At 53.9% G+C, this 57,671-nt stretch carries 52 protein-coding genes and 1 tRNA gene (1 of these 53 running past the window's edge); 39 read left to right on the forward strand and 14 right to left on the reverse strand.

Annotated features, from left to right (window positions below; translation table 11 throughout):
• Position 1: 1 nt before the first annotated feature.
• Positions 2 to 77 (forward strand) — tRNA-Gly (locus NR177_RS19715).
• Between the two features lie 340 nt (positions 78 to 417).
• Here the strand turns inward: NR177_RS19715 and queG are convergent.
• On the reverse strand, positions 418 to 1,557 hold the full coding sequence (queG, locus tag NR177_RS19720) for a tRNA epoxyqueuosine(34) reductase QueG (RefSeq protein ID WP_109716821.1): 1,140 nt from the start codon (positions 1,555 to 1,557) through the stop codon (positions 418 to 420).
• Here queG and nnr point away from each other — a divergent pair.
• From nnr to NR177_RS19795, 15 genes are all read left to right on the forward strand, one after another.
• A complete protein-coding gene (gene nnr / locus NR177_RS19725) occupies positions 1,556 to 3,076 on the forward strand; it encodes a bifunctional ADP-dependent NAD(P)H-hydrate dehydratase/NAD(P)H-hydrate epimerase (RefSeq protein WP_256853456.1) in 1,521 nt (506 codons plus the stop codon). The genes queG and nnr overlap by 2 nt on opposite strands.
• Positions 3,073 to 3,549, forward strand: coding sequence for a tRNA (adenosine(37)-N6)-threonylcarbamoyltransferase complex ATPase subunit type 1 TsaE (tsaE, locus tag NR177_RS19730; RefSeq protein ID WP_063877417.1), 477 nt, complete (start codon positions 3,073 to 3,075; stop codon positions 3,547 to 3,549). Before nnr ends, tsaE begins: the two co-directional genes overlap by 4 nt.
• Positions 3,546 to 5,222, forward strand: a complete 1,677-nt coding sequence (amiB, locus tag NR177_RS19735; RefSeq protein WP_063877416.1) for an N-acetylmuramoyl-L-alanine amidase AmiB — start codon at positions 3,546 to 3,548, stop codon at positions 5,220 to 5,222. Before tsaE ends, amiB begins: the two co-directional genes overlap by 4 nt.
• 49 nt (positions 5,223 to 5,271) lie before the next feature.
• A complete protein-coding gene (mutL, locus tag NR177_RS19740) occupies positions 5,272 to 7,116 on the forward strand; it encodes a DNA mismatch repair endonuclease MutL (RefSeq protein WP_256853457.1) in 1,845 nt (614 codons plus the stop codon).
• Positions 7,109 to 8,059, forward strand: coding sequence for a tRNA (adenosine(37)-N6)-dimethylallyltransferase MiaA (gene miaA, locus NR177_RS19745; protein ID WP_063877414.1), 951 nt, complete (start codon positions 7,109 to 7,111; stop codon positions 8,057 to 8,059). The genes mutL and miaA overlap by 8 nt, the downstream gene beginning before the upstream one ends.
• 104 nt (positions 8,060 to 8,163) lie before the next feature.
• Entirely contained in the window at positions 8,164 to 8,478 is a 315-nt protein-coding gene (gene hfq, locus NR177_RS19750; protein WP_063877413.1) for an RNA chaperone Hfq, read from the forward strand.
• Positions 8,479 to 8,553: 75 nt separating this feature from the next.
• Positions 8,554 to 9,834 (forward strand): ribosome rescue GTPase HflX, encoded by a 1,281-nt coding sequence (gene hflX, locus NR177_RS19755; protein ID WP_096011273.1) that lies wholly within the window; start codon positions 8,554 to 8,556, stop codon positions 9,832 to 9,834.
• Positions 9,835 to 9,999: 165 nt separating this feature from the next.
• Entirely contained in the window at positions 10,000 to 11,232 is a 1,233-nt protein-coding gene (gene hflK, locus NR177_RS19760) for an FtsH protease activity modulator HflK (protein WP_109716825.1), read from the forward strand.
• 3 nt (positions 11,233 to 11,235) lie between these two features.
• Entirely contained in the window at positions 11,236 to 12,240 is a 1,005-nt protein-coding gene (hflC, locus tag NR177_RS19765) for a protease modulator HflC (protein ID WP_063877411.1), read from the forward strand.
• 55 nt (positions 12,241 to 12,295) lie between these two features.
• Entirely contained in the window at positions 12,296 to 12,496 is a 201-nt protein-coding gene (locus NR177_RS19770; protein ID WP_013027400.1) for a DUF2065 domain-containing protein, read from the forward strand.
• A 165-nt stretch (positions 12,497 to 12,661) separates the two neighbouring features.
• Positions 12,662 to 13,960 (forward strand): adenylosuccinate synthase, encoded by a 1,299-nt coding sequence (locus tag NR177_RS19775; RefSeq protein WP_063877410.1) that lies wholly within the window; start codon positions 12,662 to 12,664, stop codon positions 13,958 to 13,960.
• 222 nt (positions 13,961 to 14,182) lie between these two features.
• Positions 14,183 to 14,626, forward strand: coding sequence for a nitric oxide-sensing transcriptional repressor NsrR (gene nsrR, locus NR177_RS19780; protein WP_063877409.1), 444 nt, complete (start codon positions 14,183 to 14,185; stop codon positions 14,624 to 14,626).
• A 16-nt stretch (positions 14,627 to 14,642) separates the two neighbouring features.
• A complete protein-coding gene (rnr, locus tag NR177_RS19785; RefSeq protein WP_096011245.1) occupies positions 14,643 to 17,078 on the forward strand; it encodes a ribonuclease R in 2,436 nt (811 codons plus the stop codon).
• A gap of 68 nt (positions 17,079 to 17,146) precedes the next feature.
• Positions 17,147 to 17,881, forward strand: coding sequence for a 23S rRNA (guanosine(2251)-2'-O)-methyltransferase RlmB (gene rlmB / locus NR177_RS19790; RefSeq protein WP_256853458.1), 735 nt, complete (start codon positions 17,147 to 17,149; stop codon positions 17,879 to 17,881).
• A gap of 85 nt (positions 17,882 to 17,966) precedes the next feature.
• Complete coding sequence (locus tag NR177_RS19795; protein WP_096011244.1) at positions 17,967 to 19,595, forward strand: isovaleryl-CoA dehydrogenase; 1,629 nt, start codon at positions 17,967 to 17,969, stop codon at positions 19,593 to 19,595.
• On the opposite strand, the gene bsmA is transcribed toward NR177_RS19795, so the two are convergent.
• Together bsmA and NR177_RS19805 are read right to left on the reverse strand one after the other, a co-directional pair.
• A complete protein-coding gene (bsmA, locus tag NR177_RS19800; RefSeq protein ID WP_109716826.1) occupies positions 19,569 to 19,895 on the reverse strand; it encodes a biofilm peroxide resistance protein BsmA in 327 nt (108 codons plus the stop codon). The two genes, NR177_RS19795 and bsmA, sit on opposite strands and share 27 nt — an antisense overlap.
• Before the next feature lie 57 nt (positions 19,896 to 19,952).
• Entirely contained in the window at positions 19,953 to 21,884 is a 1,932-nt protein-coding gene (locus NR177_RS19805; protein ID WP_109716827.1) for a methyl-accepting chemotaxis protein, read from the reverse strand.
• Positions 21,885 to 22,040: 156 nt separating this feature from the next.
• On the opposite strand from NR177_RS19805, the gene yjfP reads away from it, so the two are divergent.
• The 5 genes from yjfP to rplI all read left to right on the forward strand — a co-directional run bounded on the left by yjfP (position 22,041) and on the right by rplI (position 24,504).
• A complete protein-coding gene (yjfP, locus tag NR177_RS19810) occupies positions 22,041 to 22,790 on the forward strand; it encodes an esterase (RefSeq protein ID WP_256853459.1) in 750 nt (249 codons plus the stop codon).
• Positions 22,791 to 23,063: 273 nt separating this feature from the next.
• On the forward strand, positions 23,064 to 23,459 hold the full coding sequence (gene rpsF, locus NR177_RS19815) for a 30S ribosomal protein S6 (RefSeq protein ID WP_063877403.1): 396 nt from the start codon (positions 23,064 to 23,066) through the stop codon (positions 23,457 to 23,459).
• Positions 23,460 to 23,465: 6 nt separating this feature from the next.
• On the forward strand, positions 23,466 to 23,783 hold the full coding sequence (gene priB / locus NR177_RS19820; protein ID WP_013027390.1) for a primosomal replication protein N: 318 nt from the start codon (positions 23,466 to 23,468) through the stop codon (positions 23,781 to 23,783).
• A gap of 4 nt (positions 23,784 to 23,787) precedes the next feature.
• Positions 23,788 to 24,015 (forward strand): 30S ribosomal protein S18, encoded by a 228-nt coding sequence (rpsR, locus tag NR177_RS19825; RefSeq protein ID WP_000135199.1) that lies wholly within the window; start codon positions 23,788 to 23,790, stop codon positions 24,013 to 24,015.
• 39 nt (positions 24,016 to 24,054) lie between these two features.
• The gene (gene rplI / locus NR177_RS19830; protein WP_006120926.1) at positions 24,055 to 24,504 is read left to right on the forward strand and encodes a 50S ribosomal protein L9; all 450 of its coding nucleotides are present in this window, start codon (positions 24,055 to 24,057) and stop codon (positions 24,502 to 24,504) included.
• A 368-nt stretch (positions 24,505 to 24,872) separates the two neighbouring features.
• Here the strand turns inward: rplI and NR177_RS19835 are convergent, their stop codons facing one another.
• Positions 24,873 to 25,538: an OapA family protein gene (locus tag NR177_RS19835; RefSeq protein WP_156506640.1), complete on the reverse strand. Its 666-nt coding sequence runs from the start codon at positions 25,536 to 25,538 to the stop codon at positions 24,873 to 24,875.
• A 221-nt stretch (positions 25,539 to 25,759) separates the two neighbouring features.
• On the opposite strand from NR177_RS19835, the gene fklB reads away from it, so the two are divergent.
• The gene (gene fklB / locus NR177_RS19840) at positions 25,760 to 26,380 is read left to right on the forward strand and encodes an FKBP-type peptidyl-prolyl cis-trans isomerase (protein ID WP_063877400.1); all 621 of its coding nucleotides are present in this window, start codon (positions 25,760 to 25,762) and stop codon (positions 26,378 to 26,380) included.
• Between the two features lie 35 nt (positions 26,381 to 26,415).
• Here the strand turns inward: fklB and NR177_RS19845 are convergent, their stop codons facing one another.
• Positions 26,416 to 28,356 (reverse strand): bifunctional 2',3'-cyclic-nucleotide 2'-phosphodiesterase/3'-nucleotidase, encoded by a 1,941-nt coding sequence (locus NR177_RS19845; RefSeq protein ID WP_256853460.1) that lies wholly within the window; start codon positions 28,354 to 28,356, stop codon positions 26,416 to 26,418.
• A gap of 294 nt (positions 28,357 to 28,650) precedes the next feature.
• Between NR177_RS19845 and cysQ the strand changes: the two genes are divergently transcribed.
• Positions 28,651 to 29,394, forward strand: coding sequence for a 3'(2'),5'-bisphosphate nucleotidase CysQ (gene cysQ, locus NR177_RS19850; protein WP_109716830.1), 744 nt, complete (start codon positions 28,651 to 28,653; stop codon positions 29,392 to 29,394).
• 40 nt (positions 29,395 to 29,434) lie between these two features.
• On the opposite strand, the gene NR177_RS19855 is transcribed toward cysQ, so the two are convergent.
• Complete coding sequence (locus tag NR177_RS19855; protein ID WP_256853481.1) at positions 29,435 to 29,992, reverse strand: YtfJ family protein; 558 nt, start codon at positions 29,990 to 29,992, stop codon at positions 29,435 to 29,437.
• Positions 29,993 to 30,305: 313 nt separating this feature from the next.
• Here NR177_RS19855 and NR177_RS19860 point away from each other — a divergent pair, with 313 nt between their 5' ends.
• A complete protein-coding gene (locus NR177_RS19860; RefSeq protein WP_003855513.1) occupies positions 30,306 to 30,512 on the forward strand; it encodes a DUF1107 domain-containing protein in 207 nt (68 codons plus the stop codon).
• A 32-nt stretch (positions 30,513 to 30,544) separates the two neighbouring features.
• Here the strand turns inward: NR177_RS19860 and NR177_RS19865 are convergent, their stop codons facing one another.
• On the reverse strand, positions 30,545 to 31,864 hold the full coding sequence (locus tag NR177_RS19865) for a hemolysin family protein (protein WP_063877397.1): 1,320 nt from the start codon (positions 31,862 to 31,864) through the stop codon (positions 30,545 to 30,547).
• A gap of 513 nt (positions 31,865 to 32,377) precedes the next feature.
• Here NR177_RS19865 and NR177_RS19870 point away from each other — a divergent pair.
• The 4 genes from NR177_RS19870 (at position 32,378) to NR177_RS19885 (ending at position 40,030) form a co-directional block, all read left to right on the forward strand.
• Positions 32,378 to 34,093: an autotransporter assembly complex family protein gene (locus tag NR177_RS19870; RefSeq protein ID WP_172898048.1), complete on the forward strand. Its 1,716-nt coding sequence runs from the start codon at positions 32,378 to 32,380 to the stop codon at positions 34,091 to 34,093.
• A complete protein-coding gene (locus NR177_RS19875; protein ID WP_256853461.1) occupies positions 34,090 to 37,857 on the forward strand; it encodes a translocation/assembly module TamB domain-containing protein in 3,768 nt (1,255 codons plus the stop codon). The genes NR177_RS19870 and NR177_RS19875 overlap by 4 nt, the downstream gene beginning before the upstream one ends.
• 2 nt (positions 37,858 to 37,859) lie before the next feature.
• Positions 37,860 to 38,216: a gamma-glutamylcyclotransferase gene (locus NR177_RS19880; protein WP_256853462.1), complete on the forward strand. Its 357-nt coding sequence runs from the start codon at positions 37,860 to 37,862 to the stop codon at positions 38,214 to 38,216.
• A gap of 332 nt (positions 38,217 to 38,548) precedes the next feature.
• A complete protein-coding gene (locus NR177_RS19885) occupies positions 38,549 to 40,030 on the forward strand; it encodes a glucosyltransferase domain-containing protein (protein WP_256853463.1) in 1,482 nt (493 codons plus the stop codon).
• Between the two features lie 142 nt (positions 40,031 to 40,172).
• On the opposite strand, the gene ppa is transcribed toward NR177_RS19885, so the two are convergent.
• The 3 genes from ppa to NR177_RS19900 all read right to left on the reverse strand — a co-directional run bounded on the left by ppa (position 40,173) and on the right by NR177_RS19900 (position 41,724).
• Positions 40,173 to 40,703, reverse strand: coding sequence for an inorganic diphosphatase (gene ppa, locus NR177_RS19890; protein ID WP_063877393.1), 531 nt, complete (start codon positions 40,701 to 40,703; stop codon positions 40,173 to 40,175).
• A gap of 100 nt (positions 40,704 to 40,803) precedes the next feature.
• Positions 40,804 to 41,253 (reverse strand): DUF441 domain-containing protein, encoded by a 450-nt coding sequence (locus NR177_RS19895; RefSeq protein WP_063881038.1) that lies wholly within the window; start codon positions 41,251 to 41,253, stop codon positions 40,804 to 40,806.
• 60 nt (positions 41,254 to 41,313) lie between these two features.
• Positions 41,314 to 41,724, reverse strand: a complete 411-nt coding sequence (locus tag NR177_RS19900; RefSeq protein WP_109717054.1) for a lysozyme inhibitor LprI family protein — start codon at positions 41,722 to 41,724, stop codon at positions 41,314 to 41,316.
• Positions 41,725 to 41,900: 176 nt separating this feature from the next.
• On the opposite strand from NR177_RS19900, the gene NR177_RS19905 reads away from it, so the two are divergent.
• Complete coding sequence (locus NR177_RS19905; protein ID WP_218995868.1) at positions 41,901 to 43,460, forward strand: methyl-accepting chemotaxis protein; 1,560 nt, start codon at positions 41,901 to 41,903, stop codon at positions 43,458 to 43,460.
• A gap of 34 nt (positions 43,461 to 43,494) precedes the next feature.
• Here the strand turns inward: NR177_RS19905 and fbp are convergent, their stop codons facing one another.
• Positions 43,495 to 44,502, reverse strand: a complete 1,008-nt coding sequence (gene fbp / locus NR177_RS19910) for a class 1 fructose-bisphosphatase (protein ID WP_063877391.1) — start codon at positions 44,500 to 44,502, stop codon at positions 43,495 to 43,497.
• Positions 44,503 to 44,669: 167 nt separating this feature from the next.
• Here fbp and mpl point away from each other — a divergent pair, with 167 nt between their 5' ends.
• Positions 44,670 to 46,025: a UDP-N-acetylmuramate:L-alanyl-gamma-D-glutamyl-meso-diaminopimelate ligase gene (gene mpl / locus NR177_RS19915; protein ID WP_256853464.1), complete on the forward strand. Its 1,356-nt coding sequence runs from the start codon at positions 44,670 to 44,672 to the stop codon at positions 46,023 to 46,025.
• 85 nt (positions 46,026 to 46,110) lie between these two features.
• Here mpl and yjgA read toward each other — a convergent pair whose 3' ends face one another.
• Positions 46,111 to 46,656 carry a ribosome biogenesis factor YjgA gene (gene yjgA / locus NR177_RS19920; protein ID WP_063877389.1) on the reverse strand — a complete coding sequence of 182 codons (546 nt, stop codon included), beginning with the start codon at positions 46,654 to 46,656 and terminating at the stop codon, positions 46,111 to 46,113.
• Positions 46,657 to 46,769: 113 nt separating this feature from the next.
• On the opposite strand from yjgA, the gene pmbA reads away from it, so the two are divergent.
• Together pmbA and cybC are read left to right on the forward strand one after the other, a co-directional pair.
• Entirely contained in the window at positions 46,770 to 48,110 is a 1,341-nt protein-coding gene (pmbA, locus tag NR177_RS19925) for a metalloprotease PmbA (RefSeq protein ID WP_063877388.1), read from the forward strand.
• A 95-nt stretch (positions 48,111 to 48,205) separates the two neighbouring features.
• Positions 48,206 to 48,592 (forward strand): cytochrome b562, encoded by a 387-nt coding sequence (cybC, locus tag NR177_RS19930; protein ID WP_063877387.1) that lies wholly within the window; start codon positions 48,206 to 48,208, stop codon positions 48,590 to 48,592.
• A 37-nt stretch (positions 48,593 to 48,629) separates the two neighbouring features.
• On the opposite strand, the gene NR177_RS19935 is transcribed toward cybC, so the two are convergent.
• Together NR177_RS19935 and NR177_RS19940 are read right to left on the reverse strand one after the other, a co-directional pair.
• Entirely contained in the window at positions 48,630 to 49,427 is a 798-nt protein-coding gene (locus NR177_RS19935; RefSeq protein ID WP_063877386.1) for a DeoR/GlpR family DNA-binding transcription regulator, read from the reverse strand.
• 34 nt (positions 49,428 to 49,461) lie between these two features.
• Positions 49,462 to 50,358, reverse strand: a complete 897-nt coding sequence (locus tag NR177_RS19940) for a sugar kinase (RefSeq protein ID WP_256853465.1) — start codon at positions 50,356 to 50,358, stop codon at positions 49,462 to 49,464.
• 166 nt (positions 50,359 to 50,524) lie between these two features.
• Here NR177_RS19940 and yihU point away from each other — a divergent pair, with 166 nt between their 5' ends.
• The 7 genes in view from yihU to NR177_RS19975 are tightly spaced (at most 47 nt apart) and all read left to right on the forward strand, a layout consistent with a single transcriptional unit that may run on beyond the window.
• Entirely contained in the window at positions 50,525 to 51,421 is an 897-nt protein-coding gene (yihU, locus tag NR177_RS19945; RefSeq protein WP_063877384.1) for a sulfolactaldehyde 3-reductase, read from the forward strand.
• A gap of 22 nt (positions 51,422 to 51,443) precedes the next feature.
• Positions 51,444 to 52,319 carry a sulfofructosephosphate aldolase gene (yihT, locus tag NR177_RS19950; protein ID WP_241568260.1) on the forward strand — a complete coding sequence of 292 codons (876 nt, stop codon included), beginning with the start codon at positions 51,444 to 51,446 and terminating at the stop codon, positions 52,317 to 52,319.
• A 14-nt stretch (positions 52,320 to 52,333) separates the two neighbouring features.
• Positions 52,334 to 53,575 carry a sulfoquinovose isomerase gene (yihS, locus tag NR177_RS19955; RefSeq protein WP_256853466.1) on the forward strand — a complete coding sequence of 414 codons (1,242 nt, stop codon included), beginning with the start codon at positions 52,334 to 52,336 and terminating at the stop codon, positions 53,573 to 53,575.
• Between the two features lie 33 nt (positions 53,576 to 53,608).
• A complete protein-coding gene (locus NR177_RS19960; protein WP_256853467.1) occupies positions 53,609 to 54,451 on the forward strand; it encodes an aldose-1-epimerase in 843 nt (280 codons plus the stop codon).
• A 42-nt stretch (positions 54,452 to 54,493) separates the two neighbouring features.
• Positions 54,494 to 56,551, forward strand: a complete 2,058-nt coding sequence (locus NR177_RS19965) for an alpha-glucosidase (protein WP_256853468.1) — start codon at positions 54,494 to 54,496, stop codon at positions 56,549 to 56,551.
• Positions 56,552 to 56,565: 14 nt separating this feature from the next.
• On the forward strand, positions 56,566 to 57,459 hold the full coding sequence (locus tag NR177_RS19970; protein ID WP_096011231.1) for a sulfite exporter TauE/SafE family protein: 894 nt from the start codon (positions 56,566 to 56,568) through the stop codon (positions 57,457 to 57,459).
• A gap of 47 nt (positions 57,460 to 57,506) precedes the next feature.
• A protein-coding gene (locus NR177_RS19975) for an MFS transporter (RefSeq protein WP_256853469.1) crosses the window boundary here: on the forward strand, positions 57,507 to 57,671 show its 5' end (the start). It continues 1,230 nt past the right edge of the window; 165 of the gene's 1,395 nt are visible here — the first part of the coding sequence; the start codon lies at positions 57,507 to 57,509; the stop codon falls past the right edge of the window.

A 57,671-nucleotide genomic window follows, 5' to 3' on the forward strand; every position in this document is an offset into this window, starting at 1 on the left:
TGCGGGAATAGCTCAGTTGGTAGAGCACGACCTTGCCAAGGTCGGGGTCGCGAGTTCGAGTCTCGTTTCCCGCTCCAGTTTTTTGTCACTTACTTCGTCTCAGTGTTACAGGCTGAATGAAGATCTTCAGCACGACAATCAGAGTTATCCACAGCAGGCAGGTTACTGTCCACGCCACTTTTGCCATTCCGTAAAACTTTTTTAAACAGAGTTATCCACAGCTTTATGGATTAAGCCAGACGCTAGCCTTATTTGCAAAATAACACAAATTTTATTTAAATGTATGATATATAAAGAATTAATAATATTTCATTATGTTATTTGATTCTGTCACTTGTGTTATTACGATTGAATGACAAGGTGTTTTTATTTTTATTCACAGGATGTGGAAATCTATAGCTTGCGAACGTTGCGCAATCAAGCATCACGGGGTAATCCCTTCTCAACAGCCCTGACCAGCCTTTTCTGCTGCGCGGGTTGAACGTCAATCTCATCGCGTTTCCGCTTAACCTGTTGTTGAGTAATAGCCCATTGAATATGCTCATCCAGCAAATCACTTTCACCTCGTCGCTGTTCAAGTACGGTGAGGATCTCAGTGCTCCAGGGCGCATTGCCCAGCGCCACCGCAATATTGCGTGACCAGCGCTGATAGCCGATACGGCGGATGGGAGAGCCTTCAGTAATCCGCAGGAATTTGGCTTCATCCCACTGAAACAGCGCCGTTAGCTCTGGTGCATGTAGTGCTGCACGAGGTGAAAAATCCTCTTCATCTGTCAACTGTCCATAACGGTTCCAGGGACAGATGAGCTGGCAGTCATCACAACCATAAATCCGGTTCCCCATTAGTGGTCGCAACGCTTCGGGGATGGCACCTTCAAGTTCAATCGTCAGATAGGAGATGCAGCGTCGGGCGTCCACCGTATAGGGCGCGACAATGGCCCCTGTCGGGCAAATGGTCATGCAGGCCACGCAGCGTCCACACTGTTCTTCCTGAGGTGTGTCGACGGGAAGGGGCAGGTCAATCAGCAGTTCACCTAGGAAAAACCATGAGCCCGCTTCCCGGTTCAGAATGAGCGAGTGCTTGCCAGTCCAGCCTAATCCCGCCTTCACCGCCAGAGGGCGTTCAAGCAGGGGGGCAGAATCAACAAACGGCCGAAAATGGCTTTCACCGCAGTGGGCCTGAATCATTTCTCCAAGCTTTTTCAGTCGATTGCGCAATACTTTGTGGTAATCACGGCCCAGCGCATAGCGGCTGACATAACCTAACTGGGGATTTTTCAGTGTGCTGGCGAAAGCGGCTTTGGCAGGCAGATAGTTCATGCGAACGCTGATAACCCGAAGCGTACCGGGTAACAGTTCATGCGGACGGGCACGCATCATTCCGTGGCGTGCCATCCATTCCATCTCGCCATGGTACTGCTTGTCCAGCCAGGCCTGCAGGCGCGGCTCTTCAGCGCTGAGATCGGTGTCGGCGATGCCGACCTGCTGAAAGCCCAGATCGCGTCCCCACTGTTTAATGTGTTGAGCGAGTTGATCAAGATCGAGAGGGTATGACATGACTAACCAGAATTCGAAGAGAAACGCCGACAGTTTACCACACTCTGTCTGGCCTACGCAGGCACTGGCGCAACTTGAGCGTGAGGGGGCAGATGCGCTCGGCATCACCCTGTATGAACTGATGTTACGTGCGGGCCAGGCGGTCTATGAGCATATTCGTGCGCACTGGCCGGATGCAGAGCACTGGCTGGTTTTGTGTGGACCCGGCAATAACGGGGGCGACGGTTACGTCGTTGCGAGGCTGGCACAGGCCGCAGGCAAACAGGTAACGCTGCTGGCCTGCGAAGGCAGCAAACCCTTACCCGAAGAAGCAGAAACCGCCAGAAGCAGCTGGCTTGAAGCGGGCGGTGAGATCCATGCGCCTCATGCGGTCTGGCCCGAAAAGGTCGATATTATCGTCGATGCGTTACTGGGGACGGGAATCAGCCGTGCGCCCGGCGACCCTTTTTCCACGCTGATAGACCAGGCAAACGTGCATGCCGCGCCGGTGATGGCGGTGGACATTCCTTCCGGCCTGTCTGCAGCAACGGGAAATACGCCGGGAAGCGTCATGAATGCCACGCACACGTTAAGTGTTATTGCGCTGAAACCCGGGCAACTTACCGGCAAAGCCCGTGACTGTATTGGATCGCTTTACCTTGCCGACCTGGGATTACAGGGTTTTCTGGCGGCACAGCAGCCGCCCATGGCCCGCTACGATGCGCGTTTCCTGTCTCACTGGCTGACACCGCGTAAGGCGACATCCCATAAAGGCGATCAGGGCCGTTTGCTGTTGATTGGCGGCGACAGCGGGACGGCAGGTGCTATTCGGATGTCGGCAGAAGCCGCACTGCGCACGGGAAGTGGATTGGTGCGAGTACTTACTCACAAAGATAATATTCTCCCCATCCTGACTGCGCGCCCTGAGATCATGGTGGATGCGTTAACCGAGGCGCGACTGGATGAAGCATTCGCGTGGGCTGACGTTATCGCAATTGGTCCGGGGCTGGGACAGCGGGAATGGGGCAAAAAGGCACTCGAAAAGGTTAAAAGCACTGAAAAGCCCATGCTTTGGGATGCAGATGCACTTAACTTGCTGGCAATAAGCGCGGAGAAACGTCAGAATCGCATTATAACGCCGCATCCTGGTGAGGCTGCTCGCTTACTGGGTGTCAAAACCAGCGAAATTGAAAGTGACCGCTTACAAGCTGCTCGGGATCTGGCGAAACGCTATGGTGGTGTGGCTGTCTTAAAAGGTGCGGGCACGATTATCGCCAGTGAAAGCGGGCAAATGGCTTTTGCCGATGTGGGTAATGCCGGGATGGCATCGGGTGGTATGGGTGATGTGCTCACCGGTATTATTGCCTCGTTAATGGGACAAAAATTGGCGCTGTTTGATGCTGCCTGTGCAGGTTGCGTTGTTCACGGTGCTGCCGCTGATAGGTTGGCTGAGCAGCGGGGCACGCGCGGCATGCTGGCATCAGACTTATTTGATCTGCTGTGGCAGTTTGTTAATCCAGAGATGAATCAAGAAGCATGAAGAGCTGTGTTATACCTTTGCCCAATGAGGCGGCAACACTCGAACTGGGTGCTCAACTGGCGCATGCCTGCGGCAATGCGGCGGTGATCTATCTTTATGGCGACCTCGGCGCGGGGAAGACCACATTCAGCCGCGGTTTCTTGCAGGCATCCGGTCACGCGGGCAATGTGAAAAGCCCGACCTATACCCTGGTTGAGCCTTATGCTCTGGAGGGGCGTTCCGTCTATCATTTCGATCTCTATCGCCTTGCCGATCCAGAAGAGCTGGAATTCATGGGCATTCGTGACTACTTCACGAATGATGCTATTTGTCTGGTCGAATGGCCTCAGCAGGGCGCAGGCATTTTGCCACCGCCGGATGTCGCGCTGACGCTGCGTTACGTCAATGAGGCACGTGAAGCCGAGCTGGTAGCGCATTCCGCGCCGGGGCAGCGCTGGGTTGAACAGATTGAACAAGGCAGGGCGCAGGCATGATGTCATGGATGAAAATGCTTGTACTGGCAGGATTGCTACTTATCGCCAGGCCTCTGTTTGCGGCGAATCTGTCTGATATTCAGGTATCAAACGGTGGAAATCAGGCCACGGTGACGCTGAGTTTTTCCGGTCAGCCGATTTACGCCTATTTTCCGTTGCACAATCCCGATCGCGTGGTGCTGGATATTCGCCAAAGCGGTGTCATTAAAGGCTTACCGCTGACGTTTAGTGGCGATAACATCGTTAAGCGCATTCGTACCAGTACCCCGAAAGATAAACAAAGCATACGGTTGGTCTTTGAGCTGACTCAGTCGGGAAAAACCCGTGCCGTCACGCAACGTAATGGTAATAACTACAGCGTGGTTTTCACCATTCAGGGCAAACGTCCTGCCGTCACACGCAGTGCGCCTGTAGTCACGACGGAAGCACAGCCATCGCGTGCGCGGGAAACCGCCGCCAGCAATCCATTTAACGCTAATCCGGTGACCACGGTAACCAACACTAACAGCACCGCCCGTCCGGGTGGTGTGGCCAACCGGGATGATACGGTGATCGTGGCGATTGATGCCGGTCACGGCGGTCAGGACCCTGGGGCGATAGGCCAGCATGGGCTTAAAGAGAAAAACGTCACCATCGCCATCGCGCGCAAACTGAAAGTGCTGTTAAACGACGACCCGATGTTTAAAGGCGTTTTAACCCGTGATGGCGACTACTTTATCTCCGTGATGGGCCGCTCGGATGTTGCGCGTAAAGCAAATGCTAACGTACTGGTGTCGATTCACGCCGATGCGGCACCGAGTCATGCAGCAACGGGAGCCTCGGTCTGGGTATTATCCAACCGTCGTGCCAACAGTGAAATGGCCAACTGGCTGGAACAGAAAGAGAAACAGTCTGAGCTCTTAGGTGGAGCCGGTGATTTGCTGGCGAACAGCCAGGCCGATCCTTACCTGAGCCAGGCCGTACTGGATTTGCAGTTTGGTCACTCGCAGCGCGTCGGCTACGACATCGCCACAAAGGTCATACAGCAACTGCGTGGCGTGACGTCCTTACACAAGCGTTTACCTGAGCATGCCAGCCTTGGCGTGCTACGTTCGCCGGATATTCCTTCGCTTCTGGTGGAAACCGGTTTTATCAGTAATGCCTCGGAGGAGCGACTGCTCGGCAGTAGCGCACACCAGGATAAGATTGCGCAGTCGATATATAAAGGACTGCGCGCTTATTTCCTGGCGCACCCGCTACAATCGGTCCCAAAGGAGGAAAACCGGCCGCTGGATACGCCGCCAGCGGTCAGCGTAGCCAGTAATCCGGCGACCGGCGAGACGCAGTATACGGGGGCTATTCAGCGTCATACCGTGACGCGCGGCGAAACGCTCTCAGGGATTGCAGCGAAATATGGCGTCAGCATGGCCACCTTGCGGCAAATGAATACCCTGAAGCGGGATGTGGTCTGGGTCGGTCAGCGGTTGAAAGTGCCTGCCAGTGCCGTGGCAAGCCGCACTGCGCCCGCTTCGCCAGTGGCGCGCCGTCCGGTGCGACATAAAGTGGTGCGCGGTGACTCGCTGAGCAGTATCGCCGCCCATTATGGCGTCAGCCCAAAATCGATTCTCCAGGCGAATAACCTGAAATCCACCAACGTGATGTTGGGTCAGAATCTGAAAATCCCTGCATCCTGATTGTTAGCCCGGCCTCTGCGCCGGGTTGCCAGCCACAAGGATATCCAGCATGCCAATACAAATTTTGCCGCCGCAACTTGCTAACCAGATTGCCGCCGGAGAAGTGGTTGAGCGTCCCGCCTCGGTTGTCAAAGAGCTGGTGGAAAACAGCCTTGATGCAGGTGCAACGCGCATTGATGTGGATATTGAGAAGGGCGGCGCAAAACTGATTCGTATCCGCGATAACGGCTGTGGGATTGCAAAGAACGAACTGGCCATGGCGCTGGCTCGCCATGCCACCAGTAAAATTGCTTCGCTGGACGATCTTGAAGCCATCATGAGTCTGGGCTTTCGCGGTGAAGCCTTAGCCAGTATCAGTTCGGTTTCTCGCCTGACCCTGACATCGCGCACGGCCGAACAAACCGAAGCCTGGCAGGCCTACGCCGAAGGGCGTGATATGGCGGTTACCGTTAAACCCGCCGCCCATCCTTGTGGCTCTACGCTGGAAGTGCTCGACCTGTTTTACAACACGCCGGCTCGTCGCAAATTTATGCGCACTGAAAAAACCGAATTTGGTCATATTGATGAAGTGATCCGACGCATCGCGCTGGCGCGCTTTGATGTTGCTATCTCATTGAGCCATAACGGCAAACTGATGCGTCAGTACCGGGCTGTCAACGATGAAGGGCAACGTGAGCGTCGGCTGGGGGCGATTTGCGGCACGACATTTATGCAGCATGCACTTCGCATTGAGTGGCAGCATGATGATCTGGCGTTACGCGGCTGGGTTGCCGATCCGGCCGGGTCGCGTCAGGTGAGCGATATACAGTACTGTTATGTGAATGGTCGCATGATGCGTGACAAGCTGATTAATCATGCCATTCGCCAGGCGTTTCAGAGCCAGCTGCAGGATGACCAACAACCTGCCTACGTGTTGTATTTAGAGATAGATCCTCATCAGGTGGATGTGAATGTGCATCCGGCAAAACACGAAGTGCGCTTTCATCAGTCGCGTCTGGTGCACGACTTCATCTATCAGGGCGTGATGAGTGTGTTGCAGGAAAGTGCCTCGCCCGTCCTGCCGACGTTGCAGGCGGAAGAACCGGCTCCGCGCTGGCAGCAAGAAAACCGTCAGGCGGCGGGCGGCAACCATTTTAGCCAGCCGGCTGTCACGGCGAAGGCCGCCGGGCCAGCGGCATCGGCAGCTCCCGCCTGGCAAAGCAAAGAGCCGGGATACAGTCAGCGCGAAGGCCGGGTTTACCAGCAACTGTTGAAAACGCCTGCCAGTGCACCTGCAGCAAAAAGTGCAGAGCCTGCGGCACGCGCGCCGGTCAGTGCCGCACCGCCTTTAGCGGCACATTCCCACAGCTTTGGCCGTGTGTTGACCGTGCTTGACGGGCAATATGCCCTGCTTGAACAGGGCCAGGGTTTACTGCTGATGGCGCTGCCTGTGGCGACCCGCTGGTTAAAGCAGGCACAGCTAGAACCCCGTGAAAGTGGGCTGAAATCACAGCCGCTGTTGATTCCGGTGCGCTTAAAAATCGCCCCTGCCGAACGCAAAGCAGCCCAGGAAAATCTGAGCCTGCTTAATCAGATGGGCATTGATTTACACCCTGAGGGTGACCACATTATTTTGCGGGCGGTGCCTTTACCGTTACGAACACAAAATTTACAAATCTTGATTCCTGAACTGTTAGGCTATCTCGCCCGGCAGCAAGAGAACTCTGCTACGCAACTGGCCCAGTGGCTGGCGCGACGTGAAGATGCAGAGCCTCAAAACTGGAATCACTCCCAGGCGATTACCCTGTTGGCTGAGCTTGAAAGGCTTTGTCCGCAGTTACTTAAATCGCCACCTTCTGGCTTAGTACAAGCCATCGAGATTGAGAGCGCGGTAAACGCGTTGAAGCATGAGTGAACTGAACCAGGCTGGCCGGCCTAAGGCAATATTTTTGATGGGGCCTACAGCGTCAGGTAAAACCGCACTTGCGATTGAACTGCGCAAACAGTTGCCTGTAGAGCTTATCAGCGTTGATTCGGCTTTGATTTATCGTCAGATGGATGTCGGTACGGCAAAACCTTCTGCTGAAGAGCTGGCACAGGCGCCTCATCGTTTGCTGGACATTCGCGATCCGGCTGAAGCCTATTCGGCGGCAGAGTTTCGACGTGATGCGTTAGCAGAAATGGCGGATATCGTTCAGCATGGACGAATTCCGTTGCTTGTTGGTGGAACTATGCTCTACTTCAAGGCGTTACTTGAAGGATTGTCGCCGCTGCCCTCGGCCGATCCGGAGGTTCGTCAAAAAATAGAGCAAATGGCGAATGAAAGAGGCTGGGAAGCTTTACATCGTCAACTTTGCGAAATTGATCCGGTCGCAGGCAGTCGTATTCATCCGAATGATCCGCAGAGACTTTCGCGAGCACTGGAAGTTTTTTTTATTTCGGGTAAAACTTTAACGGAACTGACAAAAATTTCTGGTGAAGCGTTACCCTACGATGTCCATCAGTTTGCTATCGCCCCCGCGAGCCGCGAGCTGTTGCATCAGCGCATCGCATTGCGTTTTGAGCAGATGTTGGCGTCAGGATTTGAAGCGGAGTCTCGGGCCCTGTTTGCACGAGGTGATTTGCATACGGATATGCCTTCCATTCGTTGTGTTGGCTATCGCCAGATGTGGTCTTATTTAGCTGGCGAGATCGATTACGACGAAATGGTTTATCGGGGAGTTTGCGCAACCCGGCAACTCGCTAAACGCCAGATGACCTGGTTACGTGGTTGGGAGAATATTCACTGGCTAGACAGTGATGAACCTCACTTAGCGCGTGATACAGTACTGAAGGTTGTTAGTGCGAAGCATGGGTGATTGTGTACAATTGGCAAGTTACGTGCGCAAATTTTTACGCAGTTTTTTTCAGAACCACTGTGTTCTACAAGCAACAAACAACAAGCATATAAGGAAAAGATAGAATGGCTAAGGGGCAATCATTACAAGACCCGTTTCTGAACGCACTGCGTCGTGAACGTGTTCCGGTTTCGATTTATTTGGTCAACGGTATTAAGCTGCAAGGTCAGATTGAATCCTTTGATCAGTTCGTAATTTTGTTGAAAAACACGGTAAGTCAGATGGTTTATAAACATGCCATTTCTACCGTTGTGCCTTCACGCCCGGTTTCTCACCATAGCAATAATCCTGGCGGTGGCAGCAGCAATAATTACCATCATGGCGGCAGCAGCACTTCTGCTCAGTCGCAGCCACAACAAGACGGTGATAACGCAGAGTAAAGCGGCACCGTTTCACCAGGATCGGAAAGCGTCATGCTTTCCGTCCTGGTCTTTTTATATAAGCGAGGTTATAGCTTGTTTGACCGTTATGATGCCGGTGAGCAGGCCGTACTGGTACACATCTGGTTCTCCCAAGACAAAGAGCTGGAAGATTTACAGGAATTCGAAACCCTGGTGTCTTCTGCTGGCGTTGAAGCACTGCAGGTTATTACCGGCAGTCGTAAAGCGCCACATCCCAAGTATTTTGTCGGTGAAGGAAAGGCCGTTGAAATTGCCGATGCGGTAAAAACAAGTGGAGCATCGGTCGTCCTTTTCGATCATGCCTTAACGCCCGCTCAGGAACGTAATCTTGAGCGCCTGTGCGAGTGCCGTGTTATCGACCGCACTGGCCTTATTCTTGATATCTTTGCCCAGCGCGCGCGTACCCATGAAGGTAAATTGCAGGTTGAGCTGGCGCAGTTGCGTCACCTTGCAACACGTCTGGTACGTGGCTGGACTCACCTTGAACGCCAGAAGGGCGGTATCGGCCTGCGTGGCCCGGGTGAAACCCAGTTAGAAACTGACCGCCGTTTGCTGCGTGGGCGCATTAGCCAAATTTTGTCGCGTCTTGAACGTGTTGAGAAACAGCGCGAGCAGGGACGACAGGCGCGTGCCAAAGCCGATGTGCCGACCGTTTCACTGGTGGGCTACACCAACGCCGGTAAATCTACCCTCTTCAATGCCATCACGTCTGCCAATGTCTATGCCGCGGATCAACTCTTTGCAACGCTGGACCCGACGCTACGTCGGCTGAACGTTGCCGATGTGGGCGAAGTGGTGTTGGCAGATACCGTCGGTTTTATTCGCCATCTTCCGCACGACCTGGTTGCCGCCTTTAAAGCCACTCTGCAAGAGACGCGTCAGGCCACACTGCTGATGCACGTCATCGATGCTGCCGATGTGCGGGTTAACGAAAATATCGATGCGGTTAATGAGGTGCTGGAAGAAATCGAAGCTGATGAAATCCCCACGCTATTGATCATGAATAAGATCGATGTGCTGGACGGTTTCGAGCCACGCATTGACCGTGATGAAGACAATATGCCGGTTCGCGTGTGGCTGTCCGCGCAGTCCGGTGTCGGTATTCCCTTATTATGGCAGGCGCTTTCCGAGCGACTGTCAGGTGAGATTGCGCAGTATGATTTACGTCTGCCACCGGATGCGGGTCGCTTACGCAGCCGCTTCTATCAGTTGCAGGCGATTGAAAAAGAGTGGAACGAAGAAGACGGCAGTGTAGGTTTGCATGTGCGAATGCCGATTATTGACTGGCGCCGCTTATGCAAGCAGGAGCCGTCGCTGACCAGTTATATTGTTTGATATTGCCAAATCGAACTTACTCTGAGGATTTTATGTTGTCGTGCGGTGTGGGTTGATTCATCTCTGACTGCGATTTTGCTTACGGTCAGGCAAGGAGCACAACCCGCGCTGTGACAATATCAAATACAACGGGTAAGCCGCTAAAACTATAAATGGAGTAATGACATGGCGTGGAATCAGCCCGGAAATAACGGACAGGACCGCGACCCGTGGGGAAGCAGCAATAATCAAGGCGGCAACTCTGGGGGGAATAAGGGAGGTAAGGAATCTGGGCCTCCTGATCTGGATGATATCTTCCGTAAACTGAGCAAAAAGCTCGGCGGATTCGGTGGTGGCAAAAAAGGTGATAACGGTCAGCGCAGTGCCGGCGGTAGCGGCAAAATTTTTGGCATCGTCGCCGTGGCGGCCATCGTCATCTGGGCCGCGAGCGGATTTTACACCATTAAAGAAGCGGAGCGCGGCGTCGTTACTCGCTTTGGTAAGTTCAGCCACCTGGTCGAGCCCGGCCTGAACTGGAAACCGACCTTTATCGATCAGGTTCGTGCCGTCAACGTCGAGGCCGTTCGCGAACTGGCCGCGTCTGGCGTGATGCTGACCTCGGATGAAAATGTCGTGCGCGTTGAAATGAACGTGCAGTATCGCGTAACCGATCCTGAACGCTATCTGTTTGCTGTGACCAGTGCTGATGACAGCCTGCGTCAGGCCACCGACAGCGCCCTGCGCGGCGTGATTGGCCGTTCAACCATGGATCGTATTTTGACTGAAGGTCGTACGGTCGTGCGTAGCGAAACGCAACGTGAAATCGACGAAACCATTCGTCCGTACGATATGGGCATCACGGTGCTTGACGTCAACTTCCAGGCGGCACGTCCACCGGAAGAAGTGAAGTCTGCCTTTGACGATGCGATTGCCGCACGTGAAAACCGTGAGCAATACGTACGTGAAGCCGAAGCCTATGCCAACGAAGTTCAGCCGCGTGCGAACGGTCGGGCACAACGTGTTCTGGAAGAAGCGCGCGCTTATAAAGAGCGGACGGTTCTGGAAGCCCAGGGTGAAGTGGCGCGTTTTGCCAAGATTTTACCTGAATACAAAGCTGCGCCAGAAATCACTAAAGAGCGCCTGTACATTGAGACCATGGAGCGCGTACTGAGCCATACACGGAAAGTGCTGGTAAGCGACCGCGGTAATAACCTCATGGTCCTGCCTCTTGATCAACTGATGCGTGGCGGTCAGTCTTCATCCGCGAAAAGTGGACAGAAAAGCAGCTCAACATTGCCATCGCTTGGTGATCGCAGTGCCAGCCGCAGTGACACCTCGTCATACAGTCCAGACAGCATCATGGATCAGCGTCGGGTTAATGCTCAGCGCAACGATACCCAGCGCGAAGGGAGAGAGTAATCAATGCGTAAGCCAGTAATTGTACTAATCATTATCGCGTTGGTGGCACTTTATGCGTCGCTGTTCGTGGTACAGGAAGGTGAGCGAGGCATTGTTCTGCGCTTTGGTAAAGTGTTGCGCGACGGCGAAAACAAACCGCAGGTGTTTGCGCCGGGTCTGCATTTCAAGATTCCGTTTATCGAAACGGTGAAAACGCTTGATGCGCGTATCCAGACCATGGACAACCAGGCCGATCGCTTTGTGACCAAAGAGAAGAAAGACCTGATCGTGGACTCTTACATTAAGTGGCGCATCAGCGATTTCAGTCGTTACTACCTGGCGACCGGCGGTGGTGATGTTTCTCAGGCCGAAGTGCTGCTGAAACGCAAATTCAGTGACCGTTTACGTTCAGAGATGGGACGTCTTGATGTCAAAGATATCGTGACCGATTCCCGTGGGCGTTTAACCACCGATGTCCGTGATGCGTTGAATACCGGCACGGCGGGGGGCGACGATGAAGTGGCCACGCCTGCAGCGGATAATGCTATCGCCAGTGCGGCCGCGCGTGTCGAGCGTGAAACCAACAGCAGTGAGCCTGCGCCAAATCCAAACAGTATGGCGGCGCTAGGCATTCAGGTGGTTGATGTACGGATTAAACAGATCAATCTGCCAACAGAAGTGTCAGATGCGATCTTTAACCGTATGCGTGCAGAACGTGAAGCCGTTGCACGAAGCCAGCGTTCGCAGGGTCAGGAAGAGGCCGAAAAACTGCGTGCTCAGGCCGATTACCAGGTTACCCGTACGCTTGCAGAAGCACAGCGTGAGGCATTGATTACCCGCGGTGATGGTGATGCAGAAGCTGCGAAGCTGTTTGCCAACGCATTCAGTCAGGACCCGGATTTCTATGCGTTTATCCGCAGCCTGCGCGCGTATGAAAACAGCTTCAATGACAATCAGGACGTGATGGTACTGAGCCCGGATAGCGACTTCTTCCGCTACATGAAGGCACCTTCTAACGCCACGCGTTAAGAACTGATATAACTAACAGGCCGACAATGTTGTCGGCCTTTTTTTTGGATGCAGTATGAACGTGAATATCTGGATGGCACTGGCGTTAGTGCTGGTGCTTGAGGGCTTGGGGCCGATGTTTATGCCACGGCTGTGGCGACGGGTGATTTTGAGCATGACGCAGCTACCCGATCGCCTGTTACATCGGTTTGGCGGTGGCTTAGTGGTGGCAGGTATGGTGATCTATTGTATGTTGCGGCTGCATGGCGAGCTGTAATGGGTCAGTATCGCCGTCTGAATGGTATCTCAGCCTTGTTTTTACCCCTGGATGTTGTAGTGATCAAAACCCAGGCAAAAAAGCGCGCAATCGTATGCTAAAAGTGCTGAAAACCGCAAAATCAGATGGTAGAATCCTTTTTTAAGCAATCGGTGATTTTGAGAAATGGGTAAGAACGTCGTCGTACTGGGCACCCAATGGGGTGACGAAGGTAAAGGTAAGATTGTAGACCTTCTGACTGAGCGCGCTAATTACGTTGTGCGTTATCAAGGCGGCCACAATGCGGGCCATACACTTGTCATCAACGGTGAAAAAACCGTACTCCACTTAATCCCTTCTGGCATTCTGCGCGACAACGTGACCAGCATTATTGGTAACGGTGTGGTACTTTCACCTGAAGCTCTGATGAAAGAGATGAAAGGCCTGGAAGCGCGTGGGATTCCGGTACGCGAACGTCTGCTGATTTCTGAAGCCTGTCCGTTAATCCTGCAATACCATGTGGCCATGGATATGGCGCGTGAAAAAGCGCGCGGTGCGAAAGCCATTGGTACAACAGGCCGCGGTATTGGGCCGGCTTATGAAGATAAAGTTGCCCGTCGTGCACTGCGCGTCAGCGACCTGTTTAATAAAGAAACCTTCGCCGCCAAGCTGAAAGAAGTCATGGATCTCTATAACTTCCAGCTGGTGCATTACTACAAAGAAGAAGCCGTTGACTACGACAAAGTGTTGAGTGATGTGATGGCGGTTGCCGACATTCTCACCGGTATGGTTGTTGACGTTTCTGAACTGCTGGACGTGGCGCGCAAGCGTGGCGATCTGATTATGTTCGAAGGCGCGCAAGGGACACTGCTGGATATTGACCACGGTACTTATCCCTATGTCACGTCCTCTAATACCACTGCAGGTGGCGTTGCGACCGGCTCAGGTATTGGTCCACGCTATGTGGATTACGTGCTGGGTATCGTTAAAGCGTATTCAACGCGTGTGGGGGCAGGTCCGTTCCCGACCGAGTTATTCGATGAAACCGGTGAGTTCCTTTGCAAGCAGGGTAACGAATTTGGTGCCACAACTGGCCGCCGTCGTCGCACAGGCTGGCTGGATGCGGTCGCGGTACGCCGTGCCGTGCAGATCAACTCGCTCTCCGGCTTCTGTATGACCAAGCTGGACGTACTGGACGGTCTGAAAGAAGTGAAAATTTGTGTGGCTTACCGCATGCCTGACGGCAGCGAAGTGACCACCACGCCGCTGGCAGCGGAAAACTGGGAAGGCATTGAGCCGATCTATGAAACCATGCCGGGCTGGAGCGAAACCACTTTTGGTGTCAAAACGCTGGAAGGCCTGCCTCAGGCCGCGCGTAACTACATTAAACGTGTAGAAGACGTGACGGGTGTACCGATTGATATTATTTCAACAGGTCCCGATCGCAGCGAAACGATGATTCTGCGCGATCCTTTCAACGCCTAATCATCCTGTGGCCGGACATTGTCCGGCCTTTGTTTTTTATGTTATTTAATGCCACTAAATGCCCCTTCGCTTGTCAAACCTTTCACTGGCTGAAAAAAATACACAGCCGTCATCAGTCTGGTTTATCATCGTAGCTCGATACGTAAGAGCCAGTTCAATATTGAAATAAAAAGCAGGACGGGCGAGCATAGACGTGCCACCGGATGATTGACTGAGGTCACTGTGCAGCTAACAAGTTTTACCGATTACGGCCTGCGGGCGCTGATCTATATGGCCACCTTGCCTGAAGGCAGGCTGACCAATATTTCTGAAGTCACCGATACGTATGGCGTATCGCGTAATCATATGGTCAAAATTATCAATCAGCTTAGTCGCGCAGGGTTTGTCTCGGCCATCCGGGGCAAAAACGGTGGTATTCGGCTGGGAATGCGCGCCAGCGACATCGTGATTGGTGAAGTGGTACGCAAAATGGAGCCACTACAGTTAGTCGATTGCACGACCTGTTCCATCGCGCCTGCCTGCCGCCTTAAAAAGGCCTTACATGATGCCGTGCAGCTGTTTTTACAGGAGCTGGATGGCTATACGCTGGCAGATTTAGTGGAAGGTAATACACCTTTATATGAAATTATATTGTCCGAACCGCCGGTGGCAATGAATATTAAATGACATCGGAGGAACCCTAATGTCAAAAGATCCTTTTCTGGACAGAGAAGCTGAAAAGTACGAAAACCCTATTCCAAGCCGTGAATTTATTCTGGCTCTGTTAGAAAAACGAGAAAAACCCGCCAGCCGTGAAGAGCTGGCACAAGAGATGAACCTGCAGGAAGAAGAGCACCTCGAAGCCTTGCGCCGTCGCCTACGTGCGATGGAACGTGACGGTCAGTTAGTTTTTACCCGCCGCCAGTGTTATGCCCTGCCAGAACGTCTCGATCTGCTCCGTGGAAAAGTCATTGGTCACCGTGATGGCTATGGCTTTCTCCGTGCAGAAGGACAAAAGGATGACCTCTACCTGTCGGCTGAACAGATGAAATTCTGCATGCATGGCGATGTGATTCTCGCTCAGCCACTGGGTGCCGATCGCAAAGGTCGCCGTGAAGCACGCGTGGTGCGGGTGCAGGAACCGCGTAACAATCAGATCGTCGGCCGCTATTTTACGGACGCAGGTGTCGGTTTTGTGGTGCCAGACGATAGTCGTCTCAGCTTCGACATCCTGATTGGCCCTGAAGAAACCATGAATGCCCGTATGGGCTCCGTGGTGGTGGTCGAGCTGTTGCAGCGTCCCACGCGTCGCTCGAAAGCGATTGGCAAAATCGCCGAGATTCTGGGCGATGACATGGGCACCAGCCTCGCGGTCGATATGGCACTGCGCACCCATGAGATTCCACACAACTGGCCGCCAGAAGTTGAGGCGCAGGTTGGCAAACTGAATGAAGAAGTACCAGAGTCGGCGAAAAAAGGCCGCGTTGACCTGCGCGACCTGCCGTTAGTGACCATTGATGGCGAAGATGCGCGTGACTTTGATGATGCGGTCTACTGCGAGAAAAAACGCGGTGGCGGCTGGCGGCTGTGGGTTGCCATTGCGGATGTGAGTTACTACGTGCGCCCCGGTACACCGCTGGATAACGAAGCGCAGCAGCGCGGTACCTCGGTATATTTCCCTTCGCAGGTCGTTCCGATGCTGCCAGAAGTGCTGTCGAACGGTTTGTGTTCACTGAATCCACAGGTCGATCGCCTGTGTATGGTGTGCGAAATGACCGTGTCGTCAAAAGGTAAGCTTACCGGCTTTAAACATTACGAAGCGGTGATGAATTCCCACGCACGTCTGACCTACAACAAAGTCTGGAATATCCTGCAGGGCAACCCGGAACTGCGTGAGCAATACGCGCCGCTGGTGAAAGATCTGCAGGAACTGCACAACATGTATCAGGTGTTGGAAACCGCGCGTGAAGAGCGCGGCGGAATCTCATTTGAAACCGAAGAAGCGAAATTTATTTTTAACGCGGAACGTCGCATCGAACGTGTCGAGCGTACCTCGCGTAATGATGCTCACAAGCTGATTGAAGAGTGCATGATTCTGGCGAACATCGCCTCCGCGCGTTTCGTTGAGAAGCACCAGGAGCCGGCGCTGTTCCGCGATCACGATCGTCCAAGCGATGACAGCATCAAGAGCTTCCGCACCGTGTTGAATGAGCTGGGTCTGAGCTTACCGGGCGGTAATAAACCGCAACCGATCGATTATGCCGCGCTGCTGAAGCAGGTTGCCGATCGTCCGGATGCGGAAATGCTGCAAACCATGCTGCTGCGCTCCATGAAACAGGCGGTGTACGATCCAGAAAACCGCGGCCACTTTGGTCTGGCGCTGTCCTCTTATGCCCACTTTACCTCGCCAATCCGCCGCTATCCGGATTTATTGCTGCATCGCGCCATCAAGTATCTGCTGGCAAAAGAGCAGGGCGAAGTGAAAGGGCTGACCACGGAAACCGGCGGTTACCACTACGACATGCAGCAAATGCTGCAGCTGGGCCAGCACTGTTCACTGACCGAGCGCCGTGCCGATGAAGCGACCCGCGACGTTGCGGACTGGCTGAAGTGCGACTTTATGCAGGATCAGGTGGGCAACGTCTTCAATGGCGTGATCTCCAGCGTAACCGGGTTCGGCTTCTTTGTGCGCCTTAGCGATCTGTTTATCGACGGGCTGGTTCACGTCTCGACGCTGGACAACGATTACTATCGTTTCGATCCTGTAGGACAGCGACTGATTGGTGAATCCGGCGGTCGTACCTATCGCCTCGGTGATACCGTTGAAGTGCGGGTCGAAGCGGTCCATATGGACGAGCGCAAAATCGACTTTGCGCTGGTGTCCAGTAAGCGCCAGGTTCGTGGTGAAGGCAAAACCGAACGGGATAAGGCGAAGCGTGATGGCAAAGCGCCGACAAAGCATCGTCGCCAGGCCAGCCGTAAAACCAATTTCGAGCCGGATTCAGCCTTCCGCAACAGCAGCAGTAAGCCTGCCGAGGCCCGGACTGAGAAAAAAAGTAAAAAAGTTTCAGAGAAAACCCGTAAAATCGCCGCCGCCACTAAGGCCAGGCGTGCCGCGAAGAAGGCGAAGCCTGCCTGATGCGCACATCAGCCCCTGCAAGCGCGCAGGGGCTGTTATCCATTCATTTCCAACCACTGAGCAGATTGATGAGCGAAATTATTTTTGGTATCCATGCCGTGCAGGCATTGCTGGAACGCGATCCTCAGCGTTTCCAGGACGTCTTTATTCTCAAAGGCCGCGACGATCGTCGCCTGCAACCGCTGGTGACCGCGTTAGAAGCTCAAGGGATCGTGATTCAGCTGGCCGACCGTAAATGGCTGGACGGCCAGGTAGAAGGCGGCGTGCATCAGGGGATTGTGGCGCGGGTGAAGCCCGGCCGCCAGTATCAGGAAGGGGATCTGCCCGACCTGTTACAGAGCCTGGAGAAGCCATTCCTGCTGGTGCTGGACGGCGTTACCGATCCGCACAACCTCGGTGCCTGCTTACGTAGCGCCGATGCTGCCGGTGTCCATGCCGTGATTGTTCCCAAAGATCGCTCCGCACCGCTGAACGCGACCGCGAAAAAAGTCGCCAGTGGTGCTGCCGAAAACGTTCCCCTGATCAGGGTGACGAACCTGGCGCGCACCTTACGCCTGTTGCAGGAATATAACATCTGGGTTGTCGGCACCGCCGGCGAAGCCGACCATACCGTTTACCAAAGCAAGATGACCGGCCCGATGGCGCTGGTGATGGGCGCAGAAGGTGAAGGTATGCGCCGCCTGACACGTGAGCATTGTGATGAGTTGATCAGCATTCCGATGGCCGGAAGCGTTTCATCCCTCAATGTCTCAGTCGCCACTGGCGTGTGTCTGTTTGAAGCGGTACGTCAGCGCAACGCGTGATCGCTGCCGCAAATTCGTTTCTCTGTCCGGTCATAATGGTAACGCACCTTACATACTAAGTGGGTGACATCCGCGAGGAGCCGTTATGACCTGGACAACGCACACCGTTTTCAATCAACCTTTTCCCCTCAGTAACAGCAACCTGTTTCTGTCCGATGTTCCCCTCTGTGACGCACTGTTACGTGAAGGCGGCGGATGGGACAGTGAATGGCTGGCGTCGGTGGGCAGGCAACTGGGCAGCGCCGAATCCCTGGAGCTGGGCAGGCTCGCCAATGCCTGTCCGCCGGAACTCCATCGTTACGACGCTCGCGGTGTCAGGCTGGATGACGTCCGCTTTCATCCGGCCTGGCATTTACTGATGCAGGGCCTTTGCGCCAGCCGCCTGCATAACCTTAGCTGGCAGCCCGACGTACTACCCAATGCCAGTGTGGCCCGTGCGGCCCGGTTTATTCTACATGCCCAGGTCGAGGCCGGGACGCTCTGCCCGGTGACCATGACCCACGCTGCGATTCCCTTGCTACAGCGCTATCTGCCTGCCCATTTTGAATCCTGGATCGATCCTTTACTCAGCGATCATTATGATACGCATGCGGTTTCGGGCGATCAAAAGCGTGGACTGCTGATTGGCATGGGCATGACCGAAAAGCAGGGCGGCAGCGATGTGCTGACCAATACGACGCGCGCGGAGCCTCTTAATGGGCGCGGAAGTGGCGAAGCGTATCGAATCGTCGGCCACAAATGGTTTTTCTCTGTGCCACAAAGTGATGCGCATGTGATTCTTGCGCAAACCCAGCAGGGGCTAAGCGCCTTCTTTTTACCCCGCTTACTGCCGGATGGATCTCGTAACGCCATTTTCATTGAGCGGCTAAAAGACAAGCTCGGTAACCGATCCAACGCCAGCAGCGAGGTTGAGTTCAAAGAGGCGACCGGCTGGCTGCTGGGCGACGAGGGAGACGGCGTGCGCCTGATCCTCAAGATGGCGGGCATGACGCGTTTTGACTGCGCGCTGGGCAGCCACGGCCAAATGCGCCGTGCCTTTTCCGTCGCGCTTTATCACACGCATCAGCGTCAGGTTATGGGGAAAAATCTGGTGGATCAGCCGCTGATGCGGCAAGTGCTGGCACGTCAGGCTTTGCAGTTAGAAGGGCAAACGGCACTGCTGATGCGGCTGGCACGCGCGTGGTCCTCGCCGGGCGATGCACATGAGGCGGCGTTTGCCCGGTTATTTACCCCAGCGGCAAAATACGTGATTTGCAAAGCGGGCTCGCCCTTTATCGCCGAGTCGATGGAGATGCTGGGCGGTGCAGGCTACTGCGAAGAGAGTGAACTGCCTCGCCTCTATCGTGACATCCCGGTAAACAGCATCTGGGAAGGATCGGGCAACGTGATGTGCCTGGACGTCCTGCGGGTTTTGACCAAACAGGGCGGCATGCTGGACATGCTCAAACAGGAATTTGACGCAGTGAAGGGATGTAATCGCCATTTCGATCGCAGTTGGCGACAGTTAGCCCTGGGCCTGAGGAAAATTGATGAGGTTCAGGCCCGCGAACTCAGCGAAAATCTGCTGCATCTGGCAACGGCAACGCAGCTGTTGAAGCATGCCGAGCCCTTGCTGGCGGATGCGTGGTGCAGTCAGTGGCTCGACAGGCGCGGTATGCGCTTACTCGAGGGCCCACTGACTGACCGGTTACTGGCGCGCGCCAGCGGCAGGTGAGGCGCCATACAGGATAGCGGTCGTGTACCAGATGCCTGGCGTGATCGTCTCATCAACCATCAGAATCTGATAGTAAACGGCACCGGCCTGGTTGGCGCGCGCGGCAATGGCGCGCTGCGCGTCATCGGGCGAGCCGCGTACGCTGGCGCTAATGGTACCCAGCTTCGGTAAACCGTAACTTTGGGCACGGGTAATGGACTGCGCCTCGCCAGTCGGCGCGGGCGGGGCTTTTGGCGTATCCTGGAACAGCGAGCAGCCACTTAAAAACAGACTTAACGTCAGTAACAGAGCGTAACGCATAGCAGATTCCTGGCAGTCATGTTAACAGGACAAGTGTAAGCCACTGGCTCGCAATCATCACGACTTGATTGAGAACACGCTGACTAACTGTGTCAAATGATGACCTTTGTCACTCAGGCTCTGCGCCGTCTGTTCTGCCTGTGCCACCAACTCGCTATTTTGATGCGTCGCCTGGCTAATCTGGTTCATCGCCAGGTTAACCTGACCAATGCCCGCCGACTGTTGTTGCGCTGCCACGTTAATTTCACCCATCAATGCCTGTACCTGCTCAATATGCGTCACGATATTACTCATCGCATCCCGGGTTTGCTCGGATAACGTATGACCTTCCGCGACGTGACGTATCGAGGTCGCAATCAGCGTATCGATTTCTTTTGCTGCCTGAGCCGAACGCTGTGCCAGCGCGCGCACCTCGGCGGCCACCACGGCAAATCCGCGACCGTGTTCACCTGCACGCGCGGCTTCAACGGCGGCATTCAGGGCCAGAATATTGGTCTGGAATGCAATGGACTCAATGACATGAGTAATGTCAGCAATGCTTTGCGACGATACGTTAATCGCCGACATGGTACTGACCGAGCGCGTCACCGTCTGGTTGCCGTTATTCACGATACCGCTGGCTTCGGCGACCAGAGACATCGCCTGACGCAGGCTATCGGCGGTGTGCTCAACGGTTGCACCAAACTGCTCCATGCTGGCCGATGTCTCTTCGACACTGCTGGCCTGGCGTCCAATCTGCGCACTAATGTTGTGGCTGCTGGCCGCAATCGTATCCGTGCCGTCGCTGATCTCCTGCGCGGCGCTGCGAACCTGAGCGACAATTTTCTCCAGACCTTCGCCAATACCGTTAATCGCGTTAATTAACTGGCCAACTTCGTCATGGCGCCTGGTGTCCAGGTGCTCCAGCAAATTACCGGCGGCATACTGCTCGGCTAAGTGAATAACCTGTTGTAATGGGCGCGTGATGGCGCGGCGGCTGTACCAGACAAAGCAGGGGGCAAACAGCAACACCAGAATCAGTCCGGTGATAAGAAACATATTTCGGCTGTGAATAACCGGTGCCAGCAGGCTGTCACGATTAACTTCACCGACCACAATCCAGTTCCAGCCGGGCAACTGTTGCCAGGCCAGCATCCTGGCTTCACCGTCGATCTCGGCTTGCTGCACGCCCTCGGGCTGGGTCAGCAGCTGCTTCATGACGCTATCCTGCCAGTCTGGACGTTTGCCTTCGTTCTGTTTATCAAACAGATACTGACCTTGCGCTGCGCCCGGCGAGCCGTTTAGCACATAAAAATGTCCGCTATCGCCAAGACGGCGAGCCAGCACTTTTTCGCGCATCAGGCCATACTGTTTGTCGATCTGTACGCCGACAAATAAAATCGCGATGACGGTGCCGCTGTCGTCTTTTATCGGTTGGTACTGGGTGATGTAGCGGTGGTCAAATAAGGTGGCCAGTCCGCGGTAGGTTTCCCCCTTCGTCACGCTTTTCCAGGCGGCACTGGCGCGGTCCAGTTGGGTACCGATCGCCCGGCTACCATCCTGCTTTTTCAGTGAGGTTGAAATCCGGATGAAATTATCACCATCACGGACAAAGATGGTGGCGACTGCCGCGGTGCGATCTGTAAAATCATCAACGGCAGTCTGATCAAGGTTAAGGGTTTTAAGTCCGGCGCGCAGCGTCGGGGTGGAAAACTCACCAACCTGAATACGTGCGGTTTCATCACGGCTGAAGCGCTTAGGTAAAAAGCTGACGAAGAGCTGAGTGTAGTTGCCCACCTCCTGGGTCAGCGTCGCATTAAACATGGACGTCATTTCAGTGATGCCCTGCACCTGATTGACCATGTCATCTACGGCAAGACTTTCCAGCTGGCGTGAAGCATTCTGGCTTTGAATAAGTGTCAAGGCCAACAACAAAACGCCTACACTGAAGGACGTTATGACGCACAGCTTCACTCCGAGGCTAGTGCGGCTAAGAGAGAAACGTTTCATAGAATACCTTTGTTTTCTTGTCAAATATGCATTAACAACGGCAGCGCAGCGGAAATGTTTAGTTAAGAAATTATTACTATTGTAATGTTGAAAACCCTCACCCAGCTTATGTTCGCTGGCGAGGCGTCCTAATCAGCCCCTGTTTCAGGAGAAAAAATGATAGAACTCACCACGGAAAGGTTTGCAGGTATTGAATGTCTGCATGCGGCACCTGCGGGCCAGCGCCAGCAGCGACTGCCAACGGTAGTGTTTTATCATGGCTTTACCTCGTCGAAAGAGGTGTACGCCTACTTTGCTGTGGCACTGGCACAGGCGGGATTTCGTGCGCTGATGCCCGACGCCGATATGCACGGCGCGCGCTACAATGGCGATGCCGACACGCGGTTTACGCATTTTTGGGACATTCTTAAACAGAACATCGATGAATTCCCGTTGATAGAAACGGCGTTGCGCGCCGACGACCTGATTGCCGGTGAACGTCTTGCCGTTGCAGGCGCTTCCATGGGCGGCATGACGGCGCTGGGGATTATGGCGCGCTATCCGCATATTCACAGCGTCGCCTGTATGATGGGTTCCGGCTATTTTATGCAGCTCAGCCAGACGCTTTTCCCTCCCGTCACGGTGACGAGCGAAGAGCAGAAAGCCCTGTTCACGAAACGCATGGCTCCGCTGGCGGAGTATGATCCTTCAAGCCGTCTGCCGAATCTTACGAACCGGCCGCTCCTGTTATGGCACGGCGAGGCTGACGAAGTGGTGCCTTTCGCGGAAACCCAGCGGCTGGATCGCGCTCTGCGCGAACAGGGGCTTGATGCTCATCTGATCACCTTGTCTGAAAAGCATATCGGCCACAAAATCACGCCGTCAGGCCTGACCGCGCTGGTCAGCTTTTTCAAGCGTCAGCTGTAGCCGTCAACGCCATCACCTCCTGCGTCTGCCAAGGTTTATCGCCCTGTTCCCGCTTTCCGCACAAAAGGGCGGGAAACAGGGCGATTTCCGACCATTTACATGAAATCCCCGCTTGAGTTTGTCCGGCGTCGCCAGTATGATTACGCGTCAATTTTTCAGCTGCATTCAGAGGTGTGTGTCATTTCGATGATTCACAACCTATAACGTTCCTTGCTTCCGTGGGCCGCAGCTGACCCTGACAGGAGGCTGAATAATCCGTAAGGAGCAATTTCGATGCGTCATTACGAAATCGTATTTATGGTTCATCCTGACCAGAGCGAACAGGTTCCGGGCATGATCGAGCGTTACACTGGTGCTATCACTGGTGCAGAGGGCACGATCCACCGTCTGGAAGACTGGGGCCGTCGTCAGCTGGCTTACCCGATCAACAAACTGCACAAAGCACACTACGTTCTGCTGAACGTAGAAGCGCCGCAGGAAGCGATCGATGAGCTGGAAACGAACTTCCGCTTCAACGACGCCGTTATCCGTAGCATGGTTATGCGCGTTAAAAACGCGGTAACTGAAGCATCACCGATGGTTAAAGCGAAAGACGAGCGTCGTGAGCGCCGCGAAGATTTTGCTAACGAATCCGCTGATGACTCAGATGCTGGGGATTCTGAAGAGTAATCCATCGTGACGGTTAATCGGCTGCGCTTGTCTGGCACTGTGTGTAAGACGCCAGTTCGGAAAATTAGCCCGTCAGGAATTCCGCACTGTCAGTTTGTGCTTGAGCACAACTCGGTGCAGGAGGAGGCCGGATTTCACCGGCAAGCCTGGTGTCGAATGCCTGTTATTATTAGCGGCAGCGCCCATCAGGTGATTACTCAACATATAACGGTCGGCACGCAACTCATTCTCGAAGGCTTTATCAGCTGCCATCAGGCGCGAAATGGTCAGAGTAAAATGGTGTTACATGCCGAGCAGATTGAATTGATAGATTCTGGAGACTAGCCAAATGGCACGTTATTTCCGTCGTCGCAAGTTCTGCCGTTTCACCGCGGAAGGCGTTCAAGAGATCGATTATAAAGATATCGCAACGCTGAAAAACTACATCACCGAAAGCGGCAAGATTGTACCAAGCCGTATCACTGGTACTCGCGCAAAATACCAGCGTCAGCTGGCTCGTGCTATCAAGCGCGCGCGTTACCTGTCTCTGCTGCCGTACACTGATCGTCATCAGTAATCGGCAACTGTCCATTAACGACTTTAAGAGGATAAGGTAATGCAAGTTATTCTGCTTGATAAAGTAGCAAACCTGGGCAGCCTGGGTGATCAGGTTAACGTTAAAGCGGGCTACGCTCGTAACTTCCTGGTTCCACAGGGTAAAGCTGTTCCTGCTACCAAGAAAAACGTTGAATTCTTCGAAGCACGCCGTGCAGAACTGGAAGCCAAACTGGCTGACGTTCTGGCAGCATCAAATGCGCGCGCAGAAAAAATCAACGCACTGGGCACCGTTACTATCACGTCTAAAGCAGGCGATGAAGGTAAACTGTTCGGTTCCATCGGTACTCGCGACATCGCTGACGCTGTAACTGCAGCTGGCGTTGACGTGGCTAAGAGCGAAGTTCGTTTACCGAACGGCGTTCTGCGCACCACCGGTGAGCACGAAGTGGACTTCCAGGTTCACAGCGAAGTATTCGCGAAACTGATCGTGAACGTAGTAGCAGGTTAATTTTATTAATCTGCCGCACCTGAACGCCGACACTTGTGTCGGCGTTTTTGTTTTAGGCCCTGAATAACCTTCCTTTTGCCCGCTTGCCGCACCGCACAAGCATCGACATGTTCAACACAGAATGCAGCGCTATTTCATTGTTGGCCAACCGGGTGCCAAATCTCTGCCTCTGCCTCTGCCTCTGCCTCTGCCTCTGCCTCTGCCTCTGTTCCTGTAGCCGGAACGCTGCGCCCGGCGCGCTTTCCTGCCGAGGCTGAAATCATCCTGTCTTTACTTGCGCTGCGGGTCTGTGTGGGAAGCGTGCTGGTAAAGAACATCAAACAACCGTGTTAGCGCCCATCCAGTGGCGTTCCGCCACCGGTTGTCGCTTATTCCACGCGCAGAAAGCTGCCGTCTGGCTGGCGGGTAAACAGCACCGGGCCGTTCGTACCATCCAGCGTTAATCCTGTTACCACACCTTTCGCATCCCGACGTACTTTCACCTGTTGACCTTCTTTCAGCGTACTGAGCGGCTGACCGTTGCCCTCCACGCGCGCCATCGCAAACACGTCATTAACCGGGAGGTTATTGTCGCGGAACAGCTGCGCCAGCGTCTGCCCGGAGGCAATTTGGTAGCTGCGCCAGTCGCCCTGCGAATCGGCTTTTGCCTCCGGCTGGGAGGTGGATTTAGCGGGTTTGTTATCATAAATGTCCGCCTGCATCGGTACCTCTTTTTCAGCCGATGGGGTAACGGGACGCTCTACCGGATACTGCGGTGTGCTGGACGGCCAGAGGAAGGCCAGCAACAGGATGAATACGGCAATCACAATTCCACGGCGGTGCAACGCCGGCAGCGGGTCCATCCAGCGAATATCGTCTGTAAAATGCCAGAGGCGATACAGCCAGTTTGGCAGGCGAGACGGGACGTCTGAAGTCATATCGGGTTCCTCCGCTCCGGCACCTTGCGGCTGCTTTCGTTGCGGCAGTCGAGCTTGTAACCGGGTTAACATACGCCGTGCGAGCATCCTGCGGCGACGAGGGGCAATCTGGCCCATATTTTCTCTCTTTCTTATTGTGCCACTGATAAGGGGGAAACGTGTCACTTATACAGTATGGGCAATGTGGACGCGAAGTGCCTGCCAGCATTGATAAATTTGACCTGCGTATTGTTTCTCTTTCGCCAGCAAAAGTCATCTACGACGCTGCGGATTTTACGCCAGCGGCCTGCGCTGCTATGCTGCCCGTCTTACTATATCCGAGAGTGAAAGGAACGAAGATGACTACCCCTTCTTTCGACAGCGTCGAAGCACAAGCAAGTTACGGTATTGGTTTACAGGTTGGCCAGCAGTTGCTGGAGTCTGGTCTGCAGGGGCTGCAGCCAGAAGCACTGCTCGCGGGCCTGCGCGACGCGCTGGAAGGGAACTCACCCGCGGTGCCTGTTGATGTAGTTCACCGCGCGCTGCGTGAAGTTCATGAGCGGGCTGAAAGCGTGCGTCGTGAGCGCGTGGAAGCGATGGCCGCAGAAGGCCAGGCTTTCCTGCAGCAGCATGCCCAGCGTGAAGGCGTCAGCAGCACCGAGTCAGGTTTACAGTTCAGCGTGATTACCCAGGGCGAAGGCGCGATTCCATCCCGTCAGGACCGCGTACGTGTGCACTATACCGGCAAACTGATTGACGGCACCGTATTCGACAGCTCCGTTGCCCGTGGCGAACCCGCTGAATTCCCGGTGACTGGCGTGATTGCAGGCTGGATCGAAGCGCTGACGCTGATGCCTGTTGGCTCTAAGTGGGAACTGGTGATCCCGCACGACCTCGCTTACGGTGAGCGCGGTGCCGGTGCTTCCATTCCGCCGTTCAGCACCCTGATTTTTGAAGTTGAACTGCTGGAAATCCTGTAAAGGATAAGGGCGGCGCCGTGCCGCCCTTAGGTATTTTACTGCTGTAGATTTACCTGCCAGATAGCAAATCCCGTCTCGTCATTCCCTGTTGCCTTCATCGGATATTGCGCATACTGCTGAATAAAGCGAGTTGCTTTATCGCCAGGTGCGGTCTCAAAGCGAATATCAAGAGGCTGTGTGCTATGTATCGCGGCCAGTCGCCAGTTATGATCGGCCTGCGGACGGACCTCACCATTCTTTTTGGTTTCTGCACTGATATAAGCCGCCAGTATTGCGCGATTTTCATCCGGCGAGGCAAAAGCAATGTACTTATCGCCTGTTCCGGCAAATTTTCCGCTGTAGGCCCGGTAGTTATTGGTCGCCACCAGGAAGGTCGCTTTAGGATCGACAGGTTTCCCCTGCCAGCGCAGATCTTTAATGCGTGAAGCATCAGGATGGATCAGTTTGCACTCTTCGTCGTAACGGGCCGGTTGTGTCACATCAATTTGATAGCTGACACCGTCGATGACGTCGAAGTTATAGGTGCGAAAATCCCAGTTGATCAACGGCTGCGTCCGGCTGCTGGCAGGATCGATCTGATTAAACTGGCCCGCAGAGCATTCCAGCCACTCTTTCACCTGTTCGCCGCTGACTTTCATCACCACCAGGGTGTTGGGATACAAATAGAGGTCGGCCGCATTACGGAACGTCAGGTTGCCTTTCTCGACCTCCACATAGCTGGCAGGATCGTTCTTGCGCCCGCCGGCTTTAAAGGGGGCCGCCGCTGACAGCACCGGCAGCTTCGCCAGGTCGGGATCGCCCTGAATAAAATGTTCAACATAGGCACGCTGCGCATTATTCACAATCTGTACGGTCGGATCGTCCTGAACCAGTGACAGATAGCTGTACATCACATCAGCCGATTTGCCAATGGGCTGAGCCACAAATTCGCGGGTAGCATGATGATCGTCTTTCAGAACCTTAACCAGTGCGGGATCTTCAGCGGCCAGCGATTTTTTATGGGCGGTGTCATAGATGGGGCGCGCCTGTGCTGTACCGCCAGTGACCTGCCAGCGACCACCACCGTTGTTTAGCACCAGATCTACCACACCCAAATGATCGCCCCACATGCCTGGCATCACCGCAGGAATACCGTTTAGTGTGCCTTTCTCGATATCCGCACCTTTGATCCCGGCAAACTCCTTGCCCGGGAACACGGCATGCGCATGACCAAACATAATGGCATCAATGCCCGCAACTTCGCTGAGGTAGTAGACAGAGTTTTCGGCCATCGCCTGATAGGGTTCGCTGCTCAGGCCCGAGTGGGCAAGGGCGATAACCACATCCGCGCCTTTCGCTCGCATTTCTGGCACGTAGCGGCGTGCGGTTTCAGTGATGTCATCTACCCGAACGTTGTTCTGCAGGTTAGTTTTATCCCACACCATAATCTGCGGGGGAACAAAGCCGATATAGCCTACCTGCAAAGTATGCGTTTTACCGTCACGATCGGTCACGCGAGTGGGTTTAATCAGATAAGGGGTAAAAAGCGGCTTGCCGCTTTTAAGATCGATGACGTTTGCATTGACATAGGGGAAACGCGCACCCGCCAGTGCCTTGTGCAGATAGGGCAGGCCGTAGTTGAATTCATGGTTGCCCAGCGTACCCACGCTATAGTCCAGCGTGTTCATGGCTTTATAGACCGGATGAACATCGCCCTGTTTAAGCCCTTTGGCTGCCATATAGTCGCCCAATGGACTGCCCTGAATAAGGTCGCCATTGTCCACTAATACGCTGTTGGTGACTTCCTGACGTGCTGCATGGATCAGCGACGCCGTGCGCACCAGACCGTATTTTTCTGTGGGCGTATCTTTGTAATAGTCGAAGTCCATCATATTACTGTGCAGATCGGTTGTTTCCAGCACGCGCAAATCCACGGTGGCTCCCTGTACTGCAACTGAAACGCTCAACGCCAGTAACATCATTCCCGCCTTAAACATGCTCTCTCCCAAAGCTAAAAGATCAAGGCTACAAAAATAATGTAAAAGTCTGATGAAAGGGCAGATTAAATCGTGATGGATGTAACGTTTTGAGCCTGCCATCCGTCGGGCTCGGGCCGTCGATCTCATCGCTTAAGCCGAATAAGATCGTTGCTATTTTTGTCTATTGTGTTGATATGGCTGAAAAATGATTCAGAATGTTTGCCTGAAATCAGCGGTAAGCGTGAAGCTGCTAGACTGTACTCCAACGGGTATGACAGTTAACGCGTAGCATTCGCATACATGAGGTGAAAAATGTTAGAGCAAATAAGCCAACTGGCGCGTGAAGCAGGCGACGCGATTATGCAGGTCTACAACGGTTCTGTTCCGGCAGAGATTTCCCACAAAGCGGATGATTCTCCTGTCACGGCGGCAGACCTGGCCGCTCATGATGTGATTGTATCGGGCTTAAAGCGGCTGACGCCGGATATCCCGATCCTGTCAGAAGAAGATCCGCCTGGCTGGGATGTCCGCCAGCACTGGCAGCGCTACTGGCTGGTCGACCCGCTGGATGGCACCAAAGAATTTATCAAACGTAACGGTGAGTTTACCGTGAACATCGCATTGATTGAGCAGGGTAAGCCGGTCATGGGCGTGGTTTACGCGCCCGCACTGGGCGTGATGTATTCCGCCGCAGAGGGCAAGGCCTGGAAAGAAGAGAACGGAGAGCGACAGCAAATTCATGTGCTTGATGCGCGTCCGCCGTTAGTGGTGGTGAGTCGTTCACATAATGACGATGAAGAGATGCAGGAATACCTGAAGCAACTGGGTGAACACCAGACGGTTGCGACCGGTTCTTCCTTGAAGTTTTGCCTGGTGGCTGAAGGGAAAGCCCAACTCTATCCGCGTTTTGGGCCAACCAACATCTGGGATACCGGTGCAGGCCATGCCGTAGCCGCTGCTGCGGGTGCGCACGTACATGACTGGCAGGGAAGAACGCTGGACTACGCGCCGCGTGAGTCTTTCCTTAACCCGGGCTTTCGCGTTTCACTGTTTTGATGCAGTGCGGGAGGCATCAGCCTCCCGCCTTCATCTTTATCTACTCTTGCAACAGCGACCTTAATAAGGTCATCACCTGCTCAACCTCTTGCTGAGACAGGGCACCATCTTTAACGTATTTAACCTGGCCTGTTTTATCCAACACCACAATAGCCGAGCCGCCCTGCTGCAATTGCCAGGCGTGCTGCACGTTACCCTGGCTGTCGACAATAAACTGCGACCACGAATACTGCTGCTTATTACTGTGAATACTGCTGCGGACAAACATGCTGGTGCCGGGAATAGCATCATCGGTGTTAACAATCGTGGTGGTCTGATAGCGATCGTGAGGCAACCTGGCTGCCTTAATTGCTTCAACCAACGCAGCGTTCATCTCTTTCGCTGATGAGCGTCCGGCAATATGTTGTACCACCCGCACTTTTCCACTTAGCTGGGCGCTGTTCCAGTTTTTATAACTGAATTTTTCCTGCTGTAAAATCAGCTCGCCTTTATCATTAACGCCTACCGCCGGCACACGTTTTCCCAGCTCAATATCGTGAGCCAGCGCGCTGACGGGAATCAGCAGTGATAAAGCCAGTGCTGCCAGAGTTACACGCATCATCATCCTCTCCAGTGATCAGACCAGTTAGTCATTCAACTGTAATAGTAAGCAGGGATGATGCGCCTGTCTCAAAAAGCTGTCAGCTTTGTTATCAACTACACAATTCCGTAACGAATGAAGGTTTATACTGAATAGTGAAAAGTAAATAACAGAGTATTCTGTAATGTTCTGTCAGAACGGTAAAAAAACTTATTTCTTATCGTGCGAAGTAAACAGAGTGTTCTATAGTTTATCTCGAATTCGCGCTTCATGGACCCGTACCGAATTTGGCAACGGTGAAGCGTGCTTAAAAATGAAGGAGTTAATCAGTATGAAAATCTTCCAGCGCTATAATCCACTACAGATAGCAAAATATGTTAAGACGCTGTTTAAAGGAAGGTTATACATCAAGGATGTTGGCGCATTCGAGTTTGATAAAGGTAAAGTCCTGATCCCACGGGTCAAAGACAAACAGCACCTGAGCGTGATGTCAGAAATTAACCGCCAGGTCGTTCGTCTCAAGCTAGAGTTCAACTAAAAAACAGGGCGCCGATGGCGCCCTTAGTCTTTCTATTCTTCGGTTTTTGCCACATTCAGCATCGGCGGTCGTTCATCAATCCGCGTTACCAGCAGCTGGTCAATTCGGTAGCTGTCGATATCCACCACTTCAAACTTGTAGCCTGCAAACTTCACAAAGTCCGTCCGTTTCGGGATCTTGCGCAGCATATACATCATAAAGCCGCCAATCGTTTCGTAGTTACCCGACTGCGGAAAATCATCGATATCCAGCACGCGCATAACATCATCAATTGGCGTACCGCCTTCCACCAGCCAGGAATTCTCGTCACGCGCGACAATTTGCTCTTCCATGCCCTGGCCTACAAGGTCGCCCATCAGCGTCGTCATGACATCGTTAAGTGTGATGATGCCGACCACCAGCGCATACTCGTTCATGATGACCGCGAAGTCATCGCCTGCCGTTTTAAAGCTTTCCAGCGCCTCAGACAATGTCAGGGTATCCGGTACGATAAGCGCAGAGCGGATTTGAACGCCGCTGTTCAGCGCCATGCTCTGATTACCCAGCACGCGCAGCAACAATTCTTTGGAATCAACGTAGCCGACAATGTGGTCAATATCGCCATTACAGACCAGGAATTTGGAGTGAGGATGTTGAGCGATTTTGGTTTTCAGGCTGACTTCATCTTCATGCAGATCGAACCAGACGATGTTTTCACGTGAGGTCATGGATGAAGGTACGGTGCGGGATTCCAGTTCGAATACGTTTTCGATCAGCTCATGTTCCTGTTTGCGCAGTACACCAGCCAGCGCGCCTGCTTCCACAACCGCATAGATATCATCTGAGGTGATATCGTCTTTGCGCACCATCGGCAGTTTAAAGACGCGAAAGAACACGTTGGCCAGACCGTTAAACAACCACACCAGCGGGCGCATCACCAGCAAACAGAAGCGCATGGGATTGATAATCCGCAGAGCAATGGTTTCGGGCGCGATCATGCCGACCCGTTTCGGCGTTAAGTCGGCAAACAGAATAAACAGGCTGGTTACGATGGTGAACGAGCAGATAAAGCTGAGTTGTTCGGCAAGGTCATGTGACACAAAACGGTTGAACAGGCTGGAAAAGGCCGGCGAAAACGCTGCATCACCCACGATACCACCGAGGATAGCCACGGCATTCAGACCGATTTGCACCACGGTGAAGAACATGCCAGGGGTTTCCTGCATTTTCAAAACGCGCTGGGCGTTGATGTTGCCCTGGTCAGCAAGAAGTTTCAGCTTAATCTTGCGGGCGGCGGCCAACGAGATTTCCGACAGAGAGAAAAAAGCACTGATTACAATCAGTAGCAGAATGACAAGTAGGCTATCAAGCATATGAGATCCAAAGAGTTATTCACTTGTCATTTTTGGCCTGGGCAGCGTGCGATTTATGCGCTCATTCCCTGTAGTGGTGACTTAAGGGGAGCTATCCGTGCCAAAAATGTCTGCGCCCATTCAACAATATCAGTGAGGTGCAGGGGCAGAAATGAAGACAGGCGGGATGCCTGCGGTGGGTGATTATAGCAGCAGCGACGATGCCGCCGCCAGAGGGCAAACGATGGCTCTCTGCGTGAGTATTTATTGTCTTGTCCTCCCCCGCGCCGATAAGCAGGCAAACCGCGAAGCGCCCAGGACGTTACAACGCCGTTGTAACCTAAGTGGGTTTTGCCGACAATAATGCTCAATTTGGCTTAGATCTCGTTGTACACTGCCAGTTGGCAAAAAGTGCGGCTATGATGAGTGAGTTGCCGTCGCGATTGTATCGGTAACGAGGATTAACACGCGCCCTGTGGAATGGGGCAGGCATGACAGACAGGAGTACAAGTGCCACGATTTTATGTTTATTGCATGACGGGTTTGCTGCTCGTCGCGCCCGCCTTCGGGGCGGCACCGGTTCGACTACAGCTGGAAGGGCTAACCGGAGAACTGCAAAAAAACGTCAGGGCACGCCTGTCGACCATTAGCAGCGACGAAGTCACCAACGATGGCCGCTTTCGCTCTCGCGTCTCTTCGGCGATCAAAGAGGGGCTGCGCGCGCTTGGCTATTATGAGCCGGATATCGACTTCGAATCGCGCCCCGCGCCTCCTCAGGGTGGCCGTCCGGTGTTAATCGCCCGTGTTACGCCTGGTCAGCCGATAAAAATTGCGGGCAGTACGATTGTCGTTACCGGTCAGGCGAAAAACGATGCGGATTATAAAAACTGGATTGCGCAGGGGCGTCCCAAAGTCGGGACGGTGCTTAACCACGGTCAGTACGATAAATTTAAAAGCGGCTTTACCAACCTTGCCCTGCGTAACGGCTATTTCGATGGTGAGTTTGAAAAAAGCCAGTTAGGTGTGTCTGTTGACCGCCATGAAGCCTTTTGGGATCTGGACTACAACAGCGGTCCGCGTTATCGCTTTGGTGATGTCACCTTTGAAGGCTCGCAGATCCGCGAAGCCTATTTGCAAAATTTAGTGCCCTTCAAAGAGGGGGATTACTACAGTTCCCGCGATCTGGCTGAACTTAACCGCCGTCTTTCCGCGACCGGCTGGTTCCAGTCAGTGGTGGTTGCGCCCGAGTTTAAGCAGGGCCGTAAAACCAAAGTTCTGCCCTTAAATGCCGTGGTGTCACCCCGCGCTAAAAATACCATTGAAGCCGGTGTCGGTTACTCGACGGATGTTGGACCGCGCCTGAAAGGAACGTGGAGAAAACCCTGGGTTAACGATCGGGGCCACAGTATGGCCGCCAGTGCCTATGTTTCCGCCCCCGAGCAGCAGATCGATCTCAGTTACAAAGTCCCGTTGCTGAAAAGCCCACTGGAGCAGTACTACACCTTTTCCGGCGGCCTGAAACGCACCGATCTTAACGACACCAAAGCAGATACCAGCACGCTGGCGGTATCGCGCAACTGGGACAGCAGCAGCGGCTGGCAAAGAGCCCTTAACCTGCGCTGGAGCCTGGATCACTTTACGCAGGGTAACGTCACCAACACCACGATGCTGCTCTATCCCGGCGTCAGTCTGAACCGCACCCGTTCACGCGGCGGCTTAATGCCAACCTGGGGCGATTCGCAGCGTTATTCCGCAGATGTGTCCGATACCACATGGGGTTCGGATGTCGATTTCTTAATCCTGCAGGCGCAAAACGTCTGGATTCGCACCCTGGGTGAAAAGAACCGTTTTATTGCCCGCGGTACGGTGGGCTGGATTGAAACCAACGACTTTGACAAAGTGCCGCCGGATCTGCGCTTCTTTGCCGGTGGTGACCGCAGTATTCGCGGTTATAAATATAAAAACGTCTCTCCCCGTGACAGTGACGGCAAGCTGACCGGCGCATCCAAAATGGTTACCGGCTCGCTGGAATATCAGTACAACGTCAGCGGCAAATGGTGGGGCGCGGTGTTTGTCGACTCAGGCGAGGCGGTCAATGACATTAAGCAAAGCAATGTAAAAACCGGCGCAGGTATTGGGGTACGCTGGTCATCACCGGTGGGGCCCATTAAGTTTGATATTGCCCGCCCCATTGGGGATAGCGAGGAGCATGGTGTGCAATTTTACGTAGGGTTGGGGCCTGAACTATGAAGCGCTGGAAAAAGGTCCTGATTGGCTTTCTGATTTTTTTGGTTTTGCTGTTTGCGGGTTTGGCATTTTTGATTGGTACGACGCCGGGATTACATCTGGTGTTAAACGGCGCGTCGCGCTGGGTGCCGGGCTTGTCGATCAACAAAGTGGACGGCGGCTGGCGTAATCTTACCCTTAGTGGATTGCGCTATGAGATGCCTGGCGTCAGCGTCAATGCGGACACTATCCATCTGGCTGTGGATCTCAACTGCCTGTTGCACTCGTCGGTCTGTGTTAACGATCTGACGCTGAAAGATATCAGTGTGGTGGTCGACAGCAAAAAGATGACGCCATCGACGGCCCCCCCGGAAGAAGAGAGCGGCACCAGCAATCTCAGCACGCCTTATCCGATCAGCCTGCGTCATGTGGGCTTGCACAACATCAGCGTGAAAGTCGATGAGAGCGCTATTTCGCTGGCGGATTTTACGACCGGCTTGCAGTGGCAGGATCGTGCCCTGACGCTGAATCCCACCCATATCCAAAGTTTGCTGATCGCGCTGCCTAAAGCGGCGCAGGTGGCTAAAGAGCAGGTGGTGCAACCCAAAATACAACAGCCTCAGCCGGATGAGAAGCCGCTGGGCGAAACCTTGCAGGCGCTGTTTGCAAAACCGCTGTTGCCCGCGCTGCCCGACTTTCAGTTACCGCTGGATATTGATGTACAGGAAATTCTGGGCGAGCAGCTACGCATCACCGGTGATACTGATATTTCGGTTAGCCGACTGCGGGTGAAGGCGAAAACGCTGGACCGCCATATGCAGTTGCAAACGCTGGAGGTTGACTCAAATCTGGGCAAGCTGAACGGCGGTGGTCAGGCTACGCTGGCTGACAACTGGCCCGTTGATTTTGCCCTGAACGGTGAGGTGAACGTTAACCCTGTCAAAGGGGAAAAACTCAGTTTGACCTTAAAGGGGGCGATGCGTGACGAGTTGAAACTGGCGCTGAACCTTTCCGGCCCGGTACGCGCACAGCTTGATGCCAGCGCTCAACCCGCCGTGGCTGGTCTACCGCTGGCGTTAAACCTGACCAGTCCGCAGTTGCGCTGGCCGCTGACCGGGGCGATTCAGTATCAGGCCGATAACCTTAACTATCAGTTCAAAGGCAAGGCGACAGACTATGTCATGTCTCTCCGCACCTCGGTCAAAGGGGAATCGGTGCCGCCTGCTACGGTCGCGCTGGATGGCAAAGGCAACGTGCAACAGTTCAGTCTGGATAAGCTGCGTGTGGCGGCGTTGCAGGGCAACATCGACCTCACCGCGCTGGTGGACTGGAGCAAAGCCATCAGCTGGCGCAGTGAGTTGACGCTGGACGGCATCAATACCGCGCGCCAGTATCCTGACTGGCCGGCTAAGCTGGACGGTAAGATCACCACCCGTGGCAGCCTGTATGGTGGCAGCTGGCAGGTGAGCGTACCGCAGCTGATGCTAAAAGGTAACGTTAAACAGAACGCGGTAAGCGCTGACGGCACCTTGCGGGGCAACAGCTACAACCAGTGGGATATCCCCGGCATCAAGATAGCGCTGGGACGTAATCATCTGGATGTAAAAGGCAGCCTGGCCGATACACTCAACCTGGATGCCAGCGTTGATGCTCCGCATCTCGATAATGCGCTGCCAGGGCTGGGCGGAGTGGTTAAAGGGGATATCAAGGCACGGGGAACGCTGAAAGCGCCACAACTGCTGGCCGATCTTACTGCTACCGGTTTACGCTGGCAGCAACTGCTTGTTCGCCGCATCACCCTGAAGAGTGATGTGCGCTCCAGCGATCAAATCGCCGGTAAGCTGCAGTTGCGGGTTGAGCAGTTGACGCAGGATGCACTTAATATCAGCCTGCTGACGCTCAATGCCGATGGCGATGAAAAGCAGCACCAGCTCAAACTCAACGTGCAGGGCAAGCCGGTGTCAGGCCAGCTCGCGCTGACAGGCAGCTTCGACCGTCAGACCGAACAGTGGAAGGGCAATCTGAACAATACGCGTTTTGATACGCCGGTGGGTGAATGGCGACTGACGCGCGCCATGGCGATCGACTATGTCAATCAGAAACAGACCGCCACTATTGGCCCGCACTGCTGGCAAAACCCCAATGCGCAACTCTGTGTGCCTGAACCCATAGAAGCCGGGCCAGATGGCCATGCTCATGTGGTGTTAAATCGTTTTGACCTTGCGATGTTAAAACCTTTCCTCACTAACCAGACACAGCTGAGCGGCGTGTTTAGCGGGGATGCCCGAGTAAACTGGACGGCGGACGGCAAACTGCCGACCGGCAGCCTGGCGCTGAAGGGCAACGGCGTTAAAGTCGTGCAGGATGTGCAGGGCAATACGCTGCCTGTCGCCTTTAACACGCTTAATATCAATGCCGCACTGCGCGATGGACGGGCGCAGCTCGACTGGCTGATTCGTATCGTCAACAACGGTCAACTGGATGGCAATGTGCAGATCACCGATCCGCAACAGCGCCGAACGCTGGGCGGTAATGTGAATATCCGCAATATCTCCCTGGCGATAATCAATCCGGCGTTGATGCAGGGCGAAAGCATTAAAGGCAACCTGAACAGTAACCTACGCCTCGGCGGAACGGCACAGCAGCCCCAGGTCTTTGGTCAACTCGGCCTGAAAGATGTGAATGTGAAAGGCAACTTCATGCCGGTGGATTTAACCCGCGCCAGCCTCAATATGGTGTTTAACGGCATGAGCTCAACCCTGAATGGTCTGCTGCAGACCGCGCAGGGCAATATCAACCTCACGGGTGATGCGGACTGGAGCCAACTGGACAACTGGCGTGCACGTGTCGCCGCCAAAGGAAGTCGGGTACGGGTTACGGTGCCGCCAATGGTGCGGATGGATGTCTCGCCGGATGTGGTCTTTGAAGCCACGCCAGCCGCCTTTAACCTTGACGGGCGGGTGGATATTCCCTGGGCACGCATTACGGTACAAGAGGTGCCAGAGAGCGCGGTGGGCGTCTCCTCTGACGAGGTCATGCTGGATAAAAACCTTAAACCGATTGAGCCTCAAACCGCTTCAATACCGATTAACAGTAACCTGATTATCCATGTCGGCAACGACGTGCGCCTGTCCGCATTTGGCCTGAAAGCGCGACTGAATGGCGACCTGAAAATGGTACAGGACAAATCAGGTCTTGGACTGAACGGACAGATCAACATTCCTTCCGGCCGTTTCCATGCCTATGGCCAGGATTTGATCGTACGCAAAGGTGAACTGCAATTCGCCGGGCCACCGGATCAGCCTTACATCAACCTGGAGGCGATTCGTAATCCGGATGCGACAGAGGACAGCGTGACGGCAGGCCTGCGCGTTACCGGACTGGCGGACGAGCCGAAAGTTGAAGTGTTCTCGGACCCGGCGATGTCACAGCAGGAAGCCCTTTCTTACCTGTTACGGGGTCAGGGACTGAAGAGCGACGGTGACGGTAATGCACTAACTTCAGCGTTAGTGGGGTTAGGGGTTGCACAAAGTGGTCAGGTTGTGGGTAAAATCGGCGAGACATTCGGCGTCAGTAACCTTGCTCTTGATACCACCGGCGTTGGCGACAGTCAGCAGGTGCAGGTCAGTGGCTATGTACTGCCGGGTCTACAAGTAAAATACGGAGTGGGCATCTTTGATTCACTGGCAACGTTAACCTTACGTTACCGCCTGATGCCTAAACTCTATTTGGAAGCCGTGTCCGGTGTGGATCAGGCTCTTGATTTGCTTTATCAGTTTGAGTTTTAGCAATGCGAATAATTGTCTATGGCAGTTTACGGCGCAAACAGGGAAACAGTCACTGGATGACACACGCGCAATGGTTGGGTGACCATCAGATTGAGGGCTATGAACTCTACAGTCTTGGTCACTATCCCGGCGTGGTTAATGGCGAAGGAAAGGTATATTGCGAAGTATACCGGATTGATGCCTCCATCCTCGCCGAGTTAGATGCGCTTCGTACTAAGGGTGGAGAATACAAACGGCATCTGATTCAGACGCCGTTCGGTAGCGCATGGCTTTATGTCTATCAACGTTCAGTCTCAGGACGCCAGCGTATCATGAGTGGTGACTGGCTGAAGCGTGATGAGGAGCAGGAAAGCGAATAATTCGTTGGGATAACCAACCTGTTAAGCCGAATGCGATTCAGGATAAAAGGGTTCATGATCTTCATGAACCCTTTTATCAATGCCCTCAGTCGATACTGTGTCTTCCAGGGCTCTTATGCCGAAAGGTGATGTCTTCTGTGCCATGCGCGGGTATGCAAGACAGGATTTAATCATGGCACAATGTATAAACGTTATGGGAAGAGCGGTTTGGGTTATTAATGATGCAAATACTTTTCCTGTAAGCTTGCTGGCGGGTAAACGCCTTGCATAATAGCGCCGTTATCACTAAAACTCAGCGCATGAACGCACAGACATTTCCAAAGTGAAGAGTAATGAAAAAAACAATCAATATTTATCTTGTCGCTGCCTTTTTATTTTCTTTACCGTTGTTACTTGCAAATACTTTTTATATTGATGACAACGGCAGAGCCATAACGGGCAATGCGCTCTGGGGACGAGACGGAAGACCATTAGCCGATCTGCTAATGAAAGCACTGTTCCTCAGTTCCCATGTTTCAGACATTTTTCCTTTACCGCTGATTATCACCACCGTTATTATTGCCGTGACGTTAGCCCACTACCATCGTCGCCACTTTAGCGCGTTAAAAACCTGGGTTGGGGTGTTAGCCACGCTGAGCTTTTTTGCTAATCCTTATCTGGCTGAAATAGTTTCTTATCGCTTTGACGTGCTCACCATCGGATGTGCGCTTGTGTTAAGCCTGGCATGGGTATTATTTCCTGTACAGAAGCCGGTTATCCAGTTCCTGACAGCTGTTTTTGTCCTCCTCGCCATTTATTGCCTTTATCAAATTGCTGTCAATATTGCAGTGATGATGGTCTTTGTTGCTGCATTTGGTCAGATGGTGAACAATGTGCCGCCGTTACAGATTATTCGCGGTCTTGTTCAGCGAGGTGCAGCGTTTCTGGTCGCTTCTGTTATCTACCTTAAAATCCTGTTACCCCGGACCTTCTCTGGTGAGCATGCTGCCAATCATCCCGGCATTGCAGATAACCAGCTATGGGAAACCATTTGCAACAATGCGCTGGCCTACTGGCACTTTATCGATGCGACCTTCTATAAAGATGGCAAAGGGATGGAGGTGCTGCTGACGGTTCTGGCCGTTGCTATGATATCCGCGGCGATAATCGCGTTGCGCTATGTACAACATCAACGTAGCCCGCTCCGCATTCTGGTTGCCGCGCTGGCGCTGCTATTACCTTGCGCCGCATTCCTGATTATTCCGGGCAGCCTGCTTATTTTACAGAACCCTTTGCTTGCCCCCAGAGTGATGCTGGCAGTGAGTGGGTTTATGTTATTCAGCGCAACATTACTGGCATGGGCGATGAAAGGAAAAGGGGCTTTTATAAACGTCATTGTCGCTGTTCCTTTGCTTTATGCCTTTACGGGGATATATGTATACGGTAATGCCATTCGTCAACAAGATGAAATCAATGCCGGGATTACGCATCAGTTAAAGCAGGACACCAATGCATTGTCCGTGGGAACGCTTTATATGCAGTTTAATGGGGCCGCACCTCGTTCACCTGTTTATCTCAATTCTCTAAATAATTACCCTGTGCTTAGCGCGCTGATTCCTGAATATTTCGCTAACTGGTGGTTTCCGTTTCCTTATATGGCAATAAGAGGCTTTAAGGCAACGAATCCGATACAAGACGATATCACGGTGAGCGAGAACGATTTGGTTATGGCAATGTGTCATGGCGAGCGCATTGCGCGCAATCAGGACTACGACCTGTATCAGTATCGCGATCGCTTAACTGTCGATTTCACGCGAAAGGGCTGCCAGCGTTGAGACGGTAAATACAAAGAATTAATAACGTTAAGATAAAAAAATACAGGCCCGTAGTAGGGCCTGTATTCGGTACAAAAGAAAAAGCATGTTCTCTTTTGCCCTGTACTGAAAACCGCAATCGGTCATGTCAGCACAACGGATTTTACTTCTTAGCCGCACGCTCGAAAGAAGAGATGATTTCGGCTTTTGCCGCTTCAGCGTTATCCCAGCCGTCAACCTTAACCCATTTGCCTTTTTCCAGATCTTTGTAGTGCTCAAAGAAGTGGGTGATCTGCGCACGCAGCAGTTCTGGCAGGTCGTTCACATCTTTAATGTGATCGTACTCTTTGGTGAGCTTGGTGTGCGGAACAGCAACCAGTTTGGCATCTTCACCTGACTCGTCGGTCATTTTCAACACGCCAACTGGGCGGCAACGGATGACTGAGCCTGGCTCCAGTGGGTACTGGGTTGGCACCAGCACGTCGACCGGATCACCATCCAGCGACAGGGTATGGTTGATGTAACCATAGTTGCACGGATAGAACATCGCAGTGGACATGAAGCGATCCACAAACAGGGCACCAGACTCTTTATCAACTTCATATTTGATCGGATCGGCATTGGCCGGGATCTCAATAATTACGTAGATATCTTCTGGCAGGTCTTTACCTGCTGGCACCTGGTTCAAACTCATCGGGTATTCCTTTAGTCGTCGTATGTTGAGTGTCGGTTATTATAGCCAACTGACTGTGAAAGTCCGCCCCCTTTTTGGCGTTTCAGAATGCTCCTCAACGCTATTTGGCGGTGATAAACAAGGAAACAATGCCCGCAGCAATCAGTGGCCCTACCGGGACGCCACGGAAAAACGCCACACCAATCACCGTGCCCATTAACAATCCGCCAATAACGGAAGGCTGTACGCTCATAAAACTCACGCCACGTCCGCCCAGCCAGGCGACAAAAATGCCCACCAGAATCGCCACAATCGACTGCCAGCTGGCAAAGGACTTCAGCAGGGATGACGCGGGCAGCGAACCGCTCGCCAGCGGTGCCATGACCGCCACCGTAAGAATGATAATGCCTAACGTAATGCCCTGTTTTTCCACGTAAGGAAAGAACTGTGCCAGCGGAGTCAGTTTAATGGCCAGCAGAATCAATATAGAAAGGGTCACGGCGGTGTTGTGAACAAAGTAACTCAGCACGGCAAGGCCGATTAAAATAAGCGTGGAGGCATAAGCAGCCATGATTTTTTCCTGCAGGTAAATGAAAACGTCGGCGAATAGCCAGTAACGAACTGACATTAATCAACAATCGTCGGGGTTAGCGCAACTGCCTTTGTTTAAAGATTGCAGCATCAGCGTTTGATCGCGCACCAGCGCAATGCCCTGTGTGCCGAGCGCAACGGACCCCAGCGTGCCCTGGGTGCTGAGCTGGCTGCGGCTGGCGGCCAGCCAGGCATCACGGTAGCTGAGCCAGGCCCGCTGTGCCGCACGCAATTTATCCTTGGGTTCACCGCTTAATTTTTTCATCAGTAAACCGTACTGGGTGTTCATTTCCTTATCCCAGCCTTTCATGGCGCTGTCATTACACTGCACCATTGCAAGCGTGGTGCTGGCTTTATTAAGGCACTGATTTAGATGAAGATCGATATCGGACTGCTGCGCGAATGCGCCTCCGCAGTTAACCACCAGCGCCAGTATTAACCTTCTCTTCATGCTCTTCCTCTTTGGCTTACCCACATAACCGGTCAGTTTCATTAACAGGTTAACGGTAATAGAGATGTTAATCATCTATTGACGTTAAAGTTTACCCAGGTCATTGCCGATACTTTTTCCGTTTAAGGGTTGTCGAAATTATTTCGCCTTTTACTACTCATACGGAAACGATCAAGATGAAACAGTTATCACTGCGCACGGGGTTGCTGGCGTTGCTGGCGTTCATGACACTGCTGCTGTTGGCGGTGAGTGTGATGGGCATTGTGGCAATTAATAAGGGGAATCGTTCGCTGGATGTGGTTAACCGCATTCAGGGGATTGAGTTAAACAGCTTGTATCAAAGTAATGCCGATTTAATGCGCGCACGTGCCAGTGCTGCGCTGGCAGTGCGTAAAATTGAGATTGGTTTACTGGATGAGGGAGCAAGCATCACCAAAACCGCGCAGGCGGATGTGGTGGCATCTCAACAGAATCTTAAGCGTTTTGTTGATGCCGGTACGGTGACTGCCGAAGGGAAGATTATGGCTGATGCGATTGCATCAAGCTATAAGGACTACCTTGATCAGGGCATCCTGCCGATGATGAAGGCGCTGGATAAACAGTACAACGATGAATACTACCAGTTGCTGGAAGGCAAACTGGAGCCGCTGTCAGTGAAATACAGCAATGCGGTAGAAACCTTCGGTAAAAAAGCCGATGAAATTACGCATGCGCAGTTGGCTGAAGCCCAGCGTAACGAAATCATGATGAAGGTGCTGATTGCCATCGCCGTGCTGCTGTCACTGCTGCTTCTGGTGCTGGCCTGGGTGCTGTTACGCCGTATGCTGCTGACGCCATTAAACAACGCGATTACTCACCTGGAGCAAATTGCGGCAGGCGATTTGTCTCAGGCCTTACCGCTGGCGGGCAATAATGAACTGGGCCGACTGAATAATGCGCTGGCAGGCATGCAGCACGCGCTGCGTGAATCGGTTAATCAGGTCCGTGAAGCCGGCCTGAAGATCGATATCGGCAGCCGTGAACTGGCGGCAGGCAACGTGCATCTTTCTCAACGTACGGAAGAGTCCGCTGCATCGCTGGAGCAAACGGCTGCCAGCATGGAGCAGTTGACGGCCACCGTCCGTCTCAACGCCAGCAACGCCCAACAGGCACATCAGCTGGCTAACGCCGTGTCTGAAAGTGCCGATCGCGGTGCGGAAGTGGTGAATTACGTGATGGAAAAAATGCATGAAATCACCGACAGCGCTAACCGCATCGGCGATATCCTGAGCGTGATTGACGGCATTGCTTTCCAGACCAACATCCTTGCCCTGAACGCGGCGGTTGAAGCGGCACGCGCCGGAGAACAGGGGCGCGGTTTTGCCGTCGTCGCCAACGAAGTCCGTACGCTGGCGCAACGCAGTGCCAGTGCAGCCAAAGAGATTCGTACGCTGATCAGCGACTCACAAACGCGGGTCAAAGAGGGCAGTGAAATGGCGACGCGCGCGGGCGAAACGATGGATGAGATCGCCGGTGAAGTCATGCGGGTTACGGCGCTGATGAAAGAGATTTCCATGGCCTCAGAAGAACAGAGTCGTGGTATCGATCAGGTCAATCTTGCAGTGACGCAAATGGATGAAGCAGCGCAGCAGAACGCGGCGCTGGTGGAACAGGCAACCGCCGCGACCCATTCACTGGAGTCGCAGTCAGAGCAGTTACAGGCTGCGATGGCACAATTCAGGCTACAGCAGTCGTAAACCAAAAAGGGCGCGAATATAGCGCCCTTCGTTTTTAGCCCTGACGGCAATCGGGGAACTCACCCAGGAAACGCTCCACGTCCTCTACCATGGCGGTGTTGCCACAGTAGAACGGACAACGCTGGTGCAATGTGACCGGTGGAATATCCAGAATACGGTTTTGACCATCGCTGGCTTTACCGCCAGCCTGCTCAGCCAGGAATGCCATTGGGTTGCACTCATACAGCAGGCGCAGTTTACCCTTAGGATGGCTGGCAGTGCTTGGATAGAGATAGATGCCGCCTTTCAGCAGGTTGCGGTGAAAATCCGCCACCAGAGAACCGATATAACGTGAGGTGTAAGGACGATGAGTCGCCACGTCCTCTTCCTGACAGAATTTCAGGTATTTTTTCACGCCCTGCGGGAAACGAATGTAGTTACCTTCGTTAATGGAGTAGGTGTAACCCACGTCCGGATAGGTCATACGTTCATGGCTCAGGCAGAACACACCCAAAGACGGATCGTAAGTAAACGCATGTACGCCACAACCGGTGGTGTACACCATCATGGTGGATGAGCCGTAAACCACGTAACCGGCGGCAACCTGCTTATTGCCCGGCTGCATAAAGTCGGCTTCGACAACCGGCGTACCCGGTTCGCTAACGCGACGATAGATAGAGAAAATGGTGCCGACAGAGACGTTAACATCGATGTTCGACGACCCATCAAGCGGGTCCATCAAGACGACGTATTTACCGTTTTCTTCGCCTTCAAAGATCACAAACTCATCTTCTTCTTCAGAGGCGATACCGGCAACGATGCCACGTGCTTTCAGTGCTGCTTTGAGTTTTTCATTGGCGAACAGATCCAGTTTCATCTGCTGCTCACCCTGAATATTCTCAACGCCGCTGGCACCAAGAATATCGACCAGACCGGCTTTGTTAATATCACGGTGAATAATTTTAGCGCCCAGCTTAATGGCTGAGATAAGCGCCGTCAGTTCACCTGTGGCGTGCGGAAAGTCGTGTTGCTTCTCGACGATAAATTCGCCCAACGTTTTCATAACACATTCCCTGAATCATCGATGGAGTGGCAGCGGCCTACTTAACTGCCCGTGGATGCGTACGCAGTTTAGCCGATTGAACTTTAAAAACCATAGTCCTAATCCGTTTCTTCCGTGTGCAAGCAAGGTTACACTGTGCGCCGAACTTTTGAGTTATGGACTTCGTTATGCGCATTCACATCCTTGGGATATGTGGCACTTTTATGGGCGGACTGGCCATGCTGGCCCGCTCGCTTGGCCATCAGGTGACAGGCTCAGATGCCAACGTCTATCCACCGATGAGCACCTTACTTGAGCAGCAAGGTATAGCATTAACAGAGGGTTACGACGCAAGTCAGCTTGATCCTGTACCGGACCTGGTCATTATCGGCAACGCCATGACGCGCGGGAATCCCTGTGTGGAAGCGGTGCTGGAACGTAATATTCCTTACCTCTCAGGCCCACAGTGGCTGCACGATTTTGTGCTGCGCGACCGTTGGGTGCTGGCCGTGGCGGGTACCCACGGTAAAACCACCACGGCAGGCATGGCAGCGTGGATTCTTGAGGCCTGTGGCCTGGAACCTGGCTTTATTATTGGTGGTGTGCCCGGCAACTTCGATGTTTCTGCAAAATTAGGAAAAAGCCCATTCTTTGTGATTGAGGCGGATGAATACGACTGCGCGTTTTTTGATAAGCGTTCCAAATTCGTCCATTACTGCCCCCGCACGCTGATCCTGAATAACCTGGAATTCGATCATGCCGATATTTTTGACGATTTGCGGGCGATCCAGAAACAGTTCCATCATCTGGTGCGCATTGTACCAGGCCAGGGCAAGATCCTGCTGCCAGAGCACGATCCTAATCTGAAACAGGTGATGGCAATGGGCTGCTGGAGTGAACAGGAACACGTCGGCGATGGCGGTCACTGGCAGGCGAAAAAACTGATCCCGGATGCATCACGCTGGGAAGTTCTGCTTGATGGCGAGAACGTTGGCGAAGTGAACTGGGCGCTGGTGGGCGAGCACAACATGCACAATGGCCTGATGGCCATTGCGGCAGCGCGCCACGTCGGCGTGAAGCCGGAAGACGCCAGCCAGGCGCTGGGCAGCTTTATCAATGCCCGTCGTCGCCTTGAACTGCGCGGTGAGGTAAACGGCATCAAAATTTATGATGACTTTGCCCACCATCCTACCGCGATTCTTGCCACGCTCAGCGCACTGCGCAGTAAAGTGGGCGGTACCGCGCGTATTCTGGCGGTACTGGAACCGCGTTCAAACACCATGAAAATGGGCGTGAATAAAAACGAGCTTGCGCCATCACTGGCACGCGCCGACGAAGTGTTCCTGTTCCAGCCGGGACATATTCCGTGGCAGGTGGCGGATGTTGCAGATGCCTGCATGCAGCCTGCTCACTGTAGCGCGGATATTGATACGCTGGTTGAGATGATCGCAAAAACGGCTCAGCCGGGGGATTCTGTGCTGGTCATGAGCAACGGGGGCTTTGGTGGGATTCATCAAAAGCTGCTGGATCGTCTGGATCGCTAATCGCTAGCGGATCATTTCCTCTCCCTCTGATGGGAGAAGAAAACCCTGCGGCTGGGCGTTGCTCAGCCGCAAATACCAGGAAAGGTCAGACGGTTTCTGCTAACTCACGCAGGTACTGAAAAATCTGACGGGCGGATTTCGGCGGCTTGTTGCCCGCTTTTTCCTTCTGCGCATTACGAATCATACTACGTAGCTGCTGGCGGTCCGCCTGCGGATAAAGGGCAATCACGTCCGTCATCGCCTCATCACCTTCATCAATCAGGCGATCGCGCAGCATTTCCAGTTTGTGGAACAGGGCGACCTGCTGATTATGGCGGTTCTTGAGTTTGTCGAGCGCAATGCGGATCGGCTCAACATCTATACTGCGCAACAGCTTACCGATGAGCTGTAACTGACGGCGGCGGCCTTCTTTCTTAATGCGCTGTGCCAGTTCAATCTCGTTACGTAAACGCTCATCCAGCGGGATTTTATCCAGCGAGTTTTTACCCAGGTCGACCAGTTCGGCACCCAGGCGTTTTAGCTCTTCCGCATCGCGTTTTATTTCGCTCTTACTAACCCAAATAATCTCTTCTTCGTCTTCTTCGTGATTATCGGGTACATCGTCGAGCCACTCATCAGGCTGCTTTGTCATATCTGGCTCCAAAAAAAAGAGGCTAATCCTACCAGTTTATCGGGTGACTGCGAAATTGTTCTCTGACTCTGATAGACTCAAATTATTCAACCATAAGATTAGACGGCAGGTCGATGAACGTATCAACTCAAGTTGCAGAACAGCGAAAAGCACTGGAACAGGCAATTGCACAGGCGCTTGAACTGGCAAAAGCAAGTACAGATGGCGCGGAAGTCGCGGTGAGCAAGACCACCGGTATCGGTGTGAGCACCCGCTACGGCGAAGTAGAAAACGTCGAATTCAACAGTGACGGCGCACTGGGCATCACCGTTTATCATCAAAACCGCAAAGGCAGTGCTTCATCGACCGATCTTAGCCCGGATGCGATTAAACGGACCGTGCAGGCGGCGATTGATATCGCACGTTACACGTCACCCGATCCCTTTGCCGGACCGGCGGATGCCGAGTTGCTGGCCTATCAGGCTCCGGATCTTGACCTCTATCATCCGTGGGAGATCGATGCCGATTATGCCATCAAACTGGCGGCGCAGGCAGAGCAGGCGGCGTTGCAGGCAGACAAGCGCATCACTAATACCGAAGGCGGCAGCTTTAACAGTCACGTCGGTATCAAAGTGTTCGGCAACAGCCATGGCATGTTACAGAGCTACTGCTCCAGCCGCCATTCGCTGTCCAGCTGCGTGATTGCTGAGCAGAACGGCAATATGGAGCGTGACTACGCTTACACCATTGGGCGTGCCATCGAAGATTTAAAAAGCCCTGACTGGGTTGGTGCGGAATGCGCGCGCCGGACGCTGTCGCGCCTTGCGCCACGTAAGCTCGACACCATGAAAGCGCCGGTGATCTTTGCACCCGAAGTGGCGACCGGCCTGTTTGGGCATCTGGTCGGTGCCATCAGCGGCAGCAGCGTTTATCGCAAATCCACCTTTTTGCTGGATGCCATGGGCAAACAGATTCTGCCGGAGTGGCTCACCATCCAGGAGCAGCCGCACCTGTTAAAAGGATTAGCATCGACGCCGTTTGACAGCGAAGGCGTGCGTACTGAGGCTCGCGACATCATCAAAGATGGCGTGCTGCAGACCTGGTTGATGACCAGCTATTCAGCGCGCAAGCTGGGCTTAACCAGCACCGGTCACGCGGGCGGTATTCACAACTGGCGCATCGCCGGTCAGGGACACAGCTTCAACGATCTGCTGAAGCAGATGGGAACCGGCCTGGTGGTGACCGAGTTGATGGGGCAGGGCGTGAGCGCGATCACCGGTGACTATTCACGCGGCGCGGCGGGCTTCTGGGTTGAAAACGGTGAAATCCAGTATCCGGTAAGCGAAATTACCATTGCTGGCAACTTAGGTGACATGTGGCGAAACATCGTCACCGTGGGCGATGACATCGAAACCCGCAGCAATATTCAGTGCGGCTCGGTCTTACTCCCCGAAATGTATATTGCCGGACAGTAAAATCTCTTTTAAGTTGTTTATGCGATAGCAAGCGGAGGGCATCGACCCTCCGTTTTTTTATAAAAAGCATTCCCACAATAAAAAGGAAGCTGAGCATGCGTAAAGAGCTTATGTCGTTGTTCGCTGTAGCCGTCTTATCCGTTAGCGTTACCGCCGGTGCTGCCTCTCTTGAGCACGATATGAAAGATATGTCGGGTATCTACAAGTCACTGGACGGGGCGAAAAGCGCCGATCAGCTGCACAAAATGTTAAGTGATTTGCGTGCCAAAGCCGAGGATGCCAAAAAAGGCACCCCGGATAAACTGGAAGGCAAAGCACCTGACAGCCCGGAAATGAAAGACTTCCATAAAGGCATGGATGACCTGATTGCCCAGATTGATAAAGCCGATGCACTGGCGAAGCAGGGCAAGCTGGATGAAGCCAAAGCAGAAGCGCAAAAACTGGCTGCTATCCGTAACGAAAACCACAAGAAGTTCCGCTAACGATGTTGATAACCCCGGCGCGGCCGGGGTTAGTTATTCAGGCATCCTCATCGCCGCCTGGCGTAGCCTGGATGATTTCCACCTGATGGGCTTTCAGTAAATTTTGCAGGGCCGCTGCGGGCAGTTTATCCGTAAACAGCGCGGTCGCCTGCTTTATGCTGCCCATTTCTACCGCTGCCGAGGCCTGAAACTTGGTGTGGTCTGCCGCTAACAAAATATGACGCGCGTGCGTCATCATGGTTTGTGCCACACAGGCTTCATTGACATCAAATTCCAGTAGCGCACCATCACTTTCAATCGCGCCCATGCTGGTGACCAGATAATCCGCGCGAAAACCGGCGACAAAAGCGGTGGTGACCGGGCCGATAATGCCACCGTTGTGCGGGCGCAGCGTGCCGCCCGGCACCATGACTTCAAACTGCGGGCATTTATACAGAATATGGGCAACCCGCAGGCTGTTGGTAATGATGCGCAGATGCTTGTGGTTCAACAGCGCCCGGGCAACGTGTTCAACCGTAGTGCCAATGGTGATAAATACCGTTGAGCCATCAGGAATATAGTCCGCAATCGCGTCAGCAATGGCGCGTTTTTCTTCCGTCTGCGAGACTTCCCGCTGTTCAAAAGCGGTATTCACTACGCTGGATGCACGCCCTGCGCCACCGTGATGGCGCGTGATCAATCCCTGATCGCTAAGCTTACGAATATCACGGCGTACCGTTTGTGTGGAAACGTCCAGCAGTAAGGCAAGTTCATCAATATTCATGTAGCCACGTTCGGCGATCAGCCTGAGTAAACGATCGTGGCGGGGATTACCGGTTACGTCCGTAAGGATCATGGGTTGTTCTCTAAATACCACCATGGCTCACAGTTTATACATTAACTGACATAAAAGAACAGGTCTGATCATAATCCGGAATCCCCGCGCGTCCGCCCGGCCGGGTACATTTTAGTGCGGCCACCGCGCTGGCAAAACGTACCGCCTCGGCGACTGCGCCGTTCTGTGCCAGCCTGAAGGCCAGCGCGCCATGAAAGACATCACCCGCGCCGGTGGTATCGACCACCTTCACCTCGAAAGCCGGCTGATGCTGCAGCGTGCCGGCTTCCAGCCAGACACAGCCCTGCACGCCCTGCGTCACATAGACATGACCATTTGTGAGCAGTTGTGCTTTTTTCAACGCCGCCGTTTCTCCCTCCAGACCGGTAAGACGTTGCAGACCAGGAGCTGAAAACGCCGCATGATCGCTTAACGCCACCAGGTCACCAATGTCCTGCGGGGTGACATCCCCATCCAGAATCGTTGGGACGCCCTGTTGACGTGCCAGGGTAAATGCGCGCCTGGCGCCCTGATGCCAGCGAACATCTGCCAGCACGGCATCCCATTGAGAAAAGTCGATTTTTGTTAACCAGTCTGCGCATTCCGGCAAGTCCGGGCTAGGGTAGTTGGCAATCATGCGTTCCCCTTCGGCATCCACAAGAATCGCAGATTGCGAAGAGCGGGCGGCTTCATAAATCTTTGTATAGCGGGTGTTTACGCCGTACTGATTTAATTCAGACAGCAGCCTTTTACCGGTGTCGTCGTCACCCACGCGACCAATAAAATCCACCTCTGCGCCCAGCTTTGCGGCAGCAACCGCCGCGGTGGCCGCCGGACCGCCGCCCACTTCCCGATAGTTGTTTGCCACATATTTTCCGCCCTGATGCGGCAACGTATCCAGATACCAAATGCGATCTAATACGGCGATCCCTACACAAGCAATACGTGTCATGACCCTTCCTCCCTTTTTTTCAGTGCTGTCATTTTAATTTCATCAAATGTTTTAAAAGTGACACCTGTCAATTTTTTGACCATAAATTACAAATATGATCGAAAACAGACAGTAAATATCATCCATGATGACAAAATATGACAATAACAGGGTTTGGGAGAGCGCTATGTCGGTAATTGCTTTTATTGGGTTGGGGCAAATGGGCGGGCCGATGGCAAGCAATCTGCTTAAGCAAGGCCATCAGCTCAACGTCTTTGATGTGGATCGTCAGGCGGTCGCGCGGCTGGCCGACAAGGGTGCCCGGGCGGCCGTCTCCGCAGCCGAGGCGGCAACAGGCGCCGAGTTTGCGATCACCATGCTGCCCAACGGCGACTTAGTGCGTGATGTGCTGTTTGGCGACCAGGGGATTTGCACCACGCTTTCACCCAATGCGCTGGTGATTGATATGTCGACGATCCATCCGCTGCAAACCGATCAGCTGATCGGCGAAATGACCGCTCGCGGTTTCAGCATGATGGACGTGCCCGTGGGGCGTACATCTGACCACGCAATAGCCGGAACGCTGCTGCTGCTGGCGGGCGGCACGCCACAACAGATTGAGCGGGCAAGGCCGGTGTTAATGGCGATGGGTGATGCGCTGATCCCCGCCGGCGGGCCTGGCATGGGGATTCGCGTCAAGCTGATCAACAACTACATGAGCATCGCGCTGAATGCGCTTTCTGCGGAAGCGGCGGTGCTATGTGAAGGGTTAGGACTGTCGTTTGACGTCGCGCTGCAGGTGATGAACGGCACGCCTGCGGGCAAAGGGCATTTCACCACGACCTGGCCCAACAAGGTCCTGAAAGGGGATTGTTCACCGGCCTTTATGATCGATCTGGCCCACAAGGACTTAGGGATTGCGCTGGATGTCGCCAACCAGCTGCATGTACCGATGCCGCTTGGCGCGGCCTCACGTGAAGTTTACAACCAGGCCCGCGCTGCCGGACGCGGACGCGAGGACTGGACCGCCATTCTCGAACATGTTCGCGCCAGCGCGGGCCTCACCACTTCCAACACATTGTGACGCTTACTCAGAGGAAAGAAGCATGACTCATTACACCCTTAACGATATCACCCGACCTTCAGGTGGTTTCGCCATGCTCGCAGTCGATCAGCGTGAGGCGATGCGTTTGATGTTCGCCGCCGCTGGCGCGTCACTTCCGGTCAGCGATCGCGTGCTGACCGAGTTTAAAGTCAATGCCGCCACTGTTTTATCGCCCTATGCCTCGGCGATCCTGGTCGATCAACAGTTTTGTTTTCAGCAAATCGTCGAACGGCAAGCGGTTGCCCCCGGCTGCGGCCTGATCGTCGCGGCAGATGAATTTATTCCAGGCAATGGCATCCCGGTAGACAGCGTGGTGATCGATAAAAACGTCGATCCGGCGGCGGTAAAGCGTGACGGCGCGAAGGCGCTCAAGCTGCTGGTGCTGTGGCGCAGTGATGAAGATCCGCAGCAGCGTCTTGACATGGTTAAGGCCTTCAACGCGCGCTGCCACAGCCATGGACTGCTCAGCATTATCGAACCGGTGGTGAGACCGCCGCGTCGTGGCGATCGCTTTGATCGCGAGCAGGCGATCCTCGATGCCGCCACAGAATTAGGCAACAGCGGAGCGGATCTCTACAAGGTGGAAATGCCGCTGTTTGGCAAAGGCACACAGTCTGATCTGCTGGCGGCAGCGCAAAAGCTCAACGATCGGATCGCCATGCCGTGGGTCATCCTCTCGTCGGGCATTGATGAAAAATTGTTCCCGCGCGCCGTCCGGGTGGCCATGCAGGCGGGCGCATCGGGCTTCCTGGCCGGGCGTGCCGTCTGGTCTTCCGTCATCGGATTACCTGACACCGACCTGATGTTACGGGATGTCTCCGTCCCCAGGCTGCAACGGCTGGGCGAGATCGTAGATGAAATGATGGCTAAACGTTAAGAGGGCAAAAGCACATGAAATGGTTTAACACATTGAGCCACAACCGCTGGCTCGAACAGGAAACGGACCGAATTCTCGACTTTGGTAAAAACGCAGTGGTCCCCACTGGATTTGGCTGGCTGGGAAATACCGGCCAGGTAAAACCTGATATGGGTACGCACCTGTGGATTACCGCACGCATGCTGCATGTCTATGCCGTGGCCGCCTCAATGGGCCGCCCGGGAGCTTACTCGCTGGTCGAACACGGTATTAACGCCCTGAATGGCGCGCTGCGCGATAAAAAGTACGGCGGCTGGTACGCCTGCGTAAACGATGAAGGTGTCGTCGATGCCTCCAAGCAGGGTTATCAGCACTTTTTCGTGCTACTGGGCGCGGCCAGCGCGGTCACGACGGGGCATCCTGCTGCCCGTCAGTTGCTGAATGACGCTATCGACGTGATCGAGCGGTACTTCTGGAGTGAAGACGAGCAGATGTGCCTGGAGTCCTGGGATGAAGCCTTCAGCAAGACAGAAGACTACCGTGGCGGCAACGCCAATATGCACGCCGTGGAAGCCTTCCTGATTGTCTATGACGTCACGCACGATAAGAAATGGCTGGACCGCGCCCTGCGTGTCACCTCGGTGATCATTCACGATGTTGCGCGCAACGGTGAGTACCGGGTCAATGAGCACTTCGATACTGACTGGAATCCCCTGCGCGATTACAACAAAGAGAATCCGGCTCACCGCTTCCGGGCTTACGGCGGTACGCCGGGACACTGGATTGAGTGGGGACGCCTGATGCTGCATCTGCATGCTGCGCTGGAGGCGCGCTTCGAAACGCCCCCGGCCTGGCTTATTGAAGATGCGAAAGGCTTATTCCACGCCACCATTCGCGATGCCTGGGCGCCGGATGGTGCAGACGGCTTTGTTTACACCGTCGATTGGGACGGCAAGCCGGTGGTGAGTGAAAGAGTGCGCTGGCCCGTGGTCGAGGCAATGGGCACGGCTTATGCCTTATATACCGTCACGGGTGAAGCGCAATACGAAGCCTGGTACCAGAAATGGTGGGATTACTGCATCACCTACATGATGGATTTCGAGAACGGCTCATGGTGGCAAGAGCTGGATTGCGAAAACAAGGTGACCACCAAAGTGTGGGACGGCAAACAGGATATCTATCACCTGTTGCATTGCCTGGTGATCCCGCGCCTTCCACTGGCTCCGGGTCTGGCACCGGCTGTGGCGGCAGGCTTACTGGACTGTAACGCGAAATAATCCCTAAAAAACCTAAAAACGGGAGTACCAGCTATGCACAGCAGCGGACAAACCCTTGTTCTTCGTGCCGGAGACTATCAGGCAAAAATCGTTACCGTGGGTGCCGGCCTGGCTGAGTTGAGGCATGCTGACCACCACCTAGTGCTCCCACATCCGCCTGAAATCATGCCACTGGCGCATATGGGCAAAGTGCTTATTCCCTGGCCCAATCGCATCGCGAAGGGAACCTGGCGTCATAACGGCAATCTGCTTCAGCTCCCAATCAACGACCACGAAGGGGGCACCGCCATTCACGGCTTGCTGGCCTGGCGTGACTGGCAGATTACCAAACAGACAGACAGCGAGGCGACCTTAAGGGTATTTCTGCCGCCCAGTTACGGCTACCCATTTGCATTGCTGTCGCAGGCCACTTACCGACTTGATGCCGCGCAGGGTCTACAGGTCACTCTCAGCAGCCAGAATGTGGGCAATCAACCCGCGCCTTACGGAGTTGGCTCGCATCCTTATCTGACCTGCAACATGACCCAGGTCGATGACTGCCTGCTTACGCTGCCCGCGGCGATTGCTGAAGGGGATTTTCTTGTCCCGCGTCGGCTGGCATCGACGCAGATCGACTGCAGTGTGAACACCTGCACGGCCGGACGCGAATGGGCGGTGCGATTAACCTGCCCACACCAATCACTTTCGGTTTTCTTACGCAGCGATCAACCCTGGCTGCAAATTTACAGCGGCGAAAAACTTGGCCGCACTGGCCTGGCCGCTGAACCGATGAGTTGTCCACCTGATGCGTTCAACTCTGGCATTGATGTGATTTTTCTTGCGCCGCAGGCGCGCCATCACATGACGTTCACGATTGGCTGTGATCGGCTCAAATAACGCCAAACCTTACCTTCTTTATCCTACAACACAGAGGTCAGAATGCACTTACAACATCCTGAGACGGCAGGCGTAACGCTTACTGCCGCCGGTGACGGCTTTTCACTGACTTATCAAAACCGACAGATTATGAGCCACAGCAAGGAAAAACCCTGTCTGTGGATTGGCAACGGCAAGGCCGATATCGATATGTTTCGCGGCAATTTCAGCATCAAAGACCGGCTGAATGAAAAGCTGGCGCTCACAGAGGCGGTGATTACCACCCAGGACACCGGCTGGACGGTACGCTTTTCACGCGGCGAGGTGTTCAGTGCCACGCTGACGATTGGCACGGATGAAAAAGGCCGCCTTCAGCTTGCGCTGACAAATGATTCTGGCGGGCTTAATCGTATCTGGCTGAGGTTGTCAGCGCAGGCAGACGATCACATCTACGGCTGTGGCGAGCAATTCTCCTGTTTTGATCTGCGAGGTAAACCTTTCCCACTCTGGACCAGCGAACAGGGCGTCGGGCGCAATAAAAAAAGCGCGGTGACCTGGCAGGCTGACTGTGCCGAGAATGCCGGGGGGGATTACTACTGGACCTTCTTCCCGCAGCCGACGTTTGTCAGCAGCCAGAAGTTCTACTGCCACGTGGATAACAGCGGCTACATGAATTTTGACTTCAGTGCCGCGGATTACCACGAACTGGCTTTCTGGGAAAATAACGCCACGTTACGTTTTGAGTGCGCTGACACTTATATTGCTCTGCTGGAAAAAATGAGTGCCCTGTTGGGTCGTCAGCCGGAACTGCCTGACTGGGTTTACGATGGCATCACGCTGGGTATTCAGGGCGGCACCGAGGTATGCCAGCAGAAGCTGGACAGAATGCGCCAGGCGGGCGTGAAAGTGAACGGTATCTGGGCGCAGGACTGGTCCGGCATCCGAATGACCTCCTTCGGCAAGCGCGTGATGTGGAACTGGCAGTGGGACAGCGCGCGTTATCCCCATCTGGACGCGCGTATTCAGCAGTGGAAAGCGGAAGGCGTTCAGTTCCTGTCGTATATCAACCCTTATGTGGCCAGCGACCGCAGTCTGTGCGAAGAGGCCGCCCGCAAGGGTTATCTGACCAAAGATGCGGCAGGACAGGATTACCACGTTGAATTTGGCGAGTTTTATGCGGGCGTGGTCGATCTCACCAATCCGGAGGCATATCAGTGGTTCAAAGGCGTGATCAAAGACAATTTGATTGCCCTGGGCTGTCGCGGCTGGATGGCGGATTTTGGCGAGTACCTGCCGACGGACACTCACTTGCACAACGGCATCAGTGCCGAAATTATGCATAACGCCTGGCCGGCGCTATGGGCGAAGTGCAACTATGAGGCGCTGGAAGAAACCGGCAAACTCGGTGACGTTCTGTTCTTTATGCGCGCGGGTTATACCGGCAGCCAGAAGTACTCCGTGATGATGTGGGCCGGTGATCAAAATGTGGACTGGAGCCTGGACGATGGCCTGGCCTCGGTAGTGCCCGCCGCCTTGTCACTGGCGATGAGTGGTCACGGTTTGCATCACAGCGACATCGGTGGCTACACCACGCTGTATGGGATGCAACGCAGTAAAGAACTCCTGCTTCGCTGGTGTGACTTCAATACCTTTACCCCGATGATGCGTACCCATGAAGGGAACCGTCCCGGTGATAACTGGCAGTTCGATAGCGATGAAGAAACCATTGCCCACTTTGCCCGCATGTCCACCATCTTCACCACGTTAAAACCCTATCTCAAACAGGCTGTCGCGCAGAACGCCCGCGCCGGGTTGCCCGTTATGCGTCCGTTATTTCTGCACTATGAAGCGGATGCCCGCACCTATGCGCTGAAATACCAATATCTGTTGGGGCGTGACCTGCTGGTTGCGCCGGTCTATGAAGAAGGCCGCCGCGACTGGTCGCTCTACCTGCCCGAAGACCGCTGGGTCAACATGTGGACCGGTGAAAGCGTTAACGGCGGTGACATCACCGTCGCCGCCCCGCTGGGCAAACCGCCGGTGTTTTATCGTGCCGACAGCGAATGGCAGCCATTGTTTGCTTCATTAGGGTTAACAGGCAGCCAAACATTGCCACAGTAGCGGGAGAAAAGATTATGGACTTCTTTACTCTGTTTACACCGGAAGGGCTGGAAATCACCACCGATGTGGTCTGGATCATTATTGCCATTATGTTCCTGTACACCTTTATCGGCATCTGTGCGGGGTTTGGCGGAGCACTGGTTACCATGCCGCTGGTAACCTTACTGCTGCCGGTCAAAATGGCGGCCCCGATGTCGGTCATCGTGGGCACGGCAACCGCGCTGTATGCTGCCTGGCTGTCGCGCAAAGAGACCAACTGGAAGTCAGCCCTGGTGCTGATCCTGTTCTCGTTTGCCGGTATCCCATTGGGGATCTACGCGCTGTCCAATTTCCCGGATTACATCATGAAAACCGGACTGGGCACCTTCCTGATTCTGTATTCGTTCTACAGCCTGTTTATTCCTCGTCTGCCTGTGTATGACAAAAACTGGATTGTGGTGCCAACGGGCGTGATTGCCGGGGCGCTGGGATCGGCTTTTGCCACCAATGGCCCACCGGTGGTGATCTACGGCATGTTAAGGAATCTGGCACCGGCGGCTTTTCGCGGCACGCTCAATGCGTTTTTCACCGCGAATAACATCGCCATTATTGGCGGCCTGACCACCAGCGGCATGTTAACGATCTCAACAATCAAGCTGGTGATGTTCTGCATTCCCACCATGATCCTGGGATCGTTAGTGGGCCAGTACGTGCACCAGCGCATCTCCGTCAGTGCTTTCCGCCTGATGGTGTTTCTCCTGCTGATTGCCTCCGGCTCCATGCTGATTAAGGGCGCGCTGGCTATCCCCGCATGGTGGGTGCTGGTGCCGTCGTTTGGCTTGCTGGCCGTGATGCAGCTGCTGTTTGGCAAAAAAGTGGCGGCTATCCGGGCTGACATTGCGCAGCAGAACCCGTCTAACCCATCCTGAAAAAAGCAGCCTCACTGACTTTCTCAGTGGGGCTGCGGAGATAACTCATGAGCCAGCAACCCCTTCCTTCCGGCAATGAACCGGCAACATTATGTTTGCCCTTTAAAGAGAAAGTCGCCTATGGCATGGGCGATCTGGGTTCAAACATTTTGTTAGATATCGGTACGCTCTACCTACTGAAGTTTTATACCGACGTGCTGGAGCTGCCGGGC

Source organism: Pantoea sp. Fr+CA_20, assembly GCF_024520835.1.
Lineage (GTDB): Bacteria > Pseudomonadota > Gammaproteobacteria > Enterobacterales > Enterobacteriaceae > Pantoea > Pantoea allii.

Bases quoted from the DNA above. Each gene is read 5' to 3' on its own strand.
- NR177_RS19960 (WP_256853467.1), top strand. From the start codon at position 53,609: ATGCACAGCAGCGGACAAACCCTTGTTCTTCGTGCCGGAGACTATCAG.
- hflC (WP_063877411.1), top strand. From the start codon at position 11,236: ATGCGTAAGCCAGTAATTGTACTAATCATTATCGCGTTGGTGGCACTT.
- cybC (WP_063877387.1), top strand. From the start codon at position 48,206: ATGCGTAAAGAGCTTATGTCGTTGTTCGCTGTAGCCGTCTTATCCGTT.
- NR177_RS19835 (WP_156506640.1), bottom strand. From the start codon at position 25,538: ATGGGCCAGATTGCCCCTCGTCGCCGCAGGATGCTCGCACGGCGTATG.
- NR177_RS19965 (WP_256853468.1), top strand. From the start codon at position 54,494: ATGCACTTACAACATCCTGAGACGGCAGGCGTAACGCTTACTGCCGCC.
- mpl (WP_256853464.1), top strand. From the start codon at position 44,670: ATGCGCATTCACATCCTTGGGATATGTGGCACTTTTATGGGCGGACTG.
- nnr (WP_256853456.1), top strand. From the start codon at position 1,556: ATGACTAACCAGAATTCGAAGAGAAACGCCGACAGTTTACCACACTCT.
- rlmB (WP_256853458.1), top strand. From the start codon at position 17,147: ATGAGCGAAATTATTTTTGGTATCCATGCCGTGCAGGCATTGCTGGAA.
- NR177_RS19870 (WP_172898048.1), top strand. From the start codon at position 32,378: ATGACGGGTTTGCTGCTCGTCGCGCCCGCCTTCGGGGCGGCACCGGTT.
- NR177_RS19970 (WP_096011231.1), top strand. From the start codon at position 56,566: ATGGACTTCTTTACTCTGTTTACACCGGAAGGGCTGGAAATCACCACC.
- NR177_RS19885 (WP_256853463.1), top strand. From the start codon at position 38,549: ATGAAAAAAACAATCAATATTTATCTTGTCGCTGCCTTTTTATTTTCT.
- ppa (WP_063877393.1), bottom strand. From the start codon at position 40,703: ATGAGTTTGAACCAGGTGCCAGCAGGTAAAGACCTGCCAGAAGATATC.
- bsmA (WP_109716826.1), bottom strand. From the start codon at position 19,895: ATGCGTTACGCTCTGTTACTGACGTTAAGTCTGTTTTTAAGTGGCTGC.
- NR177_RS19860 (WP_003855513.1), top strand. From the start codon at position 30,306: ATGAAAATCTTCCAGCGCTATAATCCACTACAGATAGCAAAATATGTT.
- NR177_RS19895 (WP_063881038.1), bottom strand. From the start codon at position 41,253: ATGGCTGCTTATGCCTCCACGCTTATTTTAATCGGCCTTGCCGTGCTG.
- NR177_RS19845 (WP_256853460.1), bottom strand. From the start codon at position 28,356: ATGTTTAAGGCGGGAATGATGTTACTGGCGTTGAGCGTTTCAGTTGCA.
- yihT (WP_241568260.1), top strand. From the start codon at position 51,444: ATGACTCATTACACCCTTAACGATATCACCCGACCTTCAGGTGGTTTC.
- queG (WP_109716821.1), bottom strand. From the start codon at position 1,557: ATGTCATACCCTCTCGATCTTGATCAACTCGCTCAACACATTAAACAG.
- NR177_RS19880 (WP_256853462.1), top strand. From the start codon at position 37,860: ATGCGAATAATTGTCTATGGCAGTTTACGGCGCAAACAGGGAAACAGT.
- NR177_RS19875 (WP_256853461.1), top strand. From the start codon at position 34,090: ATGAAGCGCTGGAAAAAGGTCCTGATTGGCTTTCTGATTTTTTTGGTT.
- hfq (WP_063877413.1), top strand. From the start codon at position 8,164: ATGGCTAAGGGGCAATCATTACAAGACCCGTTTCTGAACGCACTGCGT.
- yihU (WP_063877384.1), top strand. From the start codon at position 50,525: ATGTCGGTAATTGCTTTTATTGGGTTGGGGCAAATGGGCGGGCCGATG.
- NR177_RS19900 (WP_109717054.1), bottom strand. From the start codon at position 41,724: ATGAAGAGAAGGTTAATACTGGCGCTGGTGGTTAACTGCGGAGGCGCA.
- amiB (WP_063877416.1), top strand. From the start codon at position 3,546: ATGATGTCATGGATGAAAATGCTTGTACTGGCAGGATTGCTACTTATC.
- rplI (WP_006120926.1), top strand. From the start codon at position 24,055: ATGCAAGTTATTCTGCTTGATAAAGTAGCAAACCTGGGCAGCCTGGGT.
- hflK (WP_109716825.1), top strand. From the start codon at position 10,000: ATGGCGTGGAATCAGCCCGGAAATAACGGACAGGACCGCGACCCGTGG.
- fklB (WP_063877400.1), top strand. From the start codon at position 25,760: ATGACTACCCCTTCTTTCGACAGCGTCGAAGCACAAGCAAGTTACGGT.
- yjgA (WP_063877389.1), bottom strand. From the start codon at position 46,656: ATGACAAAGCAGCCTGATGAGTGGCTCGACGATGTACCCGATAATCAC.
- NR177_RS19865 (WP_063877397.1), bottom strand. From the start codon at position 31,864: ATGCTTGATAGCCTACTTGTCATTCTGCTACTGATTGTAATCAGTGCT.
- NR177_RS19935 (WP_063877386.1), bottom strand. From the start codon at position 49,427: ATGATCCTTACGGACGTAACCGGTAATCCCCGCCACGATCGTTTACTC.
- NR177_RS19855 (WP_256853481.1), bottom strand. From the start codon at position 29,992: ATGCGTGTAACTCTGGCAGCACTGGCTTTATCACTGCTGATTCCCGTC.
- NR177_RS19805 (WP_109716827.1), bottom strand. From the start codon at position 21,884: ATGAAACGTTTCTCTCTTAGCCGCACTAGCCTCGGAGTGAAGCTGTGC.
- NR177_RS19795 (WP_096011244.1), top strand. From the start codon at position 17,967: ATGACCTGGACAACGCACACCGTTTTCAATCAACCTTTTCCCCTCAGT.
- fbp (WP_063877391.1), bottom strand. From the start codon at position 44,502: ATGAAAACGTTGGGCGAATTTATCGTCGAGAAGCAACACGACTTTCCG.
- rpsF (WP_063877403.1), top strand. From the start codon at position 23,064: ATGCGTCATTACGAAATCGTATTTATGGTTCATCCTGACCAGAGCGAA.
- cysQ (WP_109716830.1), top strand. From the start codon at position 28,651: ATGTTAGAGCAAATAAGCCAACTGGCGCGTGAAGCAGGCGACGCGATT.
- pmbA (WP_063877388.1), top strand. From the start codon at position 46,770: ATGAACGTATCAACTCAAGTTGCAGAACAGCGAAAAGCACTGGAACAG.
- mutL (WP_256853457.1), top strand. From the start codon at position 5,272: ATGCCAATACAAATTTTGCCGCCGCAACTTGCTAACCAGATTGCCGCC.
- tsaE (WP_063877417.1), top strand. From the start codon at position 3,073: ATGAAGAGCTGTGTTATACCTTTGCCCAATGAGGCGGCAACACTCGAA.
- NR177_RS19770 (WP_013027400.1), top strand. From the start codon at position 12,296: ATGAACGTGAATATCTGGATGGCACTGGCGTTAGTGCTGGTGCTTGAG.
- miaA (WP_063877414.1), top strand. From the start codon at position 7,109: ATGAGTGAACTGAACCAGGCTGGCCGGCCTAAGGCAATATTTTTGATG.
- yihS (WP_256853466.1), top strand. From the start codon at position 52,334: ATGAAATGGTTTAACACATTGAGCCACAACCGCTGGCTCGAACAGGAA.
- NR177_RS19905 (WP_218995868.1), top strand. From the start codon at position 41,901: ATGAAACAGTTATCACTGCGCACGGGGTTGCTGGCGTTGCTGGCGTTC.
- NR177_RS19940 (WP_256853465.1), bottom strand. From the start codon at position 50,358: ATGACACGTATTGCTTGTGTAGGGATCGCCGTATTAGATCGCATTTGG.
- rpsR (WP_000135199.1), top strand. From the start codon at position 23,788: ATGGCACGTTATTTCCGTCGTCGCAAGTTCTGCCGTTTCACCGCGGAA.
- NR177_RS19775 (WP_063877410.1), top strand. From the start codon at position 12,662: ATGGGTAAGAACGTCGTCGTACTGGGCACCCAATGGGGTGACGAAGGT.
- rnr (WP_096011245.1), top strand. From the start codon at position 14,643: ATGTCAAAAGATCCTTTTCTGGACAGAGAAGCTGAAAAGTACGAAAAC.
- yjfP (WP_256853459.1), top strand. From the start codon at position 22,041: ATGATAGAACTCACCACGGAAAGGTTTGCAGGTATTGAATGTCTGCAT.